Origin of the sequence: Microcoleus sp. N3A4, from assembly GCF_036701805.1 — a bacterium.
Lineage (GTDB): Bacteria > Cyanobacteriota > Cyanobacteriia > Cyanobacteriales > Microcoleaceae > Microcoleus.
The window spans coordinates 1-42,359 of the sequence record NZ_JAUBRJ010000071.1 but is presented as its reverse complement, the minus strand read 5'-3'; the positions used below and the strand labels follow the sequence as shown (position 1 = coordinate 42,359).

At 45.7% G+C, this 42,359-nt stretch carries 36 protein-coding genes and 1 pseudogene; 17 read left to right on the top strand and 20 right to left on the bottom strand.

The features are described from left to right. Nucleotides 1–218: 218 nt before the first annotated feature. Nucleotides 219–887, bottom strand: coding sequence for a cadmium resistance transporter (locus tag QUA56_RS29455; protein WP_333365329.1), 669 nt, complete (start codon nt 885–887; stop codon nt 219–221). A gap of 229 nt (nt 888–1,116) precedes the next feature. On the opposite strand from QUA56_RS29455, the gene QUA56_RS29450 reads away from it, so the two are divergent. From QUA56_RS29450 to QUA56_RS29440, 3 genes are all read left to right on the top strand, one after another. After that, complete coding sequence (locus QUA56_RS29450; protein WP_333365326.1) at nt 1,117–2,403, top strand: ABC transporter substrate-binding protein; 1,287 nt, start codon at nt 1,117–1,119, stop codon at nt 2,401–2,403. A 430-nt stretch (nt 2,404–2,833) separates the two neighbouring features. Continuing rightward, complete coding sequence (locus QUA56_RS29445) at nt 2,834–3,208, top strand: transposase (protein WP_333365323.1); 375 nt, start codon at nt 2,834–2,836, stop codon at nt 3,206–3,208. Then, entirely contained in the window at nt 3,205–3,705 is a 501-nt protein-coding gene (locus QUA56_RS29440) for a transposase (protein ID WP_333365320.1), read from the top strand. The genes QUA56_RS29445 and QUA56_RS29440 overlap by 4 nt, the downstream gene beginning before the upstream one ends. Here QUA56_RS29440 and QUA56_RS29435 read toward each other — a convergent pair. The 9 genes from QUA56_RS29435 to QUA56_RS29400 form a co-directional block, all read right to left on the bottom strand. Continuing rightward, on the bottom strand, nt 3,674–4,348 hold the full coding sequence (locus QUA56_RS29435) for a DUF6920 family protein (protein ID WP_333365317.1): 675 nt from the start codon (nt 4,346–4,348) through the stop codon (nt 3,674–3,676). The two genes, QUA56_RS29440 and QUA56_RS29435, sit on opposite strands and share 32 nt — an antisense overlap. Nucleotides 4,349–4,495: 147 nt before the next feature. Next, a complete protein-coding gene (locus QUA56_RS29430) occupies nt 4,496–5,290 on the bottom strand; it encodes an SDR family oxidoreductase (RefSeq protein ID WP_333365314.1) in 795 nt (264 codons plus the stop codon). Between the two features lie 87 nt (nt 5,291–5,377). Next, the gene (locus QUA56_RS29425; protein WP_333365312.1) at nt 5,378–6,382 is read right to left on the bottom strand and encodes an NADP-dependent oxidoreductase; all 1,005 of its coding nucleotides are present in this window, start codon (nt 6,380–6,382) and stop codon (nt 5,378–5,380) included. A gap of 256 nt (nt 6,383–6,638) precedes the next feature. Continuing rightward, a complete protein-coding gene (locus QUA56_RS29420) occupies nt 6,639–7,271 on the bottom strand; it encodes a glutathione S-transferase family protein (protein ID WP_333365309.1) in 633 nt (210 codons plus the stop codon). Nucleotides 7,272–7,333: 62 nt separating this feature from the next. Continuing rightward, entirely contained in the window at nt 7,334–8,320 is a 987-nt protein-coding gene (locus tag QUA56_RS29415; RefSeq protein WP_333365306.1) for an aldo/keto reductase, read from the bottom strand. A 14-nt stretch (nt 8,321–8,334) separates the two neighbouring features. Then, complete coding sequence (locus QUA56_RS36965) at nt 8,335–8,538, bottom strand: hypothetical protein (protein WP_445242960.1); 204 nt, start codon at nt 8,536–8,538, stop codon at nt 8,335–8,337. Further along, nucleotides 8,526–8,699: an SDR family NAD(P)-dependent oxidoreductase gene (locus QUA56_RS36960; RefSeq protein ID WP_445242959.1), complete on the bottom strand. Its 174-nt coding sequence runs from the start codon at nt 8,697–8,699 to the stop codon at nt 8,526–8,528. Before QUA56_RS36960 ends, QUA56_RS36965 begins: the two co-directional genes overlap by 13 nt. Before the next feature lie 80 nt (nt 8,700–8,779). Then, the gene (locus QUA56_RS29405) at nt 8,780–9,208 is read right to left on the bottom strand and encodes a DUF5335 family protein (protein ID WP_333365303.1); all 429 of its coding nucleotides are present in this window, start codon (nt 9,206–9,208) and stop codon (nt 8,780–8,782) included. A 462-nt stretch (nt 9,209–9,670) separates the two neighbouring features. After that, nucleotides 9,671–10,579 (bottom strand): DMT family transporter, encoded by a 909-nt coding sequence (locus tag QUA56_RS29400; RefSeq protein ID WP_333365301.1) that lies wholly within the window; start codon nt 10,577–10,579, stop codon nt 9,671–9,673. A gap of 170 nt (nt 10,580–10,749) precedes the next feature. On the opposite strand from QUA56_RS29400, the gene QUA56_RS29395 reads away from it, so the two are divergent. Further along, nucleotides 10,750–11,349 carry a glutathione S-transferase family protein gene (locus QUA56_RS29395; RefSeq protein ID WP_333365298.1) on the top strand — a complete coding sequence of 200 codons (600 nt, stop codon included), beginning with the start codon at nt 10,750–10,752 and terminating at the stop codon, nt 11,347–11,349. 308 nt (nt 11,350–11,657) lie between these two features. On the opposite strand, the gene QUA56_RS29390 is transcribed toward QUA56_RS29395, so the two are convergent. Then, nucleotides 11,658–12,671, bottom strand: a complete 1,014-nt coding sequence (locus QUA56_RS29390) for a Gfo/Idh/MocA family oxidoreductase (protein WP_333365296.1) — start codon at nt 12,669–12,671, stop codon at nt 11,658–11,660. Here QUA56_RS29390 and QUA56_RS29385 point away from each other — a divergent pair. The 3 genes from QUA56_RS29385 to QUA56_RS29375 all read left to right on the top strand — a co-directional run bounded on the left by QUA56_RS29385 (nt 12,670) and on the right by QUA56_RS29375 (nt 14,021). Then, nucleotides 12,670–12,849: a hypothetical protein gene (locus tag QUA56_RS29385; protein ID WP_333365293.1), complete on the top strand. Its 180-nt coding sequence runs from the start codon at nt 12,670–12,672 to the stop codon at nt 12,847–12,849. The genes QUA56_RS29390 and QUA56_RS29385 overlap by 2 nt on opposite strands. A 335-nt stretch (nt 12,850–13,184) precedes the next feature. Beyond that, the gene (locus tag QUA56_RS29380) at nt 13,185–13,484 is read left to right on the top strand and encodes a ferredoxin (RefSeq protein ID WP_333365292.1); all 300 of its coding nucleotides are present in this window, start codon (nt 13,185–13,187) and stop codon (nt 13,482–13,484) included. A gap of 384 nt (nt 13,485–13,868) precedes the next feature. Next, the gene (locus tag QUA56_RS29375) at nt 13,869–14,021 is read left to right on the top strand and encodes a hypothetical protein (protein WP_333365290.1); all 153 of its coding nucleotides are present in this window, start codon (nt 13,869–13,871) and stop codon (nt 14,019–14,021) included. Between the two features lie 93 nt (nt 14,022–14,114). Here QUA56_RS29375 and QUA56_RS29370 read toward each other — a convergent pair whose 3' ends face one another. Further along, a complete protein-coding gene (locus tag QUA56_RS29370; protein WP_333365287.1) occupies nt 14,115–15,770 on the bottom strand; it encodes a SpoIID/LytB domain-containing protein in 1,656 nt (551 codons plus the stop codon). Between the two features lie 599 nt (nt 15,771–16,369). On the opposite strand from QUA56_RS29370, the gene QUA56_RS29365 reads away from it, so the two are divergent. Together QUA56_RS29365 and QUA56_RS29360 are read left to right on the top strand one after the other, a co-directional pair. Next, complete coding sequence (locus QUA56_RS29365; protein WP_333365284.1) at nt 16,370–17,437, top strand: RNA-guided endonuclease TnpB family protein; 1,068 nt, start codon at nt 16,370–16,372, stop codon at nt 17,435–17,437. An 89-nt stretch (nt 17,438–17,526) separates the two neighbouring features. Further along, nucleotides 17,527–18,677 (top strand): annotated as a pseudogene (locus QUA56_RS29360) (ISAs1 family transposase). A gap of 11 nt (nt 18,678–18,688) precedes the next feature. On the opposite strand, the gene QUA56_RS29355 reads toward QUA56_RS29360, so the two are convergent. Next, nucleotides 18,689–18,859, bottom strand: coding sequence for a hypothetical protein (locus QUA56_RS29355; protein WP_333365281.1), 171 nt, complete (start codon nt 18,857–18,859; stop codon nt 18,689–18,691). Between the two features lie 239 nt (nt 18,860–19,098). Here QUA56_RS29355 and QUA56_RS29350 point away from each other — a divergent pair, with 239 nt between their 5' ends. The 4 genes from QUA56_RS29350 to QUA56_RS29335 all read left to right on the top strand — a co-directional run bounded on the left by QUA56_RS29350 (nt 19,099) and on the right by QUA56_RS29335 (nt 28,095). After that, nucleotides 19,099–19,395 carry a hypothetical protein gene (locus tag QUA56_RS29350; protein WP_333365278.1) on the top strand — a complete coding sequence of 99 codons (297 nt, stop codon included), beginning with the start codon at nt 19,099–19,101 and terminating at the stop codon, nt 19,393–19,395. A 196-nt stretch (nt 19,396–19,591) separates the two neighbouring features. Then, a complete protein-coding gene (locus tag QUA56_RS29345; protein ID WP_445242961.1) occupies nt 19,592–26,302 on the top strand; it encodes a CHAT domain-containing protein in 6,711 nt (2,236 codons plus the stop codon). 315 nt (nt 26,303–26,617) lie between these two features. After that, on the top strand, nt 26,618–27,625 hold the full coding sequence (locus QUA56_RS29340) for a tellurite resistance TerB family protein (protein WP_333365271.1): 1,008 nt from the start codon (nt 26,618–26,620) through the stop codon (nt 27,623–27,625). 245 nt (nt 27,626–27,870) lie between these two features. Then, nucleotides 27,871–28,095 (top strand): hypothetical protein, encoded by a 225-nt coding sequence (locus tag QUA56_RS29335; protein ID WP_333365268.1) that lies wholly within the window; start codon nt 27,871–27,873, stop codon nt 28,093–28,095. On the opposite strand, the gene QUA56_RS29330 is transcribed toward QUA56_RS29335, so the two are convergent. Together QUA56_RS29330 and QUA56_RS29325 are read right to left on the bottom strand one after the other, a co-directional pair. Next, a complete protein-coding gene (locus QUA56_RS29330; RefSeq protein ID WP_333365266.1) occupies nt 28,092–28,655 on the bottom strand; it encodes an RNA-binding protein in 564 nt (187 codons plus the stop codon). The two genes, QUA56_RS29335 and QUA56_RS29330, sit on opposite strands and share 4 nt — an antisense overlap. A 1,471-nt stretch (nt 28,656–30,126) precedes the next feature. Then, nucleotides 30,127–32,613, bottom strand: coding sequence for a zinc metalloprotease HtpX (locus tag QUA56_RS29325; RefSeq protein WP_333365263.1), 2,487 nt, complete (start codon nt 32,611–32,613; stop codon nt 30,127–30,129). A gap of 442 nt (nt 32,614–33,055) precedes the next feature. Here QUA56_RS29325 and QUA56_RS29320 point away from each other — a divergent pair, with 442 nt between their 5' ends. From QUA56_RS29320 to QUA56_RS29305, 4 genes are all read left to right on the top strand, one after another. Next, on the top strand, nt 33,056–36,277 hold the full coding sequence (locus QUA56_RS29320; RefSeq protein WP_333365261.1) for a tetratricopeptide repeat protein: 3,222 nt from the start codon (nt 33,056–33,058) through the stop codon (nt 36,275–36,277). Nucleotides 36,278–36,534: 257 nt separating this feature from the next. Then, on the top strand, nt 36,535–36,765 hold the full coding sequence (locus tag QUA56_RS29315) for a DUF433 domain-containing protein (RefSeq protein ID WP_265239574.1): 231 nt from the start codon (nt 36,535–36,537) through the stop codon (nt 36,763–36,765). A gap of 110 nt (nt 36,766–36,875) precedes the next feature. Beyond that, complete coding sequence (locus QUA56_RS29310) at nt 36,876–37,226, top strand: hypothetical protein (protein WP_333365258.1); 351 nt, start codon at nt 36,876–36,878, stop codon at nt 37,224–37,226. Beyond that, nucleotides 37,223–37,354, top strand: coding sequence for a PIN domain-containing protein (locus QUA56_RS29305; RefSeq protein WP_333365255.1), 132 nt, complete (start codon nt 37,223–37,225; stop codon nt 37,352–37,354). The genes QUA56_RS29310 and QUA56_RS29305 overlap by 4 nt, the downstream gene beginning before the upstream one ends. A gap of 254 nt (nt 37,355–37,608) precedes the next feature. On the opposite strand, the gene QUA56_RS29300 is transcribed toward QUA56_RS29305, so the two are convergent. From QUA56_RS29300 to QUA56_RS29280, 5 genes are all read right to left on the bottom strand, one after another. Beyond that, nucleotides 37,609–37,881 carry a hypothetical protein gene (locus QUA56_RS29300; RefSeq protein ID WP_333365252.1) on the bottom strand — a complete coding sequence of 91 codons (273 nt, stop codon included), beginning with the start codon at nt 37,879–37,881 and terminating at the stop codon, nt 37,609–37,611. Between the two features lie 575 nt (nt 37,882–38,456). Then, nucleotides 38,457–39,392 carry a fused MFS/spermidine synthase gene (locus QUA56_RS29295; RefSeq protein WP_333365250.1) on the bottom strand — a complete coding sequence of 312 codons (936 nt, stop codon included), beginning with the start codon at nt 39,390–39,392 and terminating at the stop codon, nt 38,457–38,459. An 84-nt stretch (nt 39,393–39,476) separates the two neighbouring features. After that, entirely contained in the window at nt 39,477–40,085 is a 609-nt protein-coding gene (locus QUA56_RS29290) for an adenylate/guanylate cyclase domain-containing protein (RefSeq protein ID WP_333365248.1), read from the bottom strand. Between the two features lie 10 nt (nt 40,086–40,095). After that, a complete protein-coding gene (locus tag QUA56_RS29285) occupies nt 40,096–40,824 on the bottom strand; it encodes a response regulator (RefSeq protein WP_333365245.1) in 729 nt (242 codons plus the stop codon). A gap of 228 nt (nt 40,825–41,052) precedes the next feature. After that, on the bottom strand, nt 41,053–41,961 hold the full coding sequence (locus QUA56_RS29280; RefSeq protein ID WP_333365243.1) for an ABC transporter substrate-binding protein: 909 nt from the start codon (nt 41,959–41,961) through the stop codon (nt 41,053–41,055). Nucleotides 41,962–42,359: the final 398 nt, after the last annotated feature.

Here is a 42,359-nt window from a genome sequence, read left to right as displayed (position 1 = left end):
TTTAGCAGGCATTCACTTTGTCTGAATATCATTATGTTATATTATACCACTATGCGTTTTAAATGCACAACAGCTTATACCGCTCATTTGGGTTTTACGGCATCGCTTTTTTGGGAATTATGCTGTTTGTTGTTATGTTAAAGTCTTTTTTCTTCCTTTTTGGTAGGGAATGGTACTGTTGCCATAGATTTTTGGGATGCCTCAATCGCCTTTGTCTGTCAAGAGTTCGGTAGAAAAAGACGATAGGATTCGCTGTCTATCAGAATTCTGAAACCCAGCCACATGAGCACGAAGGGGAAAATCTTGCTCGCATAACGGCTGAGTACCAAAGCAATACCGGGTAGATGCGTCAGAGTATAGGACATAAACAGCCAGCAGCAAACAATAAAATAGCAAATTGGTACGATCACAGCCAGATTTTGGATTGAGCTAGTGGCAAATAGAGGGATATAGATGCCAAGATTGTTACCACCGTTGGAAATTGTGACTGCGGAAACGCGATAAGTCTGCGGGTCGCGAATTACGTCCCAGAGCGATCGCTGCCGAGAATCAAATCCTCGAAATTTAGAGTTTCTTTTCAGATTAGCTGACTTATCTTCGGCTGAATCATCCTTATTCAGGTTGAGCAAATTATTCAAGCCAATGAGTATCGGCAAAATCCCCAGTAGCCCCGTCCAAGTTGACGGAATTGCTAGCCCCAGTAAGAAACCAACTAAACTTACCATGATTAATGTCGTGAACCCTATAAGCTCGCCAACTACAATGTGTTTAGGACGAAAAGTACGATTAACCTCACTGAAGAAGGCCGTCAGATAAATATTGTCGTCAAACGTTGTTGCGACAGCAACAGCCAGTCCGATCTTAATTGTTGCAATTAACCAATCCATTACCATTCCTCACTCAACACCTATCCGATCGCCGAAACTACCGAGTTCTCAATCGCTGTGGAAAATCACCACAATCTCGATATGATAATGTGAGTATCGCATATTGGGTGTAACGAGCGAGCAAATCTGTCAGAGAAAATCTGGTAGTTTATCCGTATCAAGCGGTGCTTTGACTCGATCCCCCATCTTGATCCAGCGTTCATCACCTGTGTTTATCAAAGAAGTCATTATGATTAGCCGTTTGATTGACCGTCTGCCTAGAGGCACAGGTCAAAACATATTACCATCGCTCAGCTTTGCCATTCGTAGGTCGCTTACCTCTAGGTTTGCAGGTCTGTTTTGCATCGGCATTGTCTCGGTTTTGGTCTTGAGTCTGGCTTTTGACAGTCATGCTGTTGCCGCTTCTGCCTCTGGGAATGTACTCTCCCCTCTAGTAAGTCAGGTAAATCAAGCCAAACTGCCTAGAGAATCACCAATGCGGTTACTGGAAACGGTGGGACTATTTGTGGGTGGGATTATTTTCTGTGTAGTTTTGGATCGCTGGTTCTCTAAACGTTCTGCTCAATCTGGCAACACACCCTTAGCTGAGCAAGCGCGGCGGCTCAAGCAACTCAAAATCGGGTATCCAGAGGGGATGACAAATCTGGAAGTTCTCCGCGCTCAAGGCTTGCTCGAAAGCCGTTTGCGACCATTTGGGCTGATTGTCACTTGGACAAGCTTTTTATCAGCTTCTGCTCTGATAGAAGCACTAAGTAATGGGACAATTGATTTCTGCGGCGGCGGTGGTACGGCCAGCATCTTCTCGCAAGCAGCGGATCATGTGTTTGTGCGGGTGGCTAAAGAAAAATATACTGCTCCTAAAGGTCAAGCGATTCTGGTACCGGAAGATTCGCCGATTCAGACGCTGGCGGATCTCAAGGGTAAGAAGATTGTTTTTGACAAAGGCTCAAGCGCCCATTACATACTTGTGCGAGCATTGGCAAAAGTGGGGCTAGAGTTTAGTGACATTGAGCCAATTTATCTGACCCAGCCACAGGCGTTGCCCCTATTCCGACAAGGTGAGGCCGATGCTTGGGTGATTTGGGTTCCCTATACAGCAACTCAAGCCCGAAGCGCTTACCCAGGGCGATCGATTGCAGACCTAGAGAGCATTTTTGGTGATAAAGCCTCTTTAGAAGTTCCGACCTATTACTACGCGATTCCAGAGCTGGTACGCGACTATCCCGACTTGCTCAAGGTGATTTTAGAGGAGGTAAACGAAGCTGGAGCTTGGGCTAAGAAACAGGAATTAGAAGCGGCTGTGCGATTGGCAGAGCACCATGAAATCGATCCGTCTATTGTAGAAATTTTACAGCAACGTAGTGCCGAACGCGCTATTATCCCGATCGACGACCAATCGCTCACGGCCCTACAGCATCAGGCAAATATATTTAGAGATTTAGAACTGATTCCTGAACGAGTGAATGTGAAAGATGGAACCTATAGCCTGCAGACCAAGCAAAACTGGACTTATTAATCTGACACTGGCATTTCATCGCCATCATTCTCGGCATCCCGACCAACTTGGTCGATCTCGGGAGCGACTAAAATTCCAGGCTTTAAGATGAATGAGCTAACAATCACACAGTTCTGCGATCGTTGCATCAGAAATTTCAGCAGGGAGAAGTTGCTGGTTTTGGCCAGGCTTTTGACTTGGGATAGCGTTGCGATCGCTTGAGTGTTGACGTTAGCATTCGCCGCAGCAGGTATCGCCCTATCGTGAGCTTCATGAACTTGAATAACTCGATCTTGACAGCCCTTTCTAAGCGGTTATTTGGGCTGGCTCATTTACTTACCTATCCGCTGCGGCTGTCGATCGGGGGTTATTTGCTGCTTTTGTATCTGTTTCGATAGCTTTTTTGGTTTTGTACTGGCGTCTTTTCTCTCCGGGTTCGGCATTTACTGGTTTGACAATTGCGATCGTGGCAATTTTCTTTTTGGGTGCGGTGCAGTTGGTGAGTATTGGGATTTTGGGCCAGTATGTGGGACAGTCATCTATCGAAGAGTTTCTTCTAAAATGGGGGGAAGAAGTCTTAAATAAAATAGAAGAAGTCAGCATGGATATGAGTGGTAGTTATAAATCATTGGTGAAGAAAATATTGCCAAATGCTGTAGTGACCGCAGACAGATTTCATGTAACAAAAATGATACATGAAGAATTAAATAAAGCCAGAATTGACCAAAAAAAAGCAGCAGAATCACTAAAAATTGAAGAAAAGACTAAATTAATTGATAGTTTAAAAAGTAGTAAATATAGCCTTTCTCAAAAAGATGAGGTATGACTGACAGCTTACATAACCACCCAGACTTATTGGGCCGGGGCCCAACAACGTCCGCGAATCTTTCGCTCGAACCGCTATATATACTCTTAAAAGCCGAGTCTAACTTATCTGAGGAACAAAAAGCAAAATTATTACAGGTGCAATCAGACTCACCACTCGTAAAAATTATGCACTCCTTAAAAGAAGAGTTTCACGCTCTATTTGAAAAATGTAAAAATTTAAGTGCGGGAATATTAGAACTAATCGATTGGTTGAAAAAGGCAGAGCCGTACTATAAAAAGAGCGTAAAGACCATTAAAAGGTGGTTGGCGGAGGTAGTAGGATATTTTGAACAAAGAACAAACAACGGAATGGTTGAAGGTATTAATAATAAATTAAAACTGTTAAAACGCAGTGGATTTGGTTTGAAAAATTTTAAAAATTTTGAAATGCGAGCTTTACTTTTTTGGCATTTTCCTATCATATTTAGCATGACTTTGTACGGAAGAACCGAATAGTGTAGCCAGAGAATGTGCGTTCTTCCTCCATAATTCCACCGAAGTCAATATAATGAAACTCAGAGCCATCAAGGTTATTCCAGCGCGGTAGCTTGAAGGTCTCGATCCGACCCGTTCGATCGATGGTGAAATCTAGTTCGGCTCTCTCACCTTGTACTAAAAAACTGGAATGTAAATGTGATGAATCCTTTGTTGTCCATGACAGATCATCACCACAAAATACAGATGGCAAACAGATTGACTCAGACTGAAGACGACCAACAGCAGACCGCGTAATATCGGAACCCGAAGCTATCATCACCGGGAAAATTCCTAAAAGTTTCCATTGCATTGCACCTACACCGTCTATAATCCGATCCGATCCCACAATTGGTAAGCCATTCATCCATGCTGTAGCGCTCCAAATTAGTCCATGCTCCCAACAAATGACTTGCTCTGCTTTGAATGGAATCCAATTCTTTAATTTGATTTCGCCGTGCATCTGCAATCGCACCGCAGATGCGATCGCAGTTCCAGGAGCGATCGCGTGTTCGAGATATCGTTTTGCTGCTTCTGGTAGGTGAGCGAATTCGTCTGAATGGAATACACGATCCTTAGATTTCGCTGACTCCCACAGCGCATTGAGGGAAAGCTGTTTAGTCATCAAGTGGCGCGACGGGCTGCGTCGCTTGAGATGGATGAGTAATCATTTTATTCCTGGGTTGAATAGACATCTCCAGAAATCAGAGATAGACTCAAGCATAGCCAGGGCTTGAAATTCATTTTTGGAGATGTCTAATAGGCGAATTCATTAAATAATCGATCGTAGCAATCCACCTTCGACTCGCAGAGCAGCACCATTAATTGCAGAGGCTAAAGGACTAGCAACAAATGCAACTAATGCAGCAACTTCAGACGTTGAAGCAAATCGCTGAATCAGTGAAGATGGACGAGTCTTGGTAAAAAACTCTTTCTCAACTTGTTCGGGTGAAATATTTTGATCCTTGGCAAGTCCCTCAATGAAAGTTTCCACTCCTTCGGAACGGGTTGGCCCTGGCAATACAGTATTCACCGTGACACGACTGCCTGCGGTTGTTTCAGCTAAACCACGACTCACGGCTATTTGTGCAGTCTTGGTAACGCCATAGTGAATCATTTCAACGGGAATATTCAAGCCAGATTCACTAGAGATGAAAATGATGCGTCCCCAATCTTTTTTGAGCATTAAAGGTAAGTAATGACGCGAGAGCCTGACACCGCTCATCACGTTTACTTCGATAAAGTTCATCCACTCTTCATCGGAGATATCTTCAAATGCTTTAGCACCATAAATTCCCAAGTTGTTGACCAAAATGTTGACTTCTGGCACTTGTTGAAACAACAATTCAGCTCCCGCTGGCGTTCCTAAATCGGCAGTAATTCCCTGAAGTTTGGCATTGGGGACGCTTTGCTGAATGCTTTTGAGGGCATGATTTACGCGCTCTTCCGTTCTGCCATTGACAATGACTGTTGCTCCTTCCTGGGCAAGTGTCGTAGCGATCGCTAGTCCAATTCCGGCAGTTGAACCGCTGACCAATGCAATCCGATCTGATAGTTGGAGATCCATATTTTCTTAAACCAAATAATGTATAAGCGATCTAGGGTTTCAACTTGCTCAAATAATCAAGCAAGTACCCACTCAATTAGTGGCTGCCTAATCCAATTTTACCACCATTTTACCCACGTTTTTGCCTTCAAAAAGACCGATGAACGCATCCACCGCTCGATCGATTCCTGCCACCACTGTTTCCTGATTCTTCAATTTCCCAGCTTGGAAATAGCCGCCCACTTCCTGTTCAAATTCACTCTGGCGATCGAGCCAATCGCGAACTAGCAGCCCTTTCATCGTCAAGCGTTTGCCAATCATATTAAATAGATTGGAAGGGCCCGGCTGCGGCTTTTGGGCGTTGTAACCGGAGATGCCGCCGCAAGCGATAATCCGGCCGTGCACGCGCAATGCCGAGAGCGCCGCTTCCAGGGTTTCGCCTCCGACGTTATCGAAATAGACATCAATTCCGTCTGGTGCTGCCTGATTCAGTTGTTCGAGAACAGGGCCGGCCTTGTAATCGAAGGCGCTATCAAATCCGCATTCTTCCCGCAGAAACTTGATTTTTTCCGCTGAACCTGCTGACCCGATGACACGACACCCGCGCAATTTCGCCAGTTGTCCGGCCACACTTCCCACCGCGCCGGCGGCTCCCGAAACAAAAATGACATCCCCGGCTTTGACCTCTACTAAATTTAACCCGACCCAAGCGGTCATGCCCGTCATGCCGAGGGCACCGAGGTAAACTGAGGGCGGTTGAATCTCGCGGCTGACCTGATGCAAATCTTTTGGTGCAGCGATGAAGTATTCCCGCCAGCCATAGTTGGAAGTGACAACATCACCCGGCTTGAATTCCTGGGTACGCGACTCAATTACCTCGCCGACTGCGCCGCCTTCCAGTGCTTTGCCTAACGCGAAGGATGGAACATAGGATTTCCCCTCGTTCATGCGACCGCGCATATATGGATCGACTGACATATAGAGATTGCGAACGAGCACTTGCCCCTCTTGAAGTGGCTCTAGTTTGGTCTGGGCGATCGCAAAGTTATCTGCGGTGGGCATCCCGTTGGGGCGAGAGACTAGCTGAATTTCGCGACTCATGATATCTGTCATAATTTTCTCCTTATTGGATTGGGTAGATTTTCAGAACTCGATAGACTTAATTTTGAGCGGTTGCTTTTAATATTTGCTAAAGGCATTGGTGCCAAAGATTGCATTTATTCGAGTTTAGTTTCTCTAGTTTGCTTAATAAAAAAGGCTAGGAAAAAGATTGAGATTGCTGCGGGGAGTGCGTGTTTTATTGACCAGGAAATATAGCTTAAAAAGGGGGGGGACAAGAGCATTTAAAGTTCCCCCAATTTGACTGCTATTAAGCACACACTTTTTTGACGCTGGGCAACTGGCTAACCTTATCCCACCACGTCCGCAGTTTCGGCGTTTGAGCGGTAATCACCTCAAACTCTGGAGTTTGGGAAAGGTAGATAAAGATGGGAATCAGATAGAAATCAGCAATGCTCGCTTCGCTGCCGAGCAGATAGGGGCTACCCGCAGCTAGAGACTCGATCGCCTCTAGAGCAGTTTTTGCAGGCGCGATCGCATTTTTAACTTTCGCCTCATCCGTCTTACCACCCTGACTCGGCACAATCAATCGCTGAACTACAATAGTTCCAATGGCAGGGCCATATAAATAGCTATCAATAATTGCCATGATTTGACGCATCCGAGCTTGAAGCATGGGATCGGAAAAGCTAAACTTGCGATCGCCTAAAGTGGCATCAAGGTATTCGGTAATAGCAGCCGTTTCATAGAGCAGTTCCCCATTTACTTCAAGCGTGGGGACTTTACCAAAGGGATTCTTAGCAAGGTACTCTGCGGACTGGGTTTCACCATTGAAGATATCAACGCTTTGGAGGGTATAGTCTGCGCCTATTTCCTCAAGTAGCAGCCGGACGGTACGGACATAGGTACTGACGGGTGTTCCCCAAACAAGAAGTTTTGACATGATTTATCACTCCTGAATCAAAAATTTAGCCGTTGTTAAGAATACTTTACTCGCGCCAAATCCTAACGATTAACGCTGCTCATATCGGGATAGCGATCGCCCACCGCAATTCCTAATGGCAGCGCTTTCCCGAGCTGGTCTAGTTCTGCTTGAGTCAGCGTCACAGCAGCCGCCGCAATGTTTTCTTCTAAATAGGTGCGGCGTTTGGTGCCTGGAATTGGCACGATGTCTTCGCCCTGCGCCAAAACCCAAGCCAGCGCCAACTGTCCGGCTTTGATGCCCTTAGTCGCGGCCATTTGCTCGATTTGCTCGACGAGTTCCAGATTTTGCTGGAGATTCTCGGCTTGAAAGCGAGGATATCTTTGCGGTCGAGAGTCTCCCTCCGATAGCGTGTCGAGGCTCTTGATTTTGCCTGTGAGAAACCCGCGCCCCAGAGGGCTGTAAGGCACAAACCCAATCCCTAGCTCTCGACAGGTGGGCAAAATCTCGGATTCTGGCTCCCGGCTCCACAGCGAATATTCTGTCTGGAGTGCTGAAATAGGATGCACTGCTTGGGCGCGGCGGATCGTGGCGCTGGCGGCTTCGGAAAGCCCGAGGTAGCGTACTTTCCCGGCTTGAACTAACTCTGCCATTGCGCCTACAGTTTCTTCGATCGGAGTGTTGGGATCGACTCGGTGCTGGTAGTAAAGGTCGATCGCATCTACGCCCAGACGCTTGAGACTGGCATCACAGGCAGAGCGGACATATTCGGGTTTGCCGTTCACGCCTAGAAAGCTGCCGTCGCTACCGCGCACGTTGCCAAACTTGGTGGCGATGATGACTCGATCGCGACAATCTTTAATCGCTTTGCCGACTAACTCCTCATTGTGACCGACGCCATACACATCAGCCGTATCGAGGAAAGTCACGCCTAGCTCTAAGGCGCGATGAATGGTGGCGATCGATTCTGACTCATCGGTTGTCCCGTAGAATTCGGACATCCCCATGCAGCCGAGTCCTAACTCTGAGACTACTAATCCTTGATTCCCCAGTTTTCGCTGTTTCATCATCTTCTGCTGTGACTCTAAAGTTCTTGACGTGTCGGACGGATAATCATTTCATTGACATCAACATCACCGGGCTGCTCGATCGCATAGGCGATCGCATAAAGAGCATTCATTCCCGCTGCTGTATCTTTATCGCCGATCGTGGTAGTCAACTCAGTGGCAACGGCTCTTGGTGAGATATTAGTCGAACGGATTTCGCCGTTTGACTCTAGCCGCAGCACCCCGATCGGGCGATCGCGGCAACCAGTTCTTTGAGCCGATCTTCCCGGCGGGCAGCTAACATCAGTTTGGCTCCACTAGCAGCAAGTCGTTTCGCTGTCGCCTCACCCAATCCACTGCTGGCTCCGGTGATGATTACCACTTTGTTTTGAATCTCAGACATATTGACTTCTGCTGGTTATTGAGTATGGAGCGTGAAACATTGAGTTCAGCTTAAGCTGAACTCAGGATTATTCCACCAGCTCAACTAGCTTGTAGCTGGATCAATGTTTGTGTCCCAGCAGCGTCACTAATCCGAACCGCCATCATCACGCCGTTTGAGTCCTGTCCCGTTAAAACTTCTGTTGGTGAATCGATCGTGTGAGCGTAAGTCACTTCATCTCCACCCACTTCTATTACCAAATCATCCCCTTTTCCAGGGCGATCGTAAATAATAGCATGAAGAGGTGCGTTTTTAATCAATTCTGCGTCACCGACTTCTGAACCGATGATTTCGAGCGAAATATGCCGTCCGCGATTGCCATCAGTAAACTGATCGAAAAATTCACCCCATCGCTGGCGGGGCACAGATTTGTTGATGTCAATTTTATTGGTCATTTCCATTTTATTCACCGTGATGATTGTTTGCGAGAAAAAAGTAGTAAAAACAAATTGGGTTTCTTTTGCAGTCAATTGAATATTTACACAACTTGCCCCATATACTCTCTACCTTTCGATTGAAAGTTTGCACAACTTGCCCCATATACTCTCTATCATTTGAATGTTTTAACAAAAAGTTAGACTCAACGAAAATGTCGTCAACAGGTATTTGTCCGAATCTTCGAGATAATAGTGCATTGGTATCACGGTTTGCCTTCGTGTATGCAGCCAAGATGACCGTATCCTACTGTGTGTAGCAGTTCTTGTATCTCTTTTGAACTCATTTCATCAATATATAGCAATCCTCGCATCAGTCGCCTCTCTCGAGCAAGACCAGAATCCTTGCAGTGCGAGCCAGAAAGCTCGCGTATAATGCAAGCAAATCATTTAGGATTGCTATATAACATTACTATTTTTCTAAAAACTTAGTTAATTGGTTGTATTTAATAGAAATACTCCACGCTTTACATCTGTCATTAGATATACTCGATCGCCTTACACATCCTCTGCCCGCTTAATTGAAGCTTTTTTACCCGCCGCTACGCTGGCCACAACTAAACAGGCTGTTCCTATGGCGATCGGCTCCAGAGTTTCACCAAGCAAAATTGCCGAAGCCAGGAGCGTCAAAAATGGTTGCAACAACTGAATTTGACCTACCCGGGCAACTCCACCCATTGCCATCCCGTGATACCAGGCAAAAAATGCGATAAATTGACTGAAAATACTCACATAAGCAAAACCCAACCAGGCGATCGGTGAAGCTATCAACCCTTCTTTTAAAACAACAAATATTGTCGGTAAAACCTCGAAAGGAGCGAGAATCACCAAGGCCCAACTAATAACTTGCCACCCACCTAAAACCTTAGCTAATCGCCCACCTTCAGCATAGCCAAAAGCAGCAGCAATTACCGAACCCAATAGCGCTAAATCTGCGGGCTGAAGCTGTCCAGCACCGCTAATAATTCCAAAACCGACAACGGTTGCACTACCGACAATGCTAGCCATCCAAAAAGTGAAGTCAGGGCGATCGCCAGCTCGCAAAACCCCCGCTATCGCTGTTGCTAAAGGCAACAATCCCAACACCACAGCACCGTGGGCGGCAGGTACTTGCTGCATAGCCCAAGCCGACAGTACCGGAAATCCCAAAACTACTCCCAATCCGACAACTAATAAACTCCAAAGTTGCTGTTTTGAGGGAATGGGTTGATGGGTAATCCACAGAGTAAATGCTGCTAGTATAGCTGCTACTATTCCGCGTCCCAAACCTACAAAAAGCGGATCTAAATCGCTCACAGCGGCTCTGGTTGCTGGGAGTGTCAAGCTGAATCCAACTACGCCCAAGAAACCGTAAATTAAGCCAATAGTCTCCGAATTCAAGTGAAAATCTTTCGAGTATAATTTCATTGAGTCTCCAATATGGATCAATTTACGGTGTTCTGGATCGCACCCGCTCCATATTACTGCTGAACGTAGTAGTGCTGACCTTATGCAGGTATAATGCTACAATAATAATTTGTGAATTTCTCTCTTTCTTAACTCTGTGTTCTCTGTGTTCTCTGCGGTATAAAAAAATCATGTTGACACTTTACGAATATTCGATGTCTGGGAATTGCTACAAAGTTCGCTTGATTTTAACTCAACTGAATATTCCCTTCATTCGCCGAAAAATTGATATTCTCAAAGGAGAAAGTCGAACTACCGAGTTTTTGCTGAAAAATCCTAACGGCCGCATTCCTGTTTTAGAGATTGAACCGGGTAAGTTTCTATTTGAATCCAATGCGATTATGTTTTACGTAAGCGAATCAACTGACTTTTTCCCAACTGATAAATTTGAACGCGCTCAAGTCATGCAGTGGTTGTTTTTTGAACAGTACAGCCACGAACCTTTTATTGCTACTTCTCGCTTTTGGTACATAACAGGAAAAGCTGAAGAATATCAGGAAGCACTCCAACAAAAACAAGCACCGGGTTATGCTGCTTTGGGGGTGATGGAACAGCATTTAGAAAACCATGCTTTTTTTGCGGGCGATCGCTATTCTATTGCTGACATCGGTTTATTTGCTTACACTCACGTTGCGGGCGAAGGCGGATTTGATTTGACCGGGTTTCCTGCAATTCAAACTTGGATCGAGCGAGTCAAGAATCAGCCTCGATATACTAGCATTGCAGATTAAGATTTAATCTCTAGTTAGAATGCCCGTTTATAATACTCGGCGGTTTCAACCGATCCGAGACAAATTTTCGTCCTTCTCTAAGCTGTTGAACATTTAAAACAGATTGTATGGTGCCGGGCGTCCGAAGTGTTTCCCGTTTAAGCGGAGCGTGTTGGCGGATGACGCACCCGGAACAGCCAAGTTAGTGGTTTAAATGCACAACAGCTTGAGAGACTAAAGAATAAATAAAGAACCTTAGCTACTTTCGGGTCGCAATGCACACCTTACGCTGTACTTAGGAGAAAAAATGGTTGTTGCACAATTACTATTTATGAATTGTCGATCGCCACATTTTGCCCGGTTTCGCTCGATCGCCTCGCAGCATCTGCGACCTTCAAAGCGTACAAACTACTGGCATTATTCACGTACAAAGGCGTACCGTTTAACAAATATTCCAACACCATATCGGTATCTTTGGCAAACAAACCGCGCCGCGTTCCTACTTTGATGGTGCTCCGATTTTCTCCCTGAATTAATTGACCGGATTCAGGAGTAAAAATCAGTGTTCCTGCTTCTCCGTAGATGGTAAAAATGTTTTCCGACTGCCAAAAAGTCTCTCCTTTTCCATAAACAGCTTCAGCGACGAGGCCATTAGCAAAGCGCAACTGTGCGTTGCACAAACAAGCTTTGTAGAAATCCGCCTGAGTGTCCCAAAATTGAGCTTGACAGTTAACGCTTGCCACTTCTCCGAACAAATCAGTAAATCGGTGCAGTCGCGAAATTGCACCGACTAAGGGAAACCCAAATAACGAATGTTGAAAAGTCCAGCGCTCAGGTACGGAACGTTGAGGAGCAATAGTAAGGTAGCGGGCGTAAAAAACTTTACCGACTAATGGCAAAGATTCTTTGATTGCTTGGTGCAAACCGCCTAACAGTTCGATGTGTTCGATGTGGAGGAGTTTTTGCTTTTGGGCGGCAAGTTCGATCGCCCTTTCGGCCTCAGATACGTCTAAAGATAGAGGATATTCGACCACAACGTGCTTGTCGTTTTCCAGTGCCGCTAGGACGATCGCCCCGTGATCCCGATTCACCGTACAGACAATCACCAAATCTAAATCGTCTCTTTCTACCAGCTTGCGCCAAGAAACCGCAGCCTCGGCCCCGAATGTTTCACAAAATGCTGCCGTTTGATCCGGGCTGCGGCCCGCAACTGCTACCAAGTTCGATCGCCCGTCAGCTTGAACAGTCTCCGCCCTCAACTTCGCGGCAAAACCAGTACCCACAATTCCGACTCTAATTGGAGAATTGACCGAAAAACCAAAGCGAGTATTAATCTGAGTCATGGGATTTGAGATTTTAGTTACTGACTTGCGGTGCATGGGTTTAGGGTTCCATCGCCCAGATTTTAAGCTGTGGTTGTGGTGCGATTTATTCGATCGAGCCTTCAACACCCAAGTCTTGATGCGATCTAACTATACATTTCACCGCCGGCACAGACAAAATTGCAGCAAGTCTTGCTGAAACTCGATCGACACACCCCATACCAACAACCGGGTTTTTGTGCTGTAGGGATCGAAACAGGATTTTTCCTAGAAACCGGGTTTTTTAGCGCAAGTCTTGCGGCAACAGTATCACACGGCTGAACCCAACATAGGTATAAGCAATCAAGATGAAATTAGAAAAAGTTATAACTAATCCCATTCAAATTTTTGGTAAATGAGTGTTGCAACCTTGCTTCTTTCCCCTACTATCATAGAGGGAACCAACCTAAGACCTAACCTCAAAGCTAATAGAGCCTTGAAGGTTGCATTAGGAAAAATTATCAATCTTGTTGAATTTTTGAGAGGATTTAGTGCATGCCAACTTACAAAGTTACCCTCATCAGCGAAGCCGAAGGACTTAACCAGACCATTGACGTTGAGGACGATACTTACATTCTCGATGCTGCGGAAGAAGCAGGACTCGACCTCCCCTACTCTTGTCGCGCTGGTGCTTGCTCCACCTGCGCGGGCAAAATTACAGCAGGCACAATTGACCAATCTGACCAATCTTTCTTAGATGACGACCAAATCCAGGCCGGATATGTCCTCACCTGCGTCGCCTATCCCCAGTCTGACTGTACGATCGAAACTCACCAAGAAGAAAACCTCTACTAAGAAAGGACACTCCGCAGGATACCTTAAGAAACCCGGTTTCTCCTTTCCCAAATTAAGCTGAAATAGCGCAATTACGTTAAGAAACCGGGTTTCTGAGTCCAAGACTGCAACAAAGCCGCCAGCAGTCTCTCACTCCCAGCTATGAATTCCTAGCTGTTTGAGCAGATAGCTGACCAAATAATTTTAGATTTTAGATGGCCGATTTTAGATTGATGGTGAAACCACTCTAGAATCCAAAGTCTAAAATCTAAAAATTTTAGGACTTACGCCAGAAATCGGAAAAATCCGGGATTGAAATAGTAGCGGCGCTGCTGGCGATCGCCAAAATCAATCATTTTTGTGCAAGTCCTAAATTTTTGCAGGTTATACTAATTCTCAAAACTCATGCAACAGCAGCCTCCGGGTGCGTTGCCACCCTTAAATCCTAAAAAAGAGCGACTTGTCGAACAGCGACGCACCGGTGCATACAGTCTTTCAGGAAACAAACTTAACACTCATGATTGTTGCTTTCTGGAGGCGAGAATTGGTATTAATTAGCAAATCCAGCCTTTCTAACCTCTTGATTCTTTAGTCTCGCGTTGCGCGAACTTCGTTTGGGTAATGGCGATTGAAATCGCCGAACCCGATCGACTATTCGCGCCAAAATGTAATGTTATCGCTGAGCGGCACAACTTGAGCGCCAGGAAAATAAAAACTGAGAATTCGAGATCCGTTCCAGCCCAAATTAGCCAAATTGTAAGAACCAGTCTGACTCATTCCCACCCCGTGCCCGAAACCGCCTCCGACAAAAGCATAACCGTTGAGAGTTTTGTCGGGATTGTAAATTGGTTCTAGGTAAAAAAGCGTGCTGATCGGCGGGTAAAAAGCATTGCGAATTTCGTCTTTGTCGATATCAATCGGGCCCAAGTCAGTTTGAACCTTCATTTTCAAAACTCGACCTGCAGGCGACCTTTCCACCACTTCCACCTGAGTGACAGTTTTAAAATTAGCCAGCGGGTGCTGTTTCTTCTGAAGATACTGTTTGAGAAATCCCCCAATCGCCGTCAAAGAAGCTGGTTCGCGCCACCGAAACGTTTCTTCTTTTTCCTCATTAAACCCTTTTTCCAAAGCCATAAAGCGGCGGAAATTGTTTTCGTCAGACAAACTCTGCTTGGACAAATCCCACACATTGTTAGGGGAATCGACGATCGATCGCAAATAAGGACGTTCCGGGCCATGCCACACATCCCCAAAAGTCGCTGTCACGCCACCGCTAGACGCGGAATAGAGCGCGTCTACTAGCTGATTTTCGTAAGTTAGCACCAAACCGCTCGTTTGGGCGATCGCCTTATCGCTTTGCGGGTAAACCTCCGTCAAACCTAGATAAACTTGGCAGTTAACATCAGCGCACAACTCATAATTATCCACAGCAAACCGGCGCAAATTTCTCAGGGCGTAAGTTCTGGCCAAAATAGTTTGAGCGACAATCGCAGCGTAAGGCGAAAAAGCCCCAATTTCGTGAGGAACAACACCCCGCAAATAAGTTTCCGTCAGCACTTCATTCACCAAAGTATAAGTGCCGTAAGCATTTGTTTGCAGGCGCAAATTGCCGCCATAACGGCGAGTTTGTTGAATAGCTTTTTCGGGTTCAGTAGCTGTCGCCTCTTGGGTAGTTTGTTCCAATACCTCGATCGCATTTTTACCCGCCGTCACATCCAACTCATTGCGGTTGAAACGAAAGCCGTTTAAAACCCAAAATGCCTGGGGTATTTGTTTTAAAACTTTGGAATCCAAAAAAGCTGTTGTGTTCCCTTGAGCTTGCAAACTTTGCAACAGCCAGCGCCGCACCAAAGGAGAGTTATAAACATCTCTTTTTGCCCAAACTTGCCAGCGCAAAGGTTGAGCAATTTCTACTTCTATTCCCTGGGCGCGCCACTGATTGGCGCTGTCTTCCGCACTCTCAAAACTGCGGTGAGAACTGAGTACCACTCGTTCTTCTACTAAGGGCGATTCCAGCGGTTTCGGGGCTATTTCTAACTTGACGCTAGCAGCAGTTTTGGTTTCTATGCCTTGAGGAGTTTTGTAACGCAAAGTTAAGCTGTCGCCCGGTAATGCTTTCAGCGTCAGTTTGTCGGTTGCTTTGGTGCCAAACCGCTGCACCACGCCGATTTTGATCGGTCTATTTTGGGGAGTTTGGGCGTATCCCGCAGCGCTGAAGATGGGCAACAGGCACAATGCGGTGAAAACAGTGCTAGAAATGCAGCTAAACCATTTGTAATTGGGAGTTGGAGGTGCTTGAGCGAACACGGTTATCTGTCTCGCGATAGTTGAAATTGGGGGATTTTTGATTGTACGTTAGCACATTTGGCGGCTGCTATAGGGGAATTGCGGAAGAAAGGCCAATACGCTTGAGCTAGCCGTAGGGTGTGTCGCCTGCGATAAATCCCTAAAAAAAAGCGACAATCTCGCAGCGACGCACCTTGCAAAATAGTTGTGCTCTCAGAAACCGGGTTTCTTCGTAGATTTCTCGCTACTAAACACAAAATTTCGTAGAAACCCGGTTTCTAGCCTCCCATGAGAAGCCCTGAAAGTATCCAAACTTTAGGTACAGGTGCGTCGCCACTCGAAAAGTCGATATGCAAGTTGGGGATTTTCTGTGGCGACGCACCCTACGACTACTTTAAATAGAGTATTGAAGGCGATCGATCTATGAAAAGGCATGAAAAATTTGTCAGGGAATCCTGCCGAGAAATAACCTCTCACCAGACAACCGCCAGGGAATTAATTCCCCGATCTCCCCAAAGTTACGAAGGTATGGAGCGACCAAAAAACGAAAAACAATCATGTGCTTGACAAGGCTACACACTAATTTTATATTCAACATAGAGAAGTCGTCAAAATATCTCGTGCAACACCAAGCTATCAAAGTTAGAATCTATCCAACTCAAAGCCAAGAACAAAAATTGGCTCAAGCGTTTGGTTGTTCGCGTTGGTGGTGGAATTTTGCCCTAAATAAGTCGATAGAGACTTACAAAGAAACAGGTAAAGGAATAGGACAAATAGCGCTAAATGCCATATTGCCCAAACTCAAGAAACAAGAAGAAACATCTTGGTTGGCTGATTGCTACAGTCAGGTATTGCAGGCTACTACTCTCAAATTAGTTACAGCTTATAAAAATTTCTTTGAGGGTCGAAGCCGATTTCCGAGATTCAAGTCAAAGAAAAGTAAGCAATCTATTCAATACCCTCAAAACGTCAAAATATTAGCCAATAACACTATTAAGATTCCTGGTGAAGTCGGGGAAGTGAGAGCTAAGATTCATCGACAGATTGATGGAAAAGTGAAAACCGTTACCGTGAGCAAAACACCTGCGGGAAAATATTTTGCCTCGATATTAGTTGAGATAGAGGGAGAAAAGCCACGGAGTTCAACTGAGGGCAATGTAATAGGTATTGACTTAGGCGTTAAGGACTTTGCAGTAACTTACGAGGGAGAGAAAGTATCTAAATATAGCAATCCCAAACATTTAGCCGTGCATGAAAAAAATCTCAAGAGGAAACAGCAAAAATTAGCTAGAAAAGAAGATGGTAGTAACTCAAGGTTCAAAGCAAAAAAAATAGCCGCTAGGGTATACGAGCGAGTATCAAACGCACGTCAAGATTTTCTACACAAGCTTTCGCATAAGCTAGTCAACGAAAACCAAGTTGTGGTAGTAGAGAATCTTAATGTCAAAGGCATGGTGCGAAATCATAACTTAGCTAAAGCAATATCTGATTGTGGATGGGGAATGTTCACTAATTTTCTAGCCTATAAATTAGAACGTAAGGGTGGAAAGTTAGTAGAGATAAATAGCAGGGTAAGCGCATCTAATTTGGTATCAAATGTAACAGACTCCAAAAAGAGGGTGCAGTATTATAGCACCCCGGTTTGTCCGAGAGATTCTATAATAACTCCCAAGCTCAGTAGAAAATAGGAATGAATACTCTATGACTAAAGGATTTTCACCAGTTGTTGCGAGTGCTCCCATTAAAAACCATAAAAACCCAGCCTCAACCTATTTCTATGCAAGAACTAGAAGGGGGTTTGTTGAATTATTTTGATGACGTACCCGATCCAAGAGTTGACCGTACTAAATATCACTTACTTAAAGATATTATAGTGATTGCTTTGTTAACGATAATAGCTGGAGGTAACGGATGGGAATATCTGGAAAATTATGGAATAAGTAAACAGCACTGGCTCAAACAATTTTTAGAATTACCCAATGGCATTCCTCATCATGATACGTTTCGTAGAGTTTTTGAAAAATTAGACCCCAAAATTTTAGAACAGAAGTTAACTCAATGGGTGCAAAAATTTCTCGGTTCAGTTGTTAACCAAGTTATCCCGATTGACGGAAAAAGTCTTCGGGGGTCTTCTGACCGAAATCAGGGCAAAAAAAAATTTACATTTAGTGACAGCGTGGGCTTCAAAAAATCGTTTAGTCCTCGGCCAAGTTAAGGTAGACAGCCATTAATCATGAAATTACAGCAATTCCAGCTCTATTAGAATTAATCGACGTAACCGGCGCAATTATTACATACAATGGATGCAATGGGAACTCAAACGGAGATTATTAAACAGATTGTTCATAAAAAAGCTAATTATGTAGTTTGCTTAAAAAGTAATCACCCGACTCTTTACAATCAAGTTAAATCTTGGTTTGAGCTTCAATCAAGTCGCCAAGCAAGATGGAGTTAAAATGACGGATTACCGTCAAGTATAAAAAGGGCATAACCGGATTGAGAAAAGAAGGGTTTGGGCCATTCCCGTTTCAGAATTTGGATGCCTTTATAATCAAGATAAATGGGCGGGACTCCAGACGGTTGTTATAGTCGAACGGTTTCGACAAGAGTGGAATGGAACCTCTCATGAAGTCCAGTTCTATCTAAGTTCTTTAACCGTAGATGCTCAAAAACATGGTTCTATTATTCGGGAACATTGGAGCATTGAAAATAAAGAACATTGGGTTTTAGATGTGACTTTTGAAGAAGATAAATCTCGGATACGAGCGTTTAATAGCCCTCGAAATTTGGCGTTACTCAGACGGATGGCCCTTAATGCCCTCAACCTGTGAAACCACCCTATCCCGTAGCTTGAGACAAAAAAGGAACCGGGCAGCGATGAGTGAGGAGTACATGATGCTTATTCTCAAATCCTTGTGTCAAGCCTGATTGAGATGCTCTTACCCTGCATGGAGTTCGACTACACTTTGTTGTTTGAGCCAGTTATGTAAACTCTCAAACCCTTGAATATTGTTAGTGAACTTTTTGGGTTTGGTTGCACGACTTTCCTTCAGTAATGAGACATGAAAGTCTCTTTTGCTGATGTCTATACCTAAGACTGTTGATGTCATTTTTGGCTCCCAATATACTCCGATTTATGAAAGAACCGACAGGCAATTAAAGACTAGCCTTGTTAATGCAGGCTTTCAATGGCGATGCCGAGAGCCTCAGATACTGTCCAGTATTTGTGTGCGCCTGTCATCAGTAATGTCCGCTTATCTACGCAACAGACTTATGCAGTCTAAGGGGCGGGCCAACTTCACCAATTTCTGATGTCCGATCGCAGCACTTTCGCCTGTTACAGAACCTTTTGTATAAAACTTTCCTTGTTTCTTTAGATTCGCTTTGCTTGTCGGCTCGATCGCCTGACTGTCTGCTCGATCGACTGATTGTCGGTTCGAGCGCCCACTTGTCGGCTCAATCGACTGACTGTCGGTACGATCTAATCAATGACGTGGCGATCGACCGTCCTCACTCTTTTAAGATACAAGGGGCGGGTTCGCGATCGATTGTGTCACCCACAAATCATTTTTATAAACCCGCCCCCACCCAACAAATAACCCCAAACAACATCCCCGCCACCGGGTTAAATTCAATGAATTATTAATATTTGGGTGGGTGGGGGCGGGTTTTTACGATCCGTCGTTGGGTGTCATATATTTCGGTGAACCCGCCCCTACAGGATTGTGATATTATGTATTGTTAGATGCATTGATTATTATAATAACGTTTTTTTTACAATGAAATCAACTGACCCAAAAAACCGCTTTTTCCTCACCTTTCTCTCATTTACCGCCTTAACAATGTGGGAATTAGGACTTTTCGCCCCATCCCAAACAGCCACAGCGCAAATCACCCCCGCAACCGACGGCACGAATACTCAAATTACTCCCAGCGGCAACCAATTCAACATCAACGGCGGCCAACAATCCAGCGACGGTGCAAATCTATTTCACAGTTTCCAGCAATTTGGTTTAACTCAAGGACAAACTGCTAATTTTATATCAAATCCCAATATTCGCAATATTTTAGGGCGAGTTGTCGGCGGCGATGCTTCGCTGATTAACGGCTTAATTCAAATAACTGGGGGCAATTCCAATTTATTTTTAATGAATCCGGCGGGGATTGTTTTCGGAACAAATGCCAGTTTGAACGTGCCTGCGGCTTTCACTGCTACTACTGCGACGGGCATCGGTTTTGGCAATAACTGGTTTAGTGCGGCTGGTACTAATAATTATACTCAATTAATCGGAAATCCGAATAGTTTTGCTTTTACAAATACACAACCAGGCGGAATTGTCAATTTAGGTAATTTGGCAGTGGGACAAGGGCAAAATTTAACTTTATTGGGTGGCACGGTTTTGACTACGGGACAACTTTCTGCACCGGGAGGAAATATTACTGTTGCGGCTGTACCAGGTGAAAGTTTAGTCAGAATTAGTCAACCGGGAAATCTGTTGAGTTTGGAGATTCAGCCGCAATCTGTAGCCGGCAGTTTGCCTCAAAATTGGGTGTTGCCAGTTGCATCTTTGCCGCAGTTGTTGGCGGGTGGCGGGGGAAGTGCAACGGGGGTGACAGTAAATAATGATGGAACTGTACAGTTGACTGGTACGGGGGCAATAGTGCCAACTGAGCCAGGAACTGCAATTGTTGCTGGTAATATTGATGTCTCTGGGGATAAGGGAGGGAGTATAAATGTGTTGGGTTCGCGCGTGGGTTTAATCAATGCGAATATCAACGCTTCCGGGATAAATGGCGGTGGGAATGTACGGCTTGGCGGTGATTACAAAGGTCAAGGTACTGTGCCAAATGCGCTGCGGACATTTGTGAGCAAGGATTCAACCATTAATGCTGATGGTATTATAAATGGTGATGGCGGTCGCGTCATTGTTTGGGCGGATGAAGTGACAGGTTTTTTGGGTAATATTAGTTCTCGCGGCGGCAGTAATTCTGGCAACGGCGGCTTTGTTGAGGTATCTGGCAAGGAAAATTTAATATTTCGAGGCGATGTAAATACTTCGGCATCGAATGGCAGTTTTGGTACTTTGTTGCTCGATCCAGCTACTTTGACTATTGTTGACGAAGTTGCAGGCAATGGAGTTCATGATATTCCTAGCCTACAGCCGGACAGCCGAATATTAGCGGGTGATGCTAACATTGGTGCTAATACTGTTAGCTGGGGACAAATTAGCGCTCAAGGTGCTAATGCCAATGTTGTTTTAGAAGCAACAGGAAGCATCACTATTAACAATATCACTGGGGTGGTATCTGGTAAAGCGGATTTAGTTGCCTTACCTTTGACTTCTGGTAGTCTGAAAATCTCTTCGACAGCAGGCGGAATCACATTTGTAGATACCAATGATACTATCCAGACAGAAGGAGGATCAATTACCTTCCAAGCGTTGGGTGGAAATCTCACAGTCGGCAACCTATCCACAAAAGGCTCGTCGTTAGCGCCGATCTCAATGTTAGCGGGTAATGTTACCCTTGAAGCAACTGGTGACATCTCGGTCAATTCCATAGTTACTAATAATAGTGAAAGCGGGGGCAATATCACCCTCACCAGCCAAAACGGTAACATTAGGACGACGGGTGATATTGAATCTAGTTCAATCGTGAATGCAAGTGGGGAAAATGGGGGGAATATTACCATTACCAGTCAAGCAGGTGCTATTACTATTGATGCGGGTTCGATTTATACCAGCCCTAATGGCATCAATAGCGGGAATATTACTCTCACTGCTGCTGAGAATATTATTCTTAATAATTGTCCTGTAAATGCAAATGTTTCTACCCTTGCTATTGGAACAACGGGGAAAATCACATTTACGAGTAAGATAGGTGGGATTGACACTCAAACTTCGTCGATTTTTTCTATCAATGATGACGGAATTGGTGATTCTGGAAATATCAGTTTTAGCGCGGATAAAAATATTCGGACAGGTGATGTAGTTACTCGTGTCGATATAGGTAATGGACGTGCAGGAGACATTACATTTATTAGCAAAAATGGTACAATAGACACCACAGCAGGTAAATTAAATTCTATAGCTTTCATGGGTGGAAACGGATCGGCTGGGAATATTCGATTTGAGGCTGCTAAAGACATTTTAACGGGAAACATAATTGTTGTTTCAAAAATACTCAACCCCCTCGGTGGAAATATTAATTTAATTAGTCATACAGGAAATATTCAAACCACCACAGGTGGTTTACAGGCAGGCAATTTTACTGGTAGCGGGGGGAATATTACCCTAAGTGCACCAGCAGGTAATATTACTACTGAGATTGTAACAACTCAATCGATTGGCAATGGTGGGAATATTAATTTTACCAGTGGTGGAGTAATTAATACTACTGCGAAGGAAGTTATATCCCAAAGCCTGAATGGAAATGGAGGCACAATTACATTTCAAGCTGGTGGCAATATTACCACCAGTAATATTAATGCACAGGGTCAACTAAACGGTGGAGATATTATTCTCCAGAGTGGAGGCGCTGTTAATACTACTGCTGGAATTCTCAACTCTCTTGGCGGTAATAGCGGCGGCAGTATCACTGTCAAAGCTGCCAGCAATATTACTACATCGGATATCGCCCTCCTTGTAACTGGTGTCAATGCAAACAGCGGTAGCATTAGCGTCACTAGCAGCGGCGGGAATATTGATACTAGCAAAGGTGCCTTAATCGCTCCTTCTGCTAATGGTAATGGTGGCAATATTACTTTAACTAGCCCTGCTGGTAGCATAGCCACAAGCAAGGTGAATGCTAGTGCTACTGGCAGCGGTAATGGTGGCACACTGACTTTTACTGCCAATAATAACATAACTATTAATAATGGAAATATCGCTACTAAAAATAACGATATTAACTTCAATGGTGCGATTTCTCTGACAGGGGATGTCTTAGTAAGCGTTAAAGGGACTGGTGACATTAATTTTAATTCTACAATTGACGGGCCCTACAATCTCACTGTGAAGCCAGAGGCGGGAATTGTTCAGTTTAACGGTGCAGTTGGCAATATCACTCCGCTCAACAGCGTCACTATTCAAGACGATATCCCCAAGACTCCTGCTGCTCTAAATATCAGGGCAACAAATAATATTACTGCCCAAAACATCACTTCAGCGGCAGGAATTACACTCACAAGCGATAAAGGAGAAATTCAAACAGGTAATCTGAATTCAAGTTCGGCTAATAATGGCGGCAATGTCACTTTGAATGCTGGTGGCAATATTACCCTGAATCAAATTAATGCTCAGAGCACTGGTAATGATAAAGGTGGAAATGTCTATGTTTGGACTGAAAAGTTTTTTCGGGCTGTCAACTCTTTTTTAGATAGAAATGGCGTTACTGCTAGCATTTCTACTGCGGGAGGTGCTGGCGATATCGGCGGTACAATTCTGATCCGTCACGGCGGTAATGGACTGACACCTTTTATTGTTGGTAATTCCGCAATTAATGGAACTGCTGCTGCTATTAGCAGGGGAAATGCGACAGCGGAGTCAATGATTTCTTCTACTCCTACTAATAGTTATCTTTATACACACAAACAGGATGTCGATCGGATTGGAATTATATCTGTTCCAGATCCCAAGCCATCGCCCGCACCGACTCCCGCGCCGACAGCTACTCCAGAGCCTGCACCGACTCCCGCGCCCGCACCGACTCCCGCGCCGACAGCTAATCCAGAGCCTGCACCGACTCCCGCGCCCGCACCGACTCCCGCGCCTGCACCGACTCCCGTGCCGACAGCTACTCCAGAGCCTGCACCGACTCCCGCGCCGACAGCTACTCCAGAGCCTGCACCGACTCCCGCCCCTGCACCGATGCCAGCACCCGCACCGACGCCCGCGCCTGCTGCGACGCCAGATTCCGCACCGATGCCAGCACCCGCACCGACGCCCGCGCCTGCTGCGACGCCAGCGATCGTAGCAACTCCAGCGCCCGCACCTATAGCAAGTGAGACGCCCGCGCCCGCACTGACTCAAGATCCCGCACCTGTAACAAGTGCGACGCCTCCTGTACCGACATCTACTCCAGCACCGACATCTACTCCAGCGCCCGCGCCTGCAAGTAGCGCTATCGGTACAATCGCGATCATCGTACCGATAGCAAACCCATCCACCGCTGCTACTCCAGCGCGCGTAAGCACACCCTCACGGCAACTCCCACCGCGTTTACCCGTCGCACCATCCCCAACTCCCGAAACTTCGATCGCACCTTCGGCAACTCCCCAAATATTTATCGCACCATCCCCAATTCCCGAAACCTCGATCGCACCTTCGGCAACACCCGATCCGATACCTGATTTTGCGATCGACTTCCAACTACCTCAATTGCCCGATTCATTCCTACTGCCACCCCGCGCGCGCCCCACGCAGCCCTCGACGCCCACAACGCCAAACGCTTCTGCCCGCATACCTTCGGCGCCGACAATTCCCTCTGTTTCCCAACTCACCTCCTCCCTCGCCACTCAACCTGCGATCGCCACTCAACCTTCAAACGCACCAAATCCCGCGCCCGCAGCCCCTCTTGCCTCTGTAACCCAGCCTGTAACTCAGATTCAGGCAACACCTGCAAGTGCGATCGTACCCGCGCCTGCAAGTGCGATCGCGCCCGCACCCGCAGTCAGCTCAAATCCGCAACAAGATTTAGCTTTTTTAATCGGCGATTTATTGGGAGCACAAACCTCGATCGGCCAAAATGCTGAAACGGGAAATACCCAATTAGATTGGAAGCGTAACAACGAAACAATTATCTCCCTAGAACTTCCTTACACCCCGTCAGTTAATACGATGGCCGGAGCCGAAGCAAATAACCTGATTTCCACACAGACATCTACTGACAATTTAACTGTTTCAGTCGCAGAAACTCCGCCGGAAATAATCGATCAAACTCCTAGTTTACCGATTGCTAATTCTGAACCCTTTGATGTCAATCTTTCTAATCTTTGGGAGAGAATAGCTGCAATAAATACAGCGCCAGTTCAAGATTCACCGACTATTACTCCAGCGCCCGCACCAATTCCCGCACCAACTACAGCGCCCGCACCAACTCCAGCGCCGGCAGCAATTCCCGCACCCACACCAACTCCCGCACCAACTCCAGCACCCGTACCAACTCCGATCGCAGAAAATCCCGCACCCGCAGATATCCCAAATCTCTTTCCCTCAGAAATTAGCAGGTCGCTCGTCGAACAAACTTTAGACCAAGGCAATGCTAATGATGCTGTTGCTCTAATTGACCGACTGTTTGAACAAGACTACGAAAATTATTATGGGGAAAATTTCACGGATAAAAAAGTTAACGTTCAATATCTAAGAGAAACTCTGAAAAAAATCAAGGAGGAAACCGGAAAGCAAGCTGTAATTGTTTACGCGATCGTCCGGCTCAAAGAAGTGTCGCTAGTGTTAGTAGTTCCCGACGGGCCTCCTATTCTCAAACAAGCCCCAGTTAACAGCAAAACACTGCTAAAAACTGTGAAGATTTTTCAGGGCTATTTGGCGACCCCACAAAATTCGGAAGATACAGGATATTTGGAAAACGCGCAGCAACTTTACCAATGGTTGATTTCACCAATATCTAAAGAATTGGATTCCTTAAATATCGATACGCTAATTTTTTCATTCGATGCAGGTTTGCGCCAACTGCCACTATCCGCTTTGCACGACGGCCAGCAATTTCTAGTAGAAAAGTACAGCCTCGGCTCAATTCCCAGTGTCAGTTTGACTAACACAAAGTATCAAAGTTTGAAAAACGCTCAAGTTTTAGCAATGGGTGCTTCAGAGTTTCCACACACCGATAAAGAGCGTTTGCCTGCGGTGCCGATCGAATTATCTGCGATCGCCGGTACCAGAAGCGACAGGAAAAATCAAGCGGGATTGAGCAGAAATGAAAGTTTTCTCAATCCTGCTGCCGAATTGCCCTTGTGGCGGGGACGCTCTTTTCTCAACGAAAACTTTACCCTAGAAAATCTCAGCAAACAGCGGCAGCAAGAGGCTTTTGATATTGTTCACTTTGCTACTCACGCCAGCTTTCCTCAAAATCAAAATGGAAGAAAAGAAGCTGAGATTGATTTGTGGAACCGCTCTTTGGCGCTGGATGAATTTAGGTTGGCGAAGTGGTACGATCGCCGACAAGTAGAGTTATTAGTGCTGAGTGCTTGCGAAACTGCGATCGGGGACAATACAGCAGAAATGGGTTTTGCTGGACTGGCCGTCCGCAGCGGTGTAAAATCAGCGCTGGCGAGTTTGTGGAAAGTTAATGATATTGGAACTTTGGGGTTGATGACCGAGTTTTACGGCAATTTGCGATCGGCCCCAATTAAAGCTGAAGCGCTCAGAAAAGCGCAACTGGCAATGCTGCACAAACAAATTGTAGTAAAAGACGGTCAATTGCGGGGAACTGAAAGCGCGATCGACCTTCCTGGGAATTTAAAAAACTTACCCAACTCAGATTTATCTCACCCACATTTTTGGGCTGGATTTACAATAATCGGCAGTCCTTGGTAAGCGAGTACCTCTAGGGGTGGGTTTTACAAACAATATCTAACTCCGGCAAACAATATATATAAACCCGCCCCCCACAACTGAGTTTTAGAGCGTCATCTCAATTCCGTTAGCATCGGAATGATATAAACGGAGGACGCGGCAGTGCCGTTTCCCTACAATCGATCGCGGTAGGGAAACGGCATTGCCGTGTCCTCGCTTATCATTCCGGTGCAGCCGGAATTGATATCAGTCGTATCAATGTATCCCTGACGACTATCTTTTTATGTCATAAATTTGCTATGAATAGCAAAACTAAACACTAGCTGGGCAAAACCTGTGAGCAAGTTTGATAAAATATTCAATTCAGAAGACAAATCCGAAGCAAGCTTGACTTTAGAAGAATCCGTAGCGGCGGTAGCGCTTGTCGCAGCCGAAGCAAATTCCCCTGATACGGATGCTGACATCTTAGAAAGCATACTTTGGGAATCAGAAATATTTGCTGAATACTCGGAAGATGATATGTCAGCAATGTTTCAAAGACTCGCCGGTATTGTCGCCAAAGACGGTTTAGGAGCATTATTTAATACTGCTTGGGAATCCATGCCAGATGAGTTAGTGTTGGATACTTTTGCAATAACCGCAGCAATGTTTGTCGCAGATGGCGAAATATCTCAGAAGCACGAGGCTTTTCTCCAAGAATTCCAGCAAGCATTAGGTGTGGAAGACGAGGAAGCCGCAGAAATTATCGAGGATGTAATAGCTGCTTACTCGGAAGTAGAGCTCGAAGAGTCTGATTTCGATGCGGCATGGTACGTATCTCCTGAAGGCAATTTTAGCGTCCCCATTCCAGTTGACGAGCAACGAGGCGGTAAAATTGATGAGCAAGAAGGCTGTGTCGCATTTTCTGACGACTTTGGCGTTTTGCTGAAAATTGATTATTTCCCTGTTGCTGGTGAAGTGGAAGAAACAATCGAGTCGGTTGGCGAGGAAGCTTATCTCAAGTCTTTTCTCGACAATTTTATTTCTCAGGCAATTCTTGCTAATTTTGCCCACTCTAAGTTACTCCACGCGGAATATTTAGAAGATGAAGAAGCTTATTTCGCGGTTGTCGATTTGCCTGCAGGTGCAACTCTCAGCGTGCAAAAAAACGATGGCCCTGCTGCTCGGCTGGATGCTTACCGGGGATTTATGGCTTTTATCGCTGACGATTTTTGCTACACGGTAGGCTGTCAGCGAATTTATCAGGAGGGGGATGAATTGGGTTCCCTGGAGTCTGAAGTTGAGGGAATTATGAACAAGATTTTTGAGTTTATTGAGACTATTGAATTCGCGGCAGTCGCATAAACAAAACTTATTTCGGGGAGTTAAAAACCCGGTTTCTTTGTAGATGTCTCGCTGCTAAACCTGATATTTTCAGAGAAACGGGTTTTTTTTGCCAAAAATTCTCAGGATATTATATCGTTTCCGGTCGATCGACCAAAATCCAACTGTTTCTAGGGAGGAATTAAATCCTCACTACTTGCGCGATCGTGGTTATTTTACCGCACTGCGCTAGATATTAGAAATGAGAATTAAATAACCTGCAATGCGTGATTATTCTTGTGGGATGGGCGTCTCGCCCGTCCTTTATAGACGGGCGAGACGCCCATCCCACAGGCTTATGCAAATTATTTAATTCACGATCCTTAGAGGTTTTTACAATAAAATTGTGCGATCGAGAACCAGCTAAAAAACCGATTCTCGATCGCACTTCCAAATACACTCAGTCAACCACAGTCGAGAGGCAGCAGCAATTAGCCGCCATTTGCGACTAATTAGTAGTCTGAGCTTCCACCAATCTTTGCTTGAGTTCTTCCAGAGCACTCGCCCAGCGCGGATCTGGCTGCACCGAGCCGGAATCAGCGTTCGACACCGTTGCTGCGGACTGATTGCGGCGAGACTTGTTGTTGTCACCCCGACGGCGATTGCTTTTGCTAGAACCGCCTCCACCTTGGGTAGGGGGAGCCGAGCGCTGCTGTTGCTGCGGCGCAGGCACAGGCAGCGACGGCGACGCCGATGCCGACACCAACTGCGGTGACGAAGGCGACGACTGCTGATCTTCTTCGCCCTTCTCAGATTTACCCTTAGAGCGGGGCAGTGCCTTCTCTATTTTCAGGGGGTTTTCTTTGAACATCAAGCCGTTGTACTTCTCAATAACTTGGTCGGCTTGTTCGTCGGTTAGCACCGTCACAAAACCAAATCCTCTGCATTTACCAGTTTTGCGGTCTGTAATTACCTTTGTGGTAACAGATTCACCCTCCGGTGCAAAAACTTCTTGCAATTCTTGGCGATCGAGTTCCTTCGGTAGATTGCCAACATAAAGACGAATAGACATGAAAAATTCCTCCAGACTTGGATTTTAATTAATTTGCTCGAACAGAATTACCTGAAGTCAACTGAATATTGACTTCAGGCAAACACCACATAACCCGAGAATTTGCACATTCCTCCCACCAACCTTGACAGCTCCCCCCACCTTTTAGAACAAAAAGATGATTTACTCTGATAAGGCCGGAACTTAACCGCCGATGCAGAGAGCTTTTAAATCTCAGGTTGTTGTGTAAACTTTTAGTCATCACTCAAATGTTGAGGCTATTGGCTATTCTGTATTACTTGCTTCCGGTTTTGATTCAGAATGTTTATAGCCAGCGCCGTGTAGAAATTTATGTCCAAGGATGTCAATTGCAAGCGATCGGAATGCCAGTATTCAGTTTAATACAGTGATGGATAAAATGGCTAACATTTTTTCAGCCAGTAATCTTACCTCGATCCTAATCTCGCTCCTAATGCTGAGAACTACTCACTTACCCGGTATCCCTTAAATCAGGCCCGGCAGAGTCCGAGCATTCTTTAAAGGTATCACAGCCTTGGTAACAGAGCTAATTATTTAGGAAGATTTCAGGCTAAATTCTAACGAAACCACATCTGAATCACTTTTGAGAATTCATCCCGCACAGCAAAAATAGCGGTAGAAAAAAAAAACAGCCGACAAGCGGCTGACTGTACTTGCTGTGTTGGGAGGTTGACAATTTTTACGCAATGCCTTAGCGATTTTAGCCAACTGAAGTTATCGCGCTATTTGGTTCAATCCAATTCATGTAAACTAATGTAACAGACTGCGGGCAAAAAAGCAACTTTTCTTTATGAAGGAAGAGGCAAGAAGGAAGAAGAGTGTAGGCTAGTGTCAACTTAAGGCTAAAACCCTTGATAAATCTCGTTTTTACCTGAGTCTAGATCCCCCTAAATCCCCCTTAATAAGGGGGACTTTGAGGATATTTCTTGTCCCCCCCTTATTAAGGGGGGCTAGGCAGGGTGGTTTTATTGTGAGGAGAAGAAAACTGAAACGACAGAAAGCACCGCTCAAAGCTCGCGTCTGGGACGCAACTGTTATATTAATTAATAAAGGTACGTAGTTGGGCTTTAGCCCTCTTTAGACGTATATATAAAGAGGGCTAAAGCCCAACTACGTACCTATTTCTAGGATGACAATTAATCCACCCTGCTTATTAAGGGGGGCTAGGGGGGATCGAACCCTAATCGTCAAACAGCAGACCGATACTACGTTTGACGTTACGTTGACACCAATGAATAGTAGGGTGCGCCACCAGCACCGAGAACATCGCCCATCCCCCGTTTAACTCAAAACTCATCTGGGGCTGCGCGTTGTGCGCGATCGAGTGCGGCAATCTGATAACTATTCCTCATACCTGTAAAAAATGCAATTGTAGGCAACCTCGAAACCCTTATGCAGTAAGTCATTTCCCATTCTTCAATCTAAAATCCAAAATCTAAAATCCAAAATCGTCTCACCTTGGGCCTTGGATAATGATGTATGCGCCCCAAAAAGCAGCAGCAAAAGCCAAAATCGCCGACCAAATCGGATGTCCGCTGTCACTAACCCTCCCTCCTTGACTGCGGAGACTTTCAAGGTCGATCGCCACAGTAGCACCCCGGCGCAGCCAACCAGTCGCCACAACAGATTTTCCGATCAAATCGCTGGGGCGAGTAGTCTCTTTGATAAAAAATGGGAACAAAGAGCCAATGTAGCCAAACCTCGAAACATAATGCAACCTCACCAAACCCGTCGCCGTCTGCAAAATCAAATCTTGTCCCAGCCAATTATCTATACCCGATCGACCCAAAAGTTGCCCGGAGAGCCGCACCGGTTGAGCATCCAGCGGCAAACTCTCGGGATTTGACAAAATTTCCGGCAAACTCGGCGAAGCGGTTTCTCGCGGTGTAATGTCCGGGAAGAAATAATTGATCCGCATCAAAGTACCGATGCTAAATCCGATCGGCAAACAGCCCCAAATAATCGATCGATCGCCCCAAAGCCAATCCAACTGCCAAAAACTCGTCCTCGAAAAAATCCCGCCAATCAGCCAAAGCACCCCGACTATCGCCAAACTCATCGGAATTCCAAAAAACGGCGCACCCTGTAAAAATAGTTTAGAGTCTTTAAATTCGAGTATTGACTTAAACAGAGACAATTTTCCTTTCCTGGGTTGTTCTGGCACTCCCGCGTTTGCCAAATCTAACTCTGTCTCTAGCTTCCAGAATTGAGCATAAAGAGCCAACAGCTTCAAACGCTCTCCCAGCAAAGGATGCGCGCTGTTAACCGTCAACCAGTTGCGCTCCCGATTGCTGACATCCCACAGCAAAATCTGTTCCAGCGGCGCGTGTAATGCAGCAGAACCAAGGGTTACAGCTTGCCCAACCCCTACAGGTAACAGTAGATCGAAACTTTCGAGGAAAAAGCTAGTTTGTTTTTGCTGTTCGATATTACCAGCAATGCCGATCGCAATTTTAGCCAGTGCCCGCGTCAAACCGTTAGGATTGCCCGTAATTTCCGCAGCAGTGCGATCGCTAAAATACACTCGGCGGCGCGACACCCACAACATCGGCCAGCGCAACAACTTATAAATCCCGTAACTAATAGCAGAAATTGCAGCGGCCACAAATTTGACAGCAGAACGCAAAAACTCGATCGTCATTAAATCGCACAACCTCTCTTGCCAGTGCGCCACCTGCCAATAAATCAAGTAAGGAATCTGAATCACCAGCATCGCCAGCGACATCGGCGCAAAATCCCAGTGAGAGATATGGCCCAACTCCCGCGCGAAAATAGTGGCAATTTCATCATCCGTCAACTGTTCCAAAAGCCCGCGACTCACAGCGATCCGAGCAAAACGGGGCAAACAGCCGTAACTGAAAGCTACAGGAACATTCAGCGGCAAGAGTTTCAGCACCGGCACCGGCATATTTTGCTTGGTACAAAAGCTTCGCAGTACCCGACTAGCTTCTTTGCTGTGCTTGGATAAAACCGATCCGCGCAGGGTTTCAATGCCGCAAAACAGTTTCAGCAGCGCGTCTGTCAGCCAGGGAGACGAGGCCAAAAGCAATCCAAAAACCATCTGAACAAACGGAGTCGGATCGCGGTAAAAAAGCTGAATCGGCCGGAAAAAAGGCAGTCTACTGAATATGTAAAGCTGAACCAACAGAGAATTAGTGTTTGTCAGCAGGAATTGCAGGACAAACCGGGCGAGGAAAAATAGGGCGATCGCACTTGCAACGGCTTGCACGCGAAACTCCAGCAACTTCAGCGGTTTGAGGGGGCGCGGGCTTTTGGCGGCGCGCCCTGCTTCGCGCCAAGTGAGTTGGTAAGTATCTGCGCTGACGAATCCCGGGATATCTGTTGGGGAACCGGAACTATTTTCGCCGCTAATTTCTGTATCGGGTGCAGTTTCTGTCGAGTTTTCTGGTTCAGAAGTCTGGCTTGTGGGGGGTGGAGGTGGCGGGGAAATCGGTTGCGATTTGGCTTTTCCAGGCGCGGCAGTCGGCTCTAAAGGTAAAAATCCTGTTTTTTTGTCTGCGGTAGGCCCCTCGCCCCCAATCGATTTTTTCGGCGATTTTTTTCCGGCATCAAAGGCGACAAAGCCTGTTTCGGGGGGAGTTTCTGCGGATTTTGGTTTATTTGCCGGTGGTTTTGGGGGGCGAGGGGGGGTTAATTCTGTTAAAGCGCGATCGGCCCAAGTTTTGACTTGAGAGTTGGGACTTTTGGCGAGGGAAGAGCACAGGGCGATCGCCTTTTTCAGATTACCGGTTGCTTTGTACGCAGCCACCAACCCCATCTGCGCGCGGATTCCCGACGATTGATTGGCGGCGGTTTGGGTAACGGATTCTAAAAGGGCGATCGCGGTGGGGTAATCCTGCTGTTTCAAAGCTGCTAGCCCAGCCTCTAGAGACTGTTTTGCAGATGAATCCGCCGGATTTGGATTAGTGGGAGGTGCCATGACTGTGCTTTCGCTAGCGTCCTTTCTAAGATAGCTTTGCTGGTCGATCGATTACGGTTTTAACACAGCTCTATTGCGCTGTCATTAGTTGTTGCAATCTTTGCCGCAAGTTACTTAAATAATTCCACTAAAATTATTTGTTTCTGAGATCGTGCACGATCGCCACGATCCGGCAGGGGTTTAAACCCCTGCCTCAAAGCGAAAGTCCTCTCAAAGAGGACTGAAGAACTTCATTAGTCCTCTTTGAGAGGACTTTTGCTATTAGACAGGGAATTGATTCCCTGGCGGACTATCGGGTAGGCGAGAGGACAGGTGGGCCAAAAGCTTAAGTTGACACTAATGAGCAATCCTATTTCCCTACAGCCGATCGCCCATAATTGATATCTAGACCCAATTTCAATCACCAATTGATATAATAAAAACACTCCTCACCCGCACACTTATGCCAATTGACGACGAAGATTTTGAAACCGAAATCAGCGACGATCGCAAACTCCAACTATTCACAGACAGACACGAATTTACCCGCCGATTTGCCTTTTATTTAAACGAAGACCCGCCCCGCGAACAAATTTTGTATTTTTTCGGGGCTGGAGGCAACGGCAAGTCTTTGCTGCTAAAACACTTGGAGTTTCACTGCTGCAAAAGATTTGCACCGAATGTGTGGCAACAATGGCGCGAACTCCCAGAATCGCAAGCCGCCGAAGTTGCTAATTCCGTCCGCTATGCAGCAGCTAAAACCTACACTCCCATCCCTGCCGTCAGACACGATTTCGGATTGATACCGATTAAAGAAGATAAACCGCAAGATAGATTTTACGGCTTGCTGATGCTGCGGCGAAATGTTGCAGAAGCAGCAAAGAAATATAAATTTAAGTTTCCCAATTATGATTTTGCTTGCTTTTGGTATTTGCTGAACAAAGGCGAGTCTGACGCAACTCTCAGCCAACTTTTCCCCGATGATGTAATTCAATTGGTGACACCTGCCCTTGAAACTTTTGCGGATTTTCCGGTGGTGGCGCAAGCTGTAGCCGTGATTAAAGGCATAGTTAAATTGAGCGGCATTAAGGGAGCGATGAAATTAATTCAAACTCGCCTGGGTGTCAGCGATGAAAAGGCGGATCAAATTCGCCGTCAAGATATTGATACTGAGTTAACCGACTGTTTGCCGCAATTGTTTGCGAAGGATTTGAATGCGGCAATGGGTGGGAAAAATAAACCCGATCGCCTCGTGATGCTGTTCGATACTCACGAGAAAATGTGGGAGGAAAAACGCAATTCTCAAGGCGCAACTTTTTGGTATCAAGATGAGTGGTTTCGGCGGTTGTTGAGGGCATTGGATTACAAATTGGGGATTGTGGTTGCTGTGGCGGGGCGAGATTGTCCGGTGACGCAATTGCGGTGGCCGAATGCGTCGAAGTTTCCGATTCCCGCAGATTATATAGATGCACAATTGGTGTGGCATTTATCGCCGGATGATGCGAGGGATTACTTGCACAAAGTGGAGATTGACAAGGCAGATTTGGCAGATGCTGTAATTAAATATGCCAGCGTCAATCCCGCTGATAATTTGGAGAATTTGCAGGTACATCCGTTTTATTTGGGTTTGTGCGCGGATGCGGTGCTGGCAGAAAGAAGGCGGGGAATTGAGTTGCTGTCGTCGGATTTTGCCCAGATTCCGAAGTTGGAAAACAAGACTGCGGAATTAACGGATCGGTTGCTGAGTTATGTCGATCGCGAAGTGCGATCGGCAGTGCATTCGCTGAGTGCTTGCCGCGCTTTTGATGAGGATTTGTACGTAAAATTGGGAGCTGGTTGCTACTTCCAGGCAAGCAGTGCAAATTTTGAGATGTTGACGGGTTTTTCCTTTGTGTGGAAATCGGAAAAGCGGGGGAATAATTGGTATCGGATTCACGATTTATTGCGGCGCTTGGATGCCGATCGGGATAATCCGAAAACTCGCCGAGCTCATGAATTTTTAGAGGGGCATTATCGGGAAGTGGGGGATGCGGCTGAGGCAATTTATCATGCTAATCGCTTGGATTGGGAGCGGGGTGCGGAGGAATGGGTAGAAGTGTTTGAGGAAGGGTTGCGGCTGAGTCGTTACGGGGAATGCGAGTCGCTGCTGGGAGTTAGAGGTGAGTTGTGGATAAAAAGTGATTATTGGCTGGGCAGAATTTCAGGATGGGAGGGAGATTACTATGCTGAGTTGGCTAGATACGCAGAGGCAAAACAGGAATATTTAGAGGCAGTTGCAGCTTACGATCGCGAGCTCATCCTAACTCCCGATAATAAAGCTACGATCAACAACAAAGGGAGTGCGCTGCGATGTCTGGGCAAGTTACAAGCAGGGCTAAGTGAATTTGAGGCAGCAAAACAGTCTTACTCGGAGGCGATCGCAGCCTTTAATTCTGCTTTACTTATTGTACCGGATGATAACTATGCTCTCAACAACAAAGGGATTGCGCTGCACAGTCTGGGTGATTTGCAAGCAGGGCTCAGTGAATTTGAGGCGGCAAAACTGTCTTACTCAGAGGCGATCGCAGCCTTGAATTCTGATGTATTTATTGCACCGGATAATAATTATGCTCTCAACAACAAAGGGATTGCGCTGCACAGTCTGGGTGATTTGCAAGCAGGGCTCAGTGAATTTGAGGCGGCAAAACTGTCTTACTCAGAGGCGATCGCAGCCTTGAATTCTGTTTTACTCATTGCACCGGATAATAATTATGCTCTCAACAACAAAGGGATTGCGCTGCACAGTCTGGGTAAGTTACAAGCAAAGCTAAGTGAATTTGAGGCGGCAAAACTGTCTTACTCAGAGGCGATCGCAGCCTTGAATTCTGCTTTACTTATTGCACCGGATTATATCAATGCTCTCAACAACAAAGGGAATGCGCTGCACAGTCTGGGTAAGTTACAAGCAAGGCTAAGTGAATTTGAGGCCGCAAAACAGTCTTACTTTGAGGCGATCGCTGCCTTGAATTCTGTTTTACATATTGCACCGGATGATATCCATGTTCTCAACAGCAAAGGGAATGCGCTGCACAGTCTGGGTAATTTGCAAGCAGGGCTAAGTGAATTTGAGGCGGCAAAACTGTCTTACTCAGAGGCGATCGCTGCCTTGAATTCTGTTTTACTCATTGCACCGGATGATATCAATGCTCTCAACAACAAAGGGATTGCGCTGCAAAGTCTGGGTGATTTGCAAGCAGGGCTAAGTGAATTTGAGGCGGCAAAACTGTCTTACTCAGAGGCGATCGCAGCCTTGAATTCTGTTTTACTCATTGCACCGGATGATATCGGTGTTCTCACCAACAAAGGGATTGCGCTGCGAGGTCTGGGTGATTTGCAAGCAGGGCTCAGTGAATTTGAGGCCGCAAAACAGTATTACTTTGATGCGCTCGCTGCCTATAATTCTGCTTTAATTATTGTACCAGATTATATCTATGCTCTCAACAACAAAGGGATTGCGCTGCAAAGTCTGGGTGATTTGCAAGAACAATTATCTGAGCAACAGGAAGCACTCAAAAATTGGCAAGAGGCGCTCGAAATGTTTAATCGATATTTAGCCATTGCTCCTAACAACGATCGCCTTCGCAATAGACGCGATTCGCTGCAAGAATCTCTCGATAATTTGGGTGACGATACTGTCAGCAGTTAGCTCGATCAAAATGAGTAAAGACGCGGCATTAAGGAGGAGGACGTGTCGAGTTAACTTACACCGAAAGTTCACAGGATTTACGCACTCCGACAAAGAAACCGGGTTTTTGGCCGAATCTGCGAATCACAACCAAGTATTCAAGCGGAAAACCCGGTTTATGGCCACCCATGTGTCAGCCCTCAAAGAAACTGCGGGGTAAGTACCGATCGCTATTTTTTGATGCTAAAATTGAAAACAGTAGCTAAAGGAAAAATGCCATGTCAGAACAAGACATCGCTAAGATCATTACGATCGAACCGGGTAAGCGAGGTGGTAAACCTTGTATTCGAGGTATGAGAATTACCGTTTATGACGTGTTGGAATATCTCGCTTCTGGTATGACTTATCAAGAAATCCTAGATGATTTTCCCTATCTCACGCAACAGGATATTTTAGCTTGCTTGAGTTTCGCAGCTAAACGAGAACAGTTTATGTTAGTTGTTGGGTGATGAAACTACTGTTATTTGACCAAGTATTCTCTAAAAAACCCGGTTTCTGGCCGCCCGTCGGTAAGTCTTAAATTTGCTAAAATAGACCCATAAAATATCAAAATATAAATATGAACGAATCCCAAATACCCCAAATTCCTTGGCTGCCCTTAAGCCGAGAAGCGCACAAACTATCAGTTACCGACAGATTAGCTCTAGTCAACGCGATTGTTGAGTCCATCAGACAGGAACTCAGACCCCGCCAACCTCTGCTGGATGATTTTGTGGAACCGGTGACTGGGCTAGCAAAAACTGATATACCACCCGCAACAGATGACGAATTTGAAATTAGATTGCGGCGCGATCGCAAAGGTGCGGCCAAGCGACTCAGAGGGCTAGCAAAAACCGATACGCCACCTCCAACAGATGCCGAAGTTGCACTCATGTTAGAAGAGCGTTTGGTGGAGAAATACCTAAAATGAATGTATTAATAGACACCAACATTATCCTCGATAGTTTGCTAGAACGAGAACCGTTTGTAGAAGATGCTGATGCTTTATTTGAGGCGATCGAAAATGAGCAAATTGAGGGATATGTAATACCAATTTAATGCGAAGTTGCACATATCTCGATCCCCCTAAATCCCCCTTAAGAAGGGGGACTTTGATCGGAATCTTGTCCCCCCCTTATTAAGGGGGGCTAGGGGGGATCGGATTCTATGCAGCCTCATAAAAAATTGGTATTACGCACTCCGACAAAGAAACCGGGTTTTTTACCGAATGTGTGGGTCACAACCAAGTATTCTTGTAAAAACCCGGTTTCTGGGCTTCATGCGTAAGCCCTAAAAAAACTTAACCTTGCAGCTTACCGCCCAGATTTTCTCGGCGATGTACTGTCAGTCGATCGCGAACGACGGATCAGCACGCTCATCACCTGCTTCGGATTAGCGGCACGCTGTAGCTGACTCCAATCGCCCACTTCTGCAAATCCCAGCCGGTACAAAGTGAGTATGGTTTCCCTGACACCCTTGGGCGAACCGACAATCGTTAACAGCACCACTTCCTGTTCGCATACTGCTGCTGAGTCGTCATTTGGGCATTGGGATTTGTTGTCGTCAGGCACGAATTCCTGTGACATAATATGTTCTCCTGGTTTTGGGTTTTCTAGAAAAACCCAAAAACCCAGCCGCCCCGCATTTCAACACATAGCAGGGCGGCTACAGAGAATGTTAAGATACTCCGTTAGCCTCCAGACTGCTGATTCCAGTTTGGCGGTTATGCTGTCCATTGCTGTTAGTAGCAGCTTTGGGCAGTGCAACTAGATTTTTGGGCGACGCGGGCTGCCTCCTCTACAAGCAAGCAACCTCTCACTTCAAAGCGTAGCCGCAGATGGGGGCCGCCGTCAATCCATTTTAGATTTTAGATTTTAGATTTTAGATTTGGGATTTGGGATTTTGGATTGAAGAGGGGGATTGAGAGGTTTTGGGCGATCGGGCACCTTAACTCAATACTTACAGCATATTCCAGGTTCATGAAGTACAGTAGCAGTTATATTGTGTGGTGTTAATCAGTAGGGTGCGTCGCTGCTTCTAATTTGATAAAACTTGCAGATTGACTCTGAAAGCGACGCACCTTACACGGGCGATCTCTCTTCTTGTGTGTACTACATATACATGGAATATGCTGTATAAGATGTCAAATGGGTTCTATACATCAAAGCAACCAGGAATCAAAATAACCAACAGGCGGCGAATCATCTGTTAAAACTTGAGCTTTATCTAAATTAGGCACAATTCCCGCCAATTCATTACCTACTTTCACATCCAGTGATCTCTCTATTAACGAAAATGAAAATAGATGCCCATCTTGCAAATATTTGGCTCTAGCAACAATCTCATCTTCATCTAAAATAGCGCTGTTGCTACCAATCAAAACGCTGTTAATATCCTTCCAAGGGCAGACGCATACCTGAGAAAACACGCTTTGAAAAGTCTTCACCTTTTCCGCATAAAACTCGTCTCTTTGCAGCAGATTGACTAGCACAACTCCTTCGCTTGACAAGCGTTTTTTGCAGAGTTGATAAAATTCTTTGGTGGCTAGGCGGTGCGGAAAGTAGCCGTTGCCAAAAAATACGTCGGTCATGATGATATCGTACTGATTATCTGGTTTTTGCTGTTCCAGATACTCTCTGCCGTCTTGAATTGCTACGGTAAGCCGATCGTCCAATTTTACCCCAAAGCACTCTATAGCTGCTTCGATCGCGATCGGGTCTACATCGGCACATTCAATGACAGTTTCCGGCAAATAGTGGTGCAAAACTAACGGAATTCTGCCGCCGCCAAAACCAGCTATGTAGATTCTTTGAGGCTGGCTTTGCCACACTAAACCCAACATCATCGCCTGAGTATATTCTGAAACTAAATGCAGTGGATTGTTGAGGTCGAAAACAGATTGCAGTAAATCTGTATGCAAATTAACTTTTTCTACTAAAGATAGCTTGATCTGCGATCGCTCTTTTGTGACTGCAACATAGTGAACACCAGAATCTTTGCAAAAAATAACTTTGTCTGGCTGTTGTTGCAGCCAAGCCAGCCGCTTTTCAATGGCAGCTAAATTCATACGTTGCCAATTTTGGCGATCGTCAATCATTTAATACCAAATCCCACTTATTTTTTAGTCTGTGCAGGCGGACAAGAGTTTGTGTAAATGCGATTTTCATCGCGGATATATAAATTAAGCAGACAGTATCCGTTTGTATGCCACCAACTCCAAACCCGAAATCGAAAAATCCACTCTTTCCCAATCTTGCTTGTCACCTTCCAAATTTTCAAAGGCTGCTGAGGTGAGCAAAATCTCTCCCCGTTCCGCCAAATCCTCTCCCAGCTTTGATGCCAGATTAAATTCGGAACCGTACATATCCTCTCCTTCCAGCATCAAAACATCGCCGCAACCAATACCAATGCAGAGGTGAATGTCCATTTCCGGCGGCAGTGTCGTGTTGACAGCCGCCGTTTGTTTCACAGAGTCGCTCGCAGCTTCCACCGCCGATTTTACATCGGGAAACACTGCAAAAATATTGTCGGCTTCCTCCTTGACTACAGTACCGCCGCATTCTGAAATTATCGGTTTGACAATTCCGTGCATCCGGTGAATCATTGCCAAAAAATGAATGATTCCGTAGCGGACTGTCGTGCGCGAAAATCCCGACATATCCATTACTAAAATTGCGTAATTTTTGCGGAAAGTTGCATTAATTTTTTCATCAATTTCTGCCATTCTTTCGGGATGTTCGTTTCTTTCTTGCAGCAACTTTTCCAAGTAAGCACGATTATTTGTTTTCATTTAAGTTTATTTAATTTAATTCCCAATCGCGACACAGTTCTTGAGGGCGACCCGCAGGATGCACCGCACAGTTTATCCCGTCCCTACCGTAATAATAATCGCAGACTTTGCAAGGTTTAGTTTGCTCTAATTTTTTCATCAAAATTGCCCGGATTGTCTGGACTCGGTTGCGATACTTGTTTGCACTCGAGTGACTCGGTTCAATTGCCAAAGCTTGCTGGAAAGCTGCTAAGCTGGAATCGTACAATTTAATAATTTGGGGGCTGTATTTTGTCCAAGCATCGGCGTGGCTTTGATAAAGTTCGACTGTACTTAAGTTTAAAATTCCGTATTCCGTCCAAGCGTCTGCAGAAGCTCGATCGAACTTAATATTGGCATTGAGCAAAACTTTTTTGATCGTTGCCAAAAGTTCCCTCGGCTGCCAAGGTTTGCTAACATAAGCCTCCGCGCGATCGATCGCCCTCGAAAATAAACTTAACTGCTGTCCCTTCCCTGTTAAAAATACGATCGGTATGTTCCGAGTTTCGGGATTAGCTTTAATTAAACGGCAAACGCCGTAGCCGTCTAGACGGGGCATTATGACATCTAATAATACTAAATCGGGGCAATTTTTCTCAATTTTATCCAGCGCTTCCACACCGTCAGATGCCTGAATTACATTCAATCCGCTGCATCTCAACTGATGTGAAATGCACTCGCGCTGGCTGCGGGAATCTTCCACCACTAAAACTGTACTCATCACTCCCCACTTGGTTTTTGACGTAAACTTGTTCGCTGCTTCGAGTTGTCGTTGCTGAAATCAGTTTACCCGGATTGGATGAATTTGCTATCACTGGCGATCTAAATTTACTCAAATTGCAACAAATCTTAAACTGGGAAACAACGGTGATACTTATCAGAAAATACAGTTCCTAGTTCAACTTTGGTTTTTGTCATGACTTTCTCCGGTAATTTTCCGCAACACACTCTACTTTTTAGCTAGAACTTGTTTAAGCTGAGCAGTTGCTTGCTCAATTTTTTCGATACTCCCTGGGTTGACCAATCCGTAGTAGTCAAAAACGTAAACTCGATTATTTTTTGTGGCTGTTAGTTGATTCCAAAATGAATCAGATTTAAATTGGTCTAAAATTCCTTCTCCCCGATCGACTATAATGATAACTTCGGGATTAGCCTCTAAAACCTTTTCCGCTGAAAGCGTTACATAGCCTCGCACGGGGCTATCTCCTTGCAATTTGGCTGCGACATTTTTCACGTTAAACTTACCCAGCAAATCTCCAGCCCAACTGCTTTGATTCGGCGATAAAATCGGTTGTCTGCTTACCAAAACTAAAGTGGCGGGGCTTTGATTCGGGATGTCTGCTAAAAATGTTTGGTAGCGTTTTAACAGAGGTTCGGGATTTGTATTGAGGGATTGAGCTAAAGTGGTTGTTAACTCTTCTAGGGATTTCCAGCTATCAACTTGAGTGAGTAAAGTTTTAATTCCAAGCTGCTGCAATTTTTGCATTGTTTGGTCGTGAAATCCCGACGCACCTACCACCAAATCCGGTTTCAATGCGATGATTTTTTCCAAATTGGGAGGGGTGCGTTCGGCAGTAACTGCGGTAATTCCTGTAAATTTGGGGTTGCTGCTGACTAATTTGCTGCCGGGAATTCCTACAAGTTTGCTGGGGTCGAGTTGATGGATAATATCGGCGGTTAAAGGTGTTAAAGCTACAACTTTTTGTACAGATTCGCTGTTAGTTGTTTGTGGTTGATTTGCTGGCGGCGAAACAGCAGGAGTTGATTGCTGAAGTTGTGGTTGAGTTGCGGCGGAGCAAGCGGCAAATGCTAAACTCAGCAACAGGATAGCGGTACGAGAAAACAAAGTTTTGTACATAGTTTAGGCTGGAGTTACAGCGAGTTTAGGCGCGGTTGAGACAGAATTGACGGGAAGTTCGATCGCACGAAATGACGGTTGACTGTTGACTGTTGACTGTTGACTGTTTGGACATTTGAACAATACCGATGCAACCGGAAACGATCGGACGGGAAGTTCGATCGCACTTGAGCGCTTAATGATTTAAATATGAATAGTTTACTGGAAATTTGCAGTCCTTGACGCACTGCGACCAAAGAAACCGGGTTTTTACCTTGGGTGCGGGCTGCAACGAGGTATTTTCGTCAAGATTAGGAATCGATCCCCCCTAGCCCCCCTTAATAAGCAGGGTGGTTTTATTGTGGGGAGAAGAAATCTGAAACGACAGAAAGCACCGCTCAAAGCTCGCGTCTGGGACG

Excerpts from the sequence above, each read along its gene's own strand:
- QUA56_RS29455 (WP_333365329.1), bottom strand. The coding sequence starts at position 887 with ATGGATTGGTTAATTGCAACAATTAAGATCGGACTGGCTGTTGCTGTC.
- QUA56_RS29450 (WP_333365326.1), top strand. The coding sequence starts at position 1,117 with ATGATTAGCCGTTTGATTGACCGTCTGCCTAGAGGCACAGGTCAAAAC.
- QUA56_RS29440 (WP_333365320.1), top strand. The coding sequence starts at position 3,205 with ATGACTGACAGCTTACATAACCACCCAGACTTATTGGGCCGGGGCCCA.
- QUA56_RS29435 (WP_333365317.1), bottom strand. The coding sequence starts at position 4,348 with ATGACTAAACAGCTTTCCCTCAATGCGCTGTGGGAGTCAGCGAAATCT.
- QUA56_RS29430 (WP_333365314.1), bottom strand. The coding sequence starts at position 5,290 with ATGGATCTCCAACTATCAGATCGGATTGCATTGGTCAGCGGTTCAACT.
- QUA56_RS29425 (WP_333365312.1), bottom strand. The coding sequence starts at position 6,382 with ATGACAGATATCATGAGTCGCGAAATTCAGCTAGTCTCTCGCCCCAAC.
- QUA56_RS29420 (WP_333365309.1), bottom strand. The coding sequence starts at position 7,271 with ATGTCAAAACTTCTTGTTTGGGGAACACCCGTCAGTACCTATGTCCGT.
- QUA56_RS29415 (WP_333365306.1), bottom strand. The coding sequence starts at position 8,320 with ATGATGAAACAGCGAAAACTGGGGAATCAAGGATTAGTAGTCTCAGAG.
- QUA56_RS36960 (WP_445242959.1), bottom strand. The coding sequence starts at position 8,699 with ATGTCTGAGATTCAAAACAAAGTGGTAATCATCACCGGAGCCAGCAGT.
- QUA56_RS29400 (WP_333365301.1), bottom strand. The coding sequence starts at position 10,579 with ATGAAATTATACTCGAAAGATTTTCACTTGAATTCGGAGACTATTGGC.
- QUA56_RS29395 (WP_333365298.1), top strand. The coding sequence starts at position 10,750 with ATGTTGACACTTTACGAATATTCGATGTCTGGGAATTGCTACAAAGTT.
- QUA56_RS29385 (WP_333365293.1), top strand. The coding sequence starts at position 12,670 with ATGGGATTTGAGATTTTAGTTACTGACTTGCGGTGCATGGGTTTAGGG.
- QUA56_RS29390 (WP_333365296.1), bottom strand. The coding sequence starts at position 12,671 with ATGACTCAGATTAATACTCGCTTTGGTTTTTCGGTCAATTCTCCAATT.
- QUA56_RS29380 (WP_333365292.1), top strand. The coding sequence starts at position 13,185 with ATGCCAACTTACAAAGTTACCCTCATCAGCGAAGCCGAAGGACTTAAC.
- QUA56_RS29375 (WP_333365290.1), top strand. The coding sequence starts at position 13,869 with ATGCAACAGCAGCCTCCGGGTGCGTTGCCACCCTTAAATCCTAAAAAA.
- QUA56_RS29355 (WP_333365281.1), bottom strand. The coding sequence starts at position 18,859 with ATGACATCAACAGTCTTAGGTATAGACATCAGCAAAAGAGACTTTCAT.
- QUA56_RS29345 (WP_445242961.1), top strand. The coding sequence starts at position 19,592 with ATGTGGGAATTAGGACTTTTCGCCCCATCCCAAACAGCCACAGCGCAA.
- QUA56_RS29330 (WP_333365266.1), bottom strand. The coding sequence starts at position 28,655 with ATGTCTATTCGTCTTTATGTTGGCAATCTACCGAAGGAACTCGATCGC.
- QUA56_RS29325 (WP_333365263.1), bottom strand. The coding sequence starts at position 32,613 with ATGGCACCTCCCACTAATCCAAATCCGGCGGATTCATCTGCAAAACAG.
- QUA56_RS29320 (WP_333365261.1), top strand. The coding sequence starts at position 33,056 with ATGCCAATTGACGACGAAGATTTTGAAACCGAAATCAGCGACGATCGC.
- QUA56_RS29315 (WP_265239574.1), top strand. The coding sequence starts at position 36,535 with ATGTCAGAACAAGACATCGCTAAGATCATTACGATCGAACCGGGTAAG.
- QUA56_RS29310 (WP_333365258.1), top strand. The coding sequence starts at position 36,876 with ATGAACGAATCCCAAATACCCCAAATTCCTTGGCTGCCCTTAAGCCGA.
- QUA56_RS29305 (WP_333365255.1), top strand. The coding sequence starts at position 37,223 with ATGAATGTATTAATAGACACCAACATTATCCTCGATAGTTTGCTAGAA.
- QUA56_RS29300 (WP_333365252.1), bottom strand. The coding sequence starts at position 37,881 with ATGTCACAGGAATTCGTGCCTGACGACAACAAATCCCAATGCCCAAAT.
- QUA56_RS29295 (WP_333365250.1), bottom strand. The coding sequence starts at position 39,392 with ATGATTGACGATCGCCAAAATTGGCAACGTATGAATTTAGCTGCCATT.
- QUA56_RS29290 (WP_333365248.1), bottom strand. The coding sequence starts at position 40,085 with ATGAAAACAAATAATCGTGCTTACTTGGAAAAGTTGCTGCAAGAAAGA.
- QUA56_RS29285 (WP_333365245.1), bottom strand. The coding sequence starts at position 40,824 with ATGAGTACAGTTTTAGTGGTGGAAGATTCCCGCAGCCAGCGCGAGTGC.
- QUA56_RS29280 (WP_333365243.1), bottom strand. The coding sequence starts at position 41,961 with ATGTACAAAACTTTGTTTTCTCGTACCGCTATCCTGTTGCTGAGTTTA.